The sequence below is a fragment of the Alcanivorax sp. NBRC 102024 genome (genome assembly GCF_001602235.1).
In the GTDB taxonomy this organism is placed as follows: domain Bacteria; phylum Pseudomonadota; class Gammaproteobacteria; order Pseudomonadales; family Alcanivoracaceae; genus Alcanivorax.
In genome coordinates, this window is sequence record NZ_BDAS01000001.1 from 510,011 (window position 1) to 565,207 (window position 55,197).

Genomic DNA, 55,197 nt, shown 5'->3' on the forward strand with positions numbered 1-55,197 from the left:
TAACTGCCGCGTCCTGTGGGTCAGCGTCTGCAGATGGCGGGCATACCGTGCGCGCAGTGTGTCCGGCAGGGCGATCAGGGCGGCGCGGTCATAGATCGCATCCACGGCGGGAAGATCATCGGGCGTCAGCAGAAAAATGTCGCCCTGAAAGACGGTCAGGTCACCCTGCCGGTAACGGTTGCCACCTTGCCAGGGGGAGATCTCCGGTTGGCGGTTCAGGGACGCGAACAGGTCGGTGACGGCTTTCCCGGACAGCTCCGCGCCGATCACGCTGTAGCCCTGCTCCAGCAGATAGCCAATATCCAGTGTCTTGCCACACAAGGGCAGAAAAAGGGTCTGCCCGGCTTTCAGTGACAGCTCGACCAGATACCGTTGCAAGAGTGGATGGACCTGGGGCAGGTGAAAGCCCAGTTCCCCGTTGTGCCATTTCTGATGCCAGAATGCCGGATCCATGGTGTCGCCTTGAATGTCAGAGTCAGTGCTGTTTCGGTCAATCTTGCCACGATGCCCGGTTATTGTGCGGGAACAAACCCTGCTTGTATCGCCACTAATGGAGACTCAGTCCGCATCGTTTAGCAGAAACCGTAACGTCCCATTCAGAGACTTGCCAAGGAGAGCAGGCCATGACGCACGCTGTGCGCTTTCAGCATCCCCGTTATACCATCCGCCGCAAATTCTTCCGGCTGTTTGGTGATGCCTTTCATCTCTACACGGACACGGGCGAGCTGGCGCTATATTCCAACATGAAGCGCTTCCGCATCCGCGAGGATATTCGCCTGTATGCGGATGACACCCAGGAGCAGGAGCTGCTGCGGATTTCCACACGCAGTATTTTTGATTTTGCTGGCGCCTACGACGTGCATGATTCGCAAGGCAATGAGCATGTGGGTACGTTGCGGCGGTCGGGTTTCAAGTCTTCCTTCCTGCGCGATCACTGGACCTTCCTGGATAGCGAGGGTCGGGAAATTGGCACCCTGGAAGAAGACTCCATGCTCAAGGCGCTGGTGCGCCGCTATATCGAATTTCTGGCGTTCTTCTTTCCGCAGCATTACCACGCCAGTGTGGCCGACAAGCCCGTGGCGGAATATCGACAGCGATTTAACCCTTTCATTCTCAAACTGGATGTGGATTTCAGTGCCGACCGGGACGGTCGGTTGGACAAACGCCAGGGGATTGCCGCCGGGGTGCTGTTGTCGGCGATCGAGGGTCGGCAGGAGTAAAGAGGTTCATCGCCGCTTAGAGGAAACGGAAGCGGCCACCGACCGTGTAGGGTGCACTGAGCCTAGGGCGAACTGCACCGATTCGGCGCTTTATGGTGCAGTTCGCCCTAGGCTCAGTGCACCCTACATTTGGAAAGCCGTGGGGGTTTGCGGCCATAAAAAATTCCGGACAGGGGAGACCCTGCCCGGAAAGGGTTGCTGTCATCAGTTGATTCATTGGCGCCGGCGCAGCCCGCCGCCGACCAGCAGGATCAGGAAGGGCAGTAGGGTACCGATGCCGAAGGCGCCGCCACTGCCGCTGCCGCCGCTGTAGGAGGGACGGTTCGTGGTGTACATGGGCTGTGCCTGGTCCACGCGGTTGCTGGTGGGCGCGTTGGCCTGCCGCTGGGCCTTGGCGAGTTTTTCGATTTCCCGGCGTTTGGCATTGCGACGTTCGATGCCGTACTCCTCAAAGACTTCGTCGCGCAGCACCACCATGGAGGTGTAGTTGGTGACCAGGCCGTATTCCAGGCCCAGGTCGACGATGCCCTGCTGCAGATCCTTTTCTTCACCGAAATAATTGATCTCCCGTTGCATGTCCTGGCCGGCCACGTTGGCGCGCAGGGTGACATTCGCCGGACCATCGCCCCAGTAATGGCCGAGCAGGACGATCTGGCGGCCGTGGTAGATGCTGCCGATGCGCTGCGGTTGCAGGTCGGCGGTGCGCACACCATCGATGTCTATCTCCACATCATTCATGGCCTGGTGGGTGAGCTTGGCGGTGGCGTTCAGAATCTGTCCGGCGATGTCGTCGCTGTTGGAGACGCTGAGGGCAAAGCCGTTGCTGGCATCCGTCATGGCGGTGAGCATGGGGCGGTTGGCGCTGTTACCCATGACAAAGGTGAATAGCCGAACGTCATGGTTTTTCAGCAAGTCGATAAAATCTTTTTGTTGGGTCTTGCCCACGTTGGCCACGCCATCGGTGACCAGCACGATGCCGGTGGGACGGTCTGCGTCCAGGGGTTTCAGGGCCAGGCTCAGGCCGCCGAACAGGTTGGTGCCGCCACGGGATTGCAGCTGCATGACTTTCTGCGTGTAGCGACGAATGCTGTCCGGGGTGGCATCCACGAAGCCATTAGTGAGTTCTTCGGCGCGGTCATCAAACAGCACGATACGGAAACGGTCTCCGCCGCGCAGTTTGCCCAGGGCCTGGCTGACGCCGTCGGCCAGGGTGGCAAGTTTGGCATTCATGGAACCGGAGATATCCAGCACGAACACCCAGTCGCTGCCGGTGGTGATTGGCGGCAGGTCGTCACCGGGGGTGATGCTGAGCATGAAGGTGCCGCGGTCTTTCCCCGGGGCCTTGTAGGCAACCAGATCCACGCTGCCGGGCAGGTCTTGCTGGTGGCGCCAGTAGACGACGATGTCCTGATTCAGGGTAAAGGCATTGGCCGGCTGGCCATTGGCAGCGGGAGGGGCGAAGTTGGTGCTTTGGCTGTTGTCGTCTTCCTCGCTGACAACGGTTGCGGTGCGATTATCCAGTTTTACCTGCCAGTGTTGCGGGCCCAGTTGCTGGATCTGTGCCTGGGGATGTTTGGGCAGGCGCAGGGCGTCCACCGGGTAGCCGCTGCGCAGGTTGAGGGTGAAACTGAAATGTTCCTCGACACTGTCGTTGGCGGTCCAGAACGCCAGCTTTTGTTCGTCCACCCCGCCTTCTTCCAGCGGGTACACATAGCGACCGATGCCGGTATCCACAAAGGCCGGCTGCATGTAGACCAGCCGCACCCGGGTGTCCTGGCCGGCGCGTACCGGTTGCACCCGCACATTGAAGGCCTTGTAGCTGTCCTTCTCGGTGAGTCCGGCTTCGCGGCCAGCGGCTTTTTCCTTTTCATAGACTTGGCGGGCCTGCTGTTTTTCCAGCACCTCGCCGATTACAGGCTTGCCGTCGATCCACACAGTGAACTCGGCCACGGTGCCGCGCTCCGGGACCGGGAAGCGGTAGTAGGCTTCCAGGTCCTGGTCATTGGGATTGTGGAAGACCTGCTCCACCTCGGTGATGGCGTAGCCGTCTTCCACGTCCACGGTGACATGCTGTTCGCGAATTTGCAGTGGTGGCAGGCCGCTGTTGGTTGGCGTCATCAGCCCCGCGGCCAGGGCCGGGGTGGTCAACATGCTGCCCAGCAGCAGCGCCAGGCCGGCAAACAATCGGGTCAATCCGTTCCTGAAACCCATGATGGTTCTCCTTGTTATGGATCATGGGATTCGTTGTACCGGTGGCGAGGCTATTTGTTAAACAGTGTTCATTAACAATTCATGTCGCGGAGTGTTCAATAGCGAACCGGCCCGGGGCCGGCGCGCGAGGTGCCAGGCCGCGGTATCGGCTCAGCGTGGCAGTTGCTGGCGGGTCTGAGCGATCAAAGAGGCAAAATCCGGTCGGGCGATGATTGCCAGCACCAGGCTGAAGATGCCATTGAGGATGGCCAGATGGGCATCGGCCTGCATCAGGCAGAAGGCGATGACGAGCATGGCAACAACATCGAGCAGTCCCAGCAGGATGAACATGCTGGTCTGCACTTTCATGGCGGCAGTCTCATCATCGCTGCTGGCAGGAAGGCCTTGCAGGGGGCGCCGTGCCATGGCTTCCGGTGACATCAGCAGATTGCGCAGCGGTCGGGCTACCACCAGCGTCAGCGCCATGGCGCCGATAGCGCCCATGCGCAGAGTGTCGGTGGGGACCAGCTCCATGGGCGCCTGGTACTGGCCGAAGCCGATCATCAGGGCGATGGCGATGCCGATCATCATGGGGGCGGCGAGCACGGTGAACCAGAGCAGGTTGAGGCGTGGCACCGCCGGGTGCGAAGTAGCGGACATGATGTCTCCTTATTATTGTTATTGATCCTGGAACCAGCGAGCCTTTCGCCAGCCTCTGCAGGAGCTAGGCTTGCATGGCGAACGTGCCCAACACCCCATTCGCCATGGCAGCATAGCTCCTGCAAATAGTACTTAGTCTCTAAAATTATTGAACTGCAGCGGCGTTTCAATTTTGGATTCGCGCAGCAGCGCTATCACCGCTTGCAGGTCATCCCGTTTCTTGCCGTTCACCCGCACCTGGTCACCTTGAATGGAGGCCTGCACCTTGAGCTTGCTGTCCTTGATCATCTTGACGATCTGCTTGGCGAGGGGCTGGTCGATGCCCTGGCGGAAGGTCAGGGTCAGCGAGAAGGTCTTGCCGCTGTGCTCGGGCTTCTCCGGACGGTCAGCGCCGGCGACGCTGATGCCCTGTTTCACGGCCGCCTTGGCAAACAACTCTTCCAGCTGCTGCACCTGAAAGTCCGATTGGGTTTTCAGGGTCACATCCAGACCATTCTGTTCAATGCTGGCTTCCACGCCACGGAAGTCGAAACGATTGGCCAGGTCACGGTTGGCGTTTTCCACCGCGTGGCGCAGGGCTACTTCATCAATTTCAGAGACGATATCGAAAGAGGGCATGATCAGTCCGCACACATATTCCGTTGTAAGAAGGTTGCGATTATAGTCTTTTTTGGTCTGCGCGTGCCCATTGGGGTGGCGCCGGGCTTTACCGTTCAGGAAGAACGGCAAAACAGCATCATAACCATCGCGAGGGAACGTAATGAGTCAAGCCAATGCAATTGTCGTACTGTGCCCAAAACGTCCGGATCTGGCCGGCCAGCCATTGCTGGGGCATGTGGGCTGGGGGTTTGAACTGCCGGACGGGCAGTGGATGGTGGGAGCCGTGGAAGGTGACGGCTGGAGCAACGGGAACGGCATGAACGGTTTCTGGTCACGCCGGGTGCCGGGCGAACGGCAGGCCACCCAGGTCTTTGCCAACATGGTGCATCAGGGAGCCGAGTATAATTATTTCAAATATCTGACCATGACTCACCAGGTATGGCCTGATCCGGATGCGGCACTGCGTGTCATGGCCTGGGTCAGTGCTCAGCCTTATCAGCTGTTCGGTCGCAACTGCATGAATTCCACCTACGATGTTCTCCGCGCCTTTTCCCGAGGGGGACATTTCAATGGCAAGATCCTGCCGAATCCGGATTTCAACTGGATTCCCAATGGCTGGTTCAATGCCATCCAGGTGCCACAGAGCGACTACCATCACCTCCCTCCTGCGTCCCAGCCCGTTCAGGCGTTTGCGGCCGCCCAGGAGGATCTGCAGGCAGCGGCGGAATGCCCGGACTGGCGTAATCCGGAATCGGAAAACTATCTGCCCGTCGGGGAGGCGCCCAATGAGGCTGTGGAGGCCGTGGAGGTGCCGCCCCCGGTGAATGCAGCGGGCGTGGGCGGATAAATTGGCACGTACGCTTTATATGCAATAAATGCCATTTTGGTTAGAGTTGGGTGCGCACACCGGAGTGTGCGTATCCAACTCTGCCAGGAGGCAAACATGTCACTCAAGGAACGGTTGTCCGCAGATAATCTGCTGGATTCTCTCCCGGTTTCCCGGGATCTTCTCACTCGTCTGGGCGTACTCGGCGCCCAGGTTTCCCGCAAGATCGCCATCGATCAGGTCAGCGTGCAAGACGGCACGCTCAATAACCTGCGCGTGGACAAGGTCACTCTGGGTAGCGCCAGCATTGGCAACCTGCACGTGGAAAACACCCAGGCCTCGGTCGATAGCGCCAGAGCCGTGCTCAATCAGGTACGTACCCTTGTCGAGCTGGGTTTCCGGCTCGATTGGAAAATTGATCTGGGCTGGCTGGGCAGCTGGGATGGCAGCGAGGATATGGGCAGCCTGGATATCCCGGTGGATCTGGGCACCATCACGGTGCCGGACCTGGGCAATATCGACCTGCAGATTCCGGCCATTGATATCCCCGGTCTGGTGGCGCAGATGAAACGCATCGACCAGCTCAACCTAGGCAACCTGGACCTGTCAGGTATTCGCCTGGATAAACTGGGCCTGCCCAGCGCCGGGTTGTCCGTGTCCGGTATGGGTATCGGTGAGCTGTCGCTCAGTTCCCTGTCGGTACCGGGCGCCAACGGCGAAGCGATGCGGGTGAATCGTGCCGCGCCCACCGAACAACTCACTCTGCCCGGTGCCAGCCTGGAAAACATCAGCATCCCGTCTGTGACCATGCCAGCGGCCACCAGCCAGGCATTCAATGTGGATGCCACGGCCTCGGATAAATCCCTGGGGGTGGATCTGGGCATCCTCAAGGTGAGTATTGCGGTGACCCCTACGGTGCATCTGAACGTGGGCAGCATGACGCTCAGTGATGCCAAACTCGGTGCGACCCTGGGCAAGGTATCGCTCAACGACATCAGCCTGCCGGTGGCCCTGGAGGGCATCAGCGGCGGCGAGCTGGGGCTGAACAGCATCAGCGTCAATAAACTCACATTCTGAACAGGGAGGTTGTCATGACATTGAGCCACAAGGAATTCGAAAAACGCTGGGAGCAGGCCCACCGCAAACAGCAGATCACACAGAAAAAGACGTCCATTGCTCCACTGGTGCATCTGTCGGTACTGACGATCCTGGACAACTACATGCACCAGTTGCACAAGGCGGTAGAGGGCCATGCGCTCAGCAAGGAAGAGTGCGACGCGGTCTGTAAAAAAATCGCCGAGCTGAAACCGCTGGCGAAAAAGGCGGATGCCAAGGCGGCAAAATACCTGAAGGTGTGACCCGCGGTTTATCTGTCACCGTTGTGCCTGCCGTCACCGGGTCTGCGCACTTTGCAGCCCGGTGACAACCCGGTAGGGTCGAAAGAACGCTGTCTTGTTCAGGGGAATTTCGATCATGCCGTTCCAGCCCGATGTACACCTCAACCTGAATGTCCGTGGCCTGGGGGTGTCTGCCACCCTGGCCATCAATGAGCGCAGCAATGCCCTGCGTCAGCAGGGGCGTCAGGTCTACAAGCTGGGCCTGGGGCAGTCGCCGTTTCCGGTTCCTCCCTCGGTGGTGGACGCGTTGCGTCAGTTTGCCGGCGAGAAGGATTATCTGCCGGTGAAAGGCTTGCCGGCGTTGCAGGAAGCCATCGCCAGTCATCTGGACCGGGAGCACGATGTGGCCTTCCGGGGCGAAGACATCATGATCGGGCCGGGCTCCAAGGAGCTTATGTTCATCCTGCAGCTGGTCTACTACGGTGACCTGGTGATCCCCACGCCGAGCTGGGTGTCCTACGCGCCCCAGGCCAGCATCATCGGTCGCCGCGTGCACTGGCTGCCGACCCACCGGCACAATCACTGGAAGCTCAGTGCCGATAGCCTGGATGCCCTGTGTCAGAGTGACCCGGGTCGTCCCCGCCTGGTGATCCTCAATTATCCGGCCAATCCCCACGGCTATACCTTTACCGACGATGAGTTGCAGGAAATTGCCGAGGTGGCCCGCCGTCATCGACTGATTCTTCTCAGCGATGAAATTTACGGGCGCACCCGCTACGACGGTCAGCACCGATCCATTGCCCGTTACTACCCGGAAGGCACCATCATCAGCGACGGCCTGAGCAAGTGGTGTGGTGCGGGAGGATGGCGTCTGGGGGCCTTTGCTTTCCCGCCCAATCTGTCCTGGCTGCGCGATGCCATGGCCACCGTGGCCAGCGAAACCTATACTTCGGTGGCCGCGCCGATCCAGCATGCGGCAGTGAGTGCTTTTCAGGGTGGCGCTGACATTGATGACTACCTGTTTCAATCACGGCGTATTCTGAAAGGATTGGCGGCTTACCAAGTGGCTGCCTATCAGCGGGCCGGGCTGGACCTTGCCATGCCCGATGGCGCCTTTTACCTGTTCCCGGATTTCAGTCCGCTGGCAGAACGCTTACACCAGCGGGGGATTCATGACAGCGCGGCGCTGTGTGAAGCCTTGCTGGAAGATACCGGTGTGGCCACCTTGCCGGGCGACGCCTTTGGTCGCCCGGCGGGAGAACTGACCTTGCGTCAGGCCTTTGTGGATTTTGATGGCCAGGCGGCCCTGGATGGCGCAGCCAAGGTGACGGCGGAAGCTTCGTTGGGCGATGATTTTCTGCGGCAATATTGTGGCAACTGCACCACCGCCATGGACCGTATTGTGGACTGGTTGGCGTAGCCTTTTCTTTCTTTGTCGGAGCCATGCAAGTATGGCTCCGACAAAAAATCATAAGGTATATATGGCAGCGGGACATGTATGTCCCGTTTGTTTAAGTAAAAGAAAAAATAGCGGTTTTCGCCACTTTCTGATTGTTTTGGTCAGGTGCTTTGCTCGCTTTGTGTAGAGCCTGGGCGTCACTCATGGAACACTCGTTTTCCCAACCCTTGCGGTTAAACGAATAATGAGGAGGTGCGCCATGGGTGCGGTATTGGACAGTGAAAACCTGAAGCAGTCACAAAGCTGGGCTGGCGTCGCGGTGGATCGACAGCGACGGTTTTTCGAGACCGGCGCAACCCGAAGCTATGACTTTCGCGTGCGTCAGCTGAACAAACTGAAGGACGCCATTGTCCAGTATCAGGAAGAGATTCAGGAAGCGCTCAAGGTGGATATTGGCCGCCCGCCCTTCGAGGCCTATATCGAGATCACTACAGCGATCGAAGATCTCAAGCACACCCTCAAGCACCTGAAAAGCTGGATGAAGCCAAAAAAAGTCGGCACATCAATGTGGGCCCAGCCCGGTCGTAGCCGCATCGAGTCCACCCCCCAGGGCGTGACCTTTTTGATGGGGCCATACAACTACCCCTTCCTGTTGCTGGTGCAGCCTCTGATCGGTTCCATCGCGGCGGGTAACACGGCCATTCTCAAGCCGTCATCACTGAACCCCTCCGTGGCGAATGTGATTGAGAAAATGATGAAGGAATGCTTCAGCGAGGAATACGTGGCGGTATTCAAGGGCAGCACCGAAGTGACCAATGTGCTGCTGGAAGAGCGCTTCGATCATATTTTCTTTACCGGCAGTCCCCGTGTCGGCCGTATCGTCATGGCGGCAGCAGCGAAGCATCTCACCAAGGTCACCCTGGAGCTGGGTGGCAAGAGCCCGACCATCGTGCACAAGGATGCCAACCTGAAAGTGGCGGCGCGTCGGATTATCGCCGGCAAGATGCTCAACGTGGGTCAGACCTGTATCGCGCCGGACCATGTTCATGTCCATGCGGATATCCGAGATGCCTTTGAAAAGGAAATGGTGAAGACGCTACGGGAGTTCTATGGGGATGCGTCGAGCCAGAACCCGGACTTGGGCCGTATGATCAACGACCGGCATTTCCAGCGGGTGGCCGCACTGATCGATAAGGCCCGAGTGCTGGCGGGTGGCCAGACCGATGCGGGACAGCGCTATATTGCGCCGACGCTGTTGAAAGATATCTCCATGGACGATGCCATCATGCAGGAGGAAATCTTCGGGCCAGTGTTACCCATGTTGACCTACCAAAGCCTGGAAGAGCTGATCGGCAACCTGAAGAAATTGCCGGAATATCCGTTGGCGTTGTATCTGTTTACCAGTAGTGATCAGGTGGAGCGCCAGGTGCTCGATAGCACCCAGTTCGGTGGCGGCTGTATCAACAATACCGTGATGCATGTGGCCAACCCGAACCTGCCGTTTGGTGGTGTGGGGGAAAGCGGTATGGGCGCCTATCACGGCAAGAACTCGTTCGATGCCTTCTCCCACAAGCGCAGCATCCTCAAGGCCACCACCCTGTTCGATATCAAGTTTCGCTACGCCCCTTACAAGGACAAGGTGAACATGCTCAAGAAGATGATCAAGTAACGTCGGCGGCGTTTTGGTGCAGTTCGCCTCAGGAACTGCACCAAGGCGCTCGGCTTAACGGGCGCCAAAACCTCCCCACGAAAACGGAATCTGATAGCGGGTCATCAGCCCGCCCACGGTAATCAGCACCCGCACCATGGCCACGAAGGCATCCGGCATCACCAGCCGCAGGCGGCGAAATTCGTCCAGCAGGGTGCGCAGGTTATCGGCCAGGGTGGTGTCGCTATCCTGACGGGCGGATACCAGGGCGGCGGACAATTTTTCCAGTCGTTCCTCGCTGAGCCCACCAAAGCCGGCCGCTTCGAACAGCGGCAGCAAGGGGCCATCGCCCATGCCCAGCAAGCGCATTAGCAATGCGGTGTAATGCTGGCGATCTGCGGCGGCTACCTGCTCCACGGCACCGAAATCCAGCACCGCCAGGTCGCCCTCCGGCGTCACGATAAAGTTGCCCGGGTGCGGGTCCGCATGAAACAGACCGAACTCCAGCACCTGCTGCATCATGCTGGCCTGCAAGCGTTCCAGCAGGGGAATGGCCCGCGCTTCATCCTCGCGCAACACTGTGGAAAGGCTCTGCCCCTCGATCCACTCCGTCACCAGCATCTGTGCACTACAAAGGGTGGGATAAACCCTTGGCACCTTGATGCTGGGCAGGTGGGGCAGTTCGCTGAAATCCTGCATGTGGGCCATTTCCTGGCGGAAATCCAGCTCCCGCTCGGTGGTGGTGATGAGCTGGTTGATGATCTGCTCCACATCCACTTTCCGCAGCAGTGGCTTCAGGGCCTTCGCCAGCAAACGCAAGGCCGCGGCATCTTCGGCAAACTCCTGGCTGACCCGGGGCTGCTGCAGTTTGACCGCCACCTGGGCGCCGGATTTCAGGGTGGCGTTATGCACCTGGGCGATGGAGGCGGCGGCCATGGGAATGATATTGAAGGCACTGAAGGAGTCCGCCCAGTCATGCCCCAGCTGGGCTTTCAGCCAGGGCTGGATGTCATCGAAGTGAGCCTTGGGAGCGTTTTCGCGCAGATGGGCAAAGGCATCGATATAGGGGGCAGGCAGCAGGTCCGGGCGGCAACTGAGAAACTGGGCAAACTTGATCCAGGCGCCGCCGTTATCCCGGAACAGGGTTGCCAGGCTGTCCGCCACTTCCTCATGGAGCGGGTACAGCGCCTGCTCGTCGCCACTGCCCAGCACCTTGCGGTGTTTCCAGACCACTTTCTGCAGGCCGGCCGCGGTGGCCAGTACCCGCTTGTAGCGTCCACGGGCGTTCCACAGCATGCGGGTGGTTTCACCGAGTGTCTGGGGCTGGTCGGGCGTGGTCGATTCCATGGGGATCCCTTTGCCAATGCGATATTGGCAGCATAGCAAAGGTGGTCCTGTGATGTGATAAATCCGCAATGACAGGGGAGAGGGGCCCGTCCTTATCCATGGAGGGCCCCCGGGTGTGACTAAAAATGAGCAAGGCGACGTTTAGAACTTGTAGGCAGCGCCGACTTCGAGGGTTTGCCGAACGACTTCAATCGTCGCATCAGCACCGAAACTCGAACCGCTCTGAGCAGGAATAGCGGTGAAGTCGAAGTCACCATAATCGGCGTGTCGGTACTCTGCTCTCAGCACCAGGTTATCCGACAGGAAGTGTTCCGCCCCGAAACCCAGGGTCCAGCCGGTCATGCGCTCGTCATCACTGAAACGCTGGAGACCGTCTGCCGGGTTGCAAACGTTGGTATCGGCGGGGCAGGTGCTTGTCGTTTCGACTTCAAGCTGGGATACGCCCAGGCTGCTGTAAACCATGGTGTTGTTATTCACCATGTAGCCGCCGCGAAAGCTCAGGCCCAGCGCCAGATCATCAGTCTCGACCTCGGAAAAACTGGTCGGGTTGGAGTCGGGGTCTCCCAGCCCGGGAATCCGGTTGCGGATTTCGTCGCTGGCATCGCTCATCAGCGCCGAGAATTCAGCACCCAGCACCCATTTTCCCTGTCCGACTACCCAGTTATAACCGGTAAAAAGACCATAGCTGGTATCTGAGTCATCCAGTGATTCGGTGGGATCAGAAAATGGCGCAATAAGGTTGCCGTTGGGCTCGAAGGTTCGTTCGGTTTTCCAGTCCATATCCGTGCTCTGGTAACCGAGCGATACACCAGCGTAAAAACCGCCAGGGTTGGTCTCAGCCAGAGCTGGTGTTGACAGGACAGCAAGTGACAATGCGCCGGTCATGGCAAGCAAGTGTAGGTTTTTCATTGGTTCCGTTTCCCTTTTATAGTCCAGCAGACATCTTAGTCCATATGCGACTATTTGTGTAACTATCGAGGATATGATGCTCCTGGGGAATTTGGGGCAGGGAGTGTGTTTTTTAACGTGATATTGACGCAGACACTGTCGCGTTTAATAAAAACTATCACCGTATTTGGCAAACTAAACTGGCCAAGGTGACCTCTAAGGGACTACAACAGAGTAATAAATACGCCGAACCCACCCATAAGGAAGGAGAGCGCTATGACAGAGAGTAAATGCCCGATTAAACACGCGGCAGGGGGTGGCACCACAAACCAGGACTGGTGGCCCAACCAGCTGCGTTTGGACCTCCTCAATCAGCATTCCTCCAAGTCCAATCCCATGGATGAGGACTTTGATTACGCCAAAGCATTCAACAGTCTGGATCTTGATGCAGTAAAGAAAGATCTGGATGCGCTCATGACAGATTCCCAAGACTGGTGGCCGGCGGACTTTGGTCACTATGGTGGTCTGTTTATCCGGATGGCCTGGCACAGTGCCGGTACCTACCGTATCGGTGATGGTCGCGGCGGCGGCGGTCGTGGCCAGCAACGGTTTGCCCCCCTGAACAGCTGGCCGGATAACGTGAACCTGGATAAGGCGCGCCGCTTGCTGTGGCCGATCAAGCAGAAATACGGTCGCAAGATTTCCTGGGCGGACTTGATGATTCTCGCCGGTAACGTGGCGCTGGAATCCATGGGCTTCAAGACGTTCGGTTTTGCCGGTGGCCGTGAAGACACCTGGGAGCCGGACCTGGATGTGTACTGGGGGGCGGAAAAAGGCTGGCTGGATGGCGACAAGCGTTATTCCGGCAAACGGGACCTGGAAAACCCCCTGGCCGCGGTACAGATGGGCCTGATCTACGTGAATCCGGAAGGCCCGGATGGCAACCCGGATCCGAAAGCGGCTGCCCATGATATCCGCGAAACCTTTTCCCGCATGGCCATGGACGACGAGGAAACCGTGGCCCTGATTGCCGGCGGGCACACCTTCGGCAAGGCCCATGGTGCCGGCGACCCGGACAAGATTGGTCCCGATCCGGAGGCTGCAGGCCTGGCGGAACAGGGCATGGGCTGGCACAACCCGGTGGGTACCGGCAAGGGCGACGACACCATGGGTGGCGGCCCGGAGGTGACCTGGAGCCAGACGCCGACCCAGTGGAGTAATTACTTTTTCGAAAACCTGTTTGGGTATGAATGGGAGCTGACCACCAGCCCGGCCGGTGCCAAGCAGTGGGTGGCCAAGGATGCGGATGAAGTCATTCCGTACGCCCAGGATAAAACCAAAAAGCACAAGCCGATGATGCTGACCACGGACCTGTCGCTGCGTTTTGATCCGGACTACGAAAAGATTTCCCGTCGCTTCTACGAGAACCCGGAGGCATTCGCCGAGGTATTCGCCCGTGCCTGGTTCAAGCTCACCCACCGTGACATGGGTCCCCGTGCCCGCTACCTGGGCCCGGAAGTGCCCAGCGAGGAGCTGATCTGGCAGGATCCGGTGCCGCCGGTGGATCATGAACTGGTCAACGATCAGGACGTTGCCGCACTCAAGGGCAAGATCCTGGAGAGTGGATTGTCCGTGTCCGAACTGGTGTCCACCGCCTGGGCCTCTGCCTCCACCTTCCGTGGCGGCGACAAGCGTGGCGGCGCCAACGGGGCGCGCATTCGGCTGGCCCCGCAGAAGGACTGGGAAGTGAACCAGCCGCAGCAACTGGCCAAGGTGCTGAAGACTCTGGAAGGCATCCAGAGTGACTTCAACAGCGGCAACAAGGCGATCTCGCTGGCAGACCTGATCGTACTGGCCGGGGGTGTGGGTATCGAGAAGGCGGCGAAAGAGGCCGGCCACGATGTGACCGTACCCTTCCATCCGGGACGGACCGATGCCACTGAGGAGCAGACCGATGTGGCCTCCTTCGAGCCCCTGGAGCCCGCAGCAGATGGTTTCCGCAACTACCAGAAAGGCAAGTTCAGCATCGGTGCGGAACACCTGCTGGTGGACCGGGCCCAGTTGCTCACGCTGACGGCACCGGAGATGACCGCACTGGTGGGTGGCCTGCGTGTACTGGGCGCCAATCACGACGGCAGCCAGCACGGTGTGTTCACCGACAAGCCGGGCACGCTGAGCAACGACTTCTTCGTCAACCTGCTCGACATGGACACGGAGTGGAAAGCCACCTCCAGCGATGAAGAGGCGTTCGAAGGCCGTGATCGCGACAGCGGCAAGGTGAAGTGGACCGGCACCCGGGTGGATTTGGTGTTCGGTTCCAACTCGGTGCTGCGTGCCCTTGCCGAGGTCTATGCCTGCGCCGATGGTCAGGAGAAGCTGGTCAACGACTTCGTGGCGGCCTGGACCAAGGTGATGGAGCTGGATCGCTTTGATCTGAAGCAGTAATCAATCCCTGTCCGTCGAACGCAACGGTGCGCTGGCAACAGTGCACCGTTTTTCGTTGGAGCCTTGTTCACAAGGCGAAGGGGCGAATGAATCCTGGCGCCTGCTGAAACCTTCGCTTTGCGAGCAAGGCGCCAGCGGCAAAAGTCAGGTCGGCGCCACCTCCAGCCCCGAGTAACCGTGCCGACTTTCAGGCCGCTACGTTACTGAAAGAGAGGGGTGGAAAACAGAGAATCTCCAACGGCAGAGGCATCCTACTGATGGTACTCTGCGTGGAGTCATTGCTGTCGTGAGCCGTTATGCCATCCCTGCGCTGGCTGGAAAAATATCGTCCGCACAAATTGCCGTTCCGGCGTCATGTTACCCGCGCCTCGGTGGCGCTCATCTACCGTGGCGCCAACGTTCGCGAAGGCGAGCTGTTCTTCATTCAGCGTGCCCGCCGTGAGGGTGACCCCTGGTCCGGCGATATGGCGTTTCCCGGTGGGCGCCTGGAGCGCAGCGATACGTCCAGTCGCCACACCGCCATGCGCGAAACCCTGGAAGAAACCGGGCTGGATCTGTTTCAGCAAGGCGAGTATCAGTCGCGGCTGTCGGATCTGCTGACACGGCACCACAGCCGCTGGAGCCCCATGGTGGTGACGCCCCATGTGTTTGCCTGGCGGGGAGACAACGTCATGTCACTCAATCACGAAGCACAACGAGGAATCTGGATTCCCCTGGCGTATTTGGGCAACCCGGCACACCGATCCACGCTGCAGATACGCACGCCACTGGGAAGAATGACATTCCCCTGTTGCCGTTATCAGGGCTACTGTATCTGGGGGCTGAGTTACAGCATGCTGCAGGAGTTTCTGCGCAAGCGCGGGGAAGGTAGGCAAGTGGCGTTGGCGGGAGGGTCGTGACGCGAATCAGCCCGTAAGGCAGATAAAAAAAGGGCGCGTCCCGAAGGAGGCGCCCTTTTTTGTTACCGGAACAATCGCTTACAGAGCGACGATGTTCTCAGCCTGAGGACCTTTCTGACCTTGAGTCATGGTGAACTCAACTTGCTGACCTTCGGCCAGGGTCTTGAAGCCGGAGCCCTGGATGGCGCTGAAATGTGCGAACACATCCGGACCACCTTCCTGCTCGATAAAACCAAAACCTTTAGCTTCGTTGAACCACTTAACGGTACCTTTCACTGTAGACATAATACTAATCCTGAAAATAATGATATTTCGCCGGTGAGGGCGTGTGTAGCTGAAAAATGGAAACTTGGACTTGTGGACTGCAGGACGAGTTATACGAATAAAACAGCGAAATGTAGTACTTGATTCAAGCGTAATTTTTTAGCTATTGGCTACGTTACAGGGCGCGCCGTTCCCTGTCCAGCTAAATATCACCGCCGCTGTCACCTCGCCAGAGGTGACAAAGACCGGGGCAAGGTGAGAATCCGCTATACTCCTGCTTTTTCATAGCGGAGCACTGTATGAGCGAGCACATGGAAGGCGGCAAACACCGGACGCCATTGAGCCAGCGGATCGCGCAGACCCTGTTGCGTCTTGCTGGCTGGCGGGCCGGGCCCTTCCCGGATATCCAGCGGGCAGTCATTGCCGGCGGTCCCCATACCTCAAACTGGGATGGGGTCCTGGCCCTGGTGAGCCGCTCGGCCTTGCAGCAAGACGTGAATGTGATGATCAAGCACAGCCTGTTCAAGGGCCCGCTGGGCTGGCTGCTGCACAGGCTTGGCGCCATGCCCATCGAGCGCGGCAAGGCCGGCGGCATGGTGGAGCAGACCGTGGCGCAATTCCGTCAGCGCGACAAACTGCTGATCGCCGTCACCCCGGAAGGCACCCGCAGCAATGCGGAGCAATGGAAGCTGGGCTTCTACCACATCGCCAAACAGGCCAACGTGCCGATCATTCTTGCGCTGGCGGACTACCAGGTGAAGACCTTCTCCTTCCCGGTGGTGATTTACCCCAGCGACGACATGGAAGCCGACCTGCAACAGATCTATGCCCACTTCGCCAACGCAACGCCGCGACATCCGGATAAACTGTCGGGGCCGGTCAAAGCTTATTGCGGGAAATAGCTGAGGCGTAGTCGAATCGTTTCGTAGGGTTCAAGGCATTATTGGGGGCGATTTCCGTGTGTGCTCTTCTTCATCATTGGTTGAGAGAAAATGATCAATACCAAAATATACAAGGCCGTTCATAGCTTGGCTGAAAAGCTGATGGAAGCTGCGAGAAAAGACGATCAAGCGGAGTTCGAGTCGCTTTACGGGCAGCTGAAAATCATTTGCACCGGTAACGACAATACCGACAAGGATCATCCCGAGCAGTGGGAAACGCTGGCTGACTTCACCGAAGATCTGGAGGCTGCGCTGGTGATCTACGAAAAAGCCCAGGCCAAAGCGCTGGCTATCAATGCCAAAGATCACCTCTCATCAATCGGCCTTTCCATGGCTAAACTGCAGGTAGATCTGGGGAAGAAAGAGGCTGCAATCAAGAGTCTTGAGAGTGCGCAAGTGAGTGCGAACAAGATTGAAGATAAGCAGCTTAAAGCGGAAATTGATGCGTTGCTTGAGAGTTTATTGGCTGGTCAGGAGGAGCAATAAGGGGCGCAACGAGATGTGCCTTCCAGTTTCTTGCTCATTGTACGAAGGTTATGGGATTTGGGAGGATTTTCCAGGTTTCCGCTAGTAAATGGTTAAAGGCTGACATTCTGGTCAGTCATTGCCCCTGAAAGTTGTGCGATGCAGTATGGTCGAACTACAAAAAACCAAGGGAAGGTAATGACTATGAAGAAGGTAATGGCTGTAATTGCTCTTGTTATGATGGTTTCTGGTGCCGCGCTGGCCCACTCCGGTGGTACAGATGCTAACGGGTGCCATGCAGGTAAAAAACCATATCACTGCCACTGATTTTTGGTGCGCGATAGCTTCCTGGCTATCGCGCGATACTCCTACTTCCTCCGCCGTGATTGTCTGGTTACTGCGAGCCCTGCCGTTCCCGCGGAGCCTTCCGCGGTCGCCATATCTGTACGCCGCCCGGCACCAGGTACTCTGAGACGGTTCTGAACCAGAGCAGCCCCTTGATATTGCCATTGAGTCGGATCTTTCCCTGGCGCATGCCGACAAAGAAAAGTCGTTGATTATCCAGCAGCTGTATCAGTGTGGTTGCCCCATAGTCGGCATCCTGAAAGCGCACGGCAATATCACAGCGCTCACGTAAACCGGAACCGCTGCGAACGCGATTGGGGCTGAAATGAAACCAGCGAGCGATACGCCCGTCATGGGTGCGCCACACCATCATGATGTTGCGTCGCTGCAAGTCCTTGCGAAATGCCGGGTCGCGCCATGCCAGCCAGCGCAGCCGCAGGGCGACACAGAACAGGATCAGGCGGAAGGCCAGGTGTTGTTTTCTTCTGGCCAGCCAGGCACGGGTGCGCAAGCGGATGCGGTGTGGTGGGGCTGGTGGCATTCTTGTTCTGATGTTTGTTGTGGTGAATGAACCTTAACAGTTGGAGTCGAGGAGGCATACGTGTTGGTCAGGAAAGCTGACCACCTTGCACAGAGACATGGCAGAATTGAGATGCATTGCATTTGCCGGGTGATGGGTCACTAAGGCGCGCACTGTCGTGCTTGGATCAAGGAAAAGGCAACGGAAGCTGGTCGTCCAGCTCGGGAACCCCGGGCCACCGTCTTTGAGCGGCGTAATGACGGTAAGGAATTGGTGTTCACCCCTTCTCTCGATTGAATAACAGCAGGATCGCCTGAGCCATGGAAAAAGACTGGAAACTGGATATCGTTTTTTCCGACAGTGTGGCCATATTTCGTGGGCATGTGGGTCCGAATAATCCGCACAGCCACTGGGCGTCGCAACTCACCATTGCCCTGGAAGGGGAGCTGGAATTTGAAGCCGGGAATTCCGGGCGGCGCCATGCCCGGGCTGTGTTCCTGTCGTCCAAGGTGAAGCACCGGTTATTTTCCGGTTATGTCTGTTCGATTTATTTTGATCCGTTAACCGTCTCTCCGCTCAAGGCTCTGGGCCAGGCGAGCGGCAAGGATTGGCGGGTGTTGACGGAGGGTGAGCTGCCCGCGCCGCTGCGCGAGCTGTCGGCGAGCAGCGATCTGCATGCCCTGCTGGTTTCGGATCTGCTGGTGGGTGCGGAGTCGGACGCGGCGCTGGATCCCCGTTTTCGGGATATCGTGGATGCCATCACCACGCAGCTGCGCGCCGGTGAGGACCCGGACCGTGATGCGCTCGCAAAAAAGGCGAACCTGTCTCCCAGCCGTTTCTCCCACTGGTTCGTGGAGCAGGCAGGCATTCCCCTGCGCAGCTACAAAAAATGGCTCAAGCTGAGAATGGCCATGGATGCGCTGCTGGACGGGATCAATCCCATGGATGCGGCCATGCAGGCGGGTTTCAGTGATTTGCCGCATATGAGTCGAGCCTTCGCCGAGTCCTTCGGCCTGACCTACATGGACGCCCTGCACGCCTGGCAACAGGCTCATCAATCGTAGCTGTTTCGTTCAATACGCCTCCTGCCTTCATCGCTAGTCTTGCCCCATACGGTGACCGCCATCCTTGTGGAGAAACGGGTCTTCGCCATTACGCATGAGAAGGGGCAGGAACGCGCATGAAAGTCACAGAACGATTTGTCGATATCGAGGGGCATCGGCTGGCATGTTTGGCCGTCAATGAACACCTGGCGCAGCCCGGTGAACCCGCGGTGGTGTTCATCCATGGGGTGTTGGCGTCGGTGAACTTCTGGCGGGCTGCCCTGCCGGCGGACTACCGCGACAACCGTCCCTGGTATGCCTTGAGCCTGCCTGCCCATTCGCCCTCCACTGTGCCGGCGGATTTTCATCCGGATCAGGTCGATGACGACTGGTTCTACCGGATTATGAACGGCGCCCTGGAACAGCTACTGCAGGGCCGTAAGGCCATCGTGGTGGGTCACTCCACCGGAGGCTTCGTGGCCCTGAATCTGGCCATTCAGCACTCGCCCTTGCTGGCCGGTTTGGTCAGCATCGCGGGTTTTCACCGTGGCCAGTGGGGCGGAGTGGAAGGCCTGCTGGTGAAACTGGCTGCGCAGGGCCAGTGGGGGCGACCGTTGTTTGCGGCCAATATCGCCATTGCCCGGCATAGCCGCTATGTGCAGAAGACCTTTGCGAGTTTGTTGGCCCGCGATCGCAACGCCTTCCTGCGCCACCCCATGAGCCAGGCCATGCTCGACAATATTCGCGCCGATACCCGGGCGCAGGATGCCCGGGCACTGTATTGCTTGTTCAATGGCATCGGCAGGTTGGAAATCGGCCATCGGCTCGATGCGATACGCGTGCCTTGCCATCTATTCGTGGGCACCCACGACCCGGTGGTGCCTGCGTCTCAGTCGGTACTACTGGCGGATCGTGTGCCCAGGGCTCGCACGGAGGTGTTCTGGAATGTGGGCCACATGCCGTTCATGGAAAGCACGGAGCAATTCGGTTGCGCCCTGGATCGGGCCATTGCCGCCATCACCCAACAATACAAGGCGACGGCCGCCGCTGCCTGAGCCGAGGAGAGAGAGAATGAACTACCCCGAATATCAGGCCGACTTGCAGCGCATTCACGAATCCGAAGTGTACGGACAGGCAGTGTTTGATACCGCCGCCCGACTCACCCGCAACCCGGAGCGCAGGGCAAAATGGCTGGCACTGAAGGCGCTGGAAGCGCACACCCTGCAACGCTATCTGGATTACATGGCGAGCACCGGCCAGACGGTGTTGGAGCCTAAAGGCTGGGCAGTGAAAGGCCGCGCGGAGGGGGCTGCTCTGGCCGTCATGCCCTGGCGTCTGGCCATGACCTTGGTGCGTAACGCCACGAGGCCCTTCCAGGAAAAGTTTCTGCGCCTGAAGACCCACGCGCAGAAGCAAGAGCAGGACTTCTTCGCCTATGTGTACGCCCATGAAAAAGCCATCGAAGCCTTTGCAAAAAAAGAGCTGGCCCGTGAGCCGGACAGCCTCAAGGGGGTGGAGAGCCTGTTGAGGGGCAAGTAGGCAAGGCCGGGGTTTATTGCTTTTCAAATCCCGTCATCGATATTTTGTCTTGCAGGGCGATGCTGATGTCGATGCATGGCGGGTGCCGTGGCAAAGGGATGCAGGGTCAGGGAATCGACCGCAATAAATCAGGCTGACAGGGAAAAGTGGCAATGACTACCCCAGGAAAATCCAGGTTCAGGCAGTCCGGGCGTTGCAGGACAGCCCTGCTGTTGATGGGGGTCATGGCCATCAGCGTCATGCTGGCGGCAGGGCTTTATTTTGCCGCGGTGCCGCAGCAGCCTTCCGCCTTTTATCAGCCGCCACAACCGTTGCCAAAGGCGCTCCCCGGGAGCGTGATCCGGCAGGCACCCTCCTATGCCAGCTTGCCGGAAGGGGCCAGGGCCTGGCGGGTCATGTATCTGTCCACGGATGAACAGGGCAAGCCACTGGCGGTGACCGGTACCGTGGTTGCCCCGGACAAGCCGAGCATCACGCCGCGACCGGTGGTGGCCTGGGCCCATGGCACCACCGGCATTCGCCCGGAGTGCGGTGTCAGCCATACCCGCGATCCGTATCAGCAGACCCCGGATGTGGCCGGCATGCTGGCGCAGGGGTGGGTGGTGGCGATTACCGACTATCCAGGTTTGGGCACGCCGGGCATCCATCCCTATATGGTGGGCAGAACCGCTGCCCACAGTGTGCTCGACATGGTGCGGGCCGCGCAGCAGATCCCGGAGAGTGGGGCGGGTTCGTCATTCGTGGTCTGGGGTGCGTCCCAGGGCGGCAACACCGCCTTCTGGGTGGGGCAGCTGGCCGCAGACTATGCCCCGGAACTCACACTGAAAGGTGTCGCCGCCTCGGCGCCGGCGCTCAACCTTCGCGAGATCGCTGCCTATAACCACGACAAACCCGCCGGCGGCATCTTCATGGGCATGGTGTTTGCCGCCTGGGATCAGGTGTATGCCGAAGCGAGCCTGCAGGCCATTCTCAAACCGGATGCCGCCGACGCCTTCCAGCGGATGATCCGCCCCTGCTTCACCGCCCCGGCCGGTTTCCTGCCGGCGCTGGCAGACCTGCGCACCCCGCAGGAGTACCTGGCCGTGGATATTCTTGCCACACCACCCTGGCCTGGGCTGTTCGACCACAACAGCCCCGACGGGCCGATTGCGGTGCCCATGGTCATTGCCCACGGCACCGCAGACACACTTATCCCCATCGCGCTAAGCGAGCAGGCAGTGAGCCGACGCTCCCGGCGGGGAGAGACTATCCAGATCATTCGACTGCCTGGCGTAGGCCATGATGCCCGGGATGAGAGTGCTGGTTATTTGATGACGTGGGTTCAAGAGCGTTTTGAGGGGCAGGGCCCAACGCGTTGAGCAACGCAGCTTGGCCGCAAAGCCATCATAGGTGCCAGCATCCGAAAACGGGTTCAGCTGCTGCTCTGCGCATTTTATTGGCCGCGCTGGCGAGCCTGGTGGCCCGCCAACCGTTACCCAGCTTCAGGGCTTCTCTTCGACAATGATCGCCATCACTGGCTGGGTTCCCGTATTGGTCACCTGGTGAGACCAGGCCTCGTGCCACATCACATGGCCATCCGGCACGGTGACATCCATGGCGTCGCCGCCGGGCAGGGTAATACGCAGGGAGCCACCTTTCTGAAAATAGACGGTTTCATCGCGGTGGTCATGCGGGCGGTCTGATTCGCCCGGTTCGAGCACTATTTCCAGTACCAGCACCTGGTCATTCTCCAGCAATACCCGGTACTGATCCGGGGAGGTTACGTGGGCGGCGTTGTGCTGTGTATGGCTGGCGGTGGTGCAACCGGTCACGTTCAGGACCATGCCAAGCAGCAAGGCCGGAGTCGCGTATCTTTTCAACATGGTTGCTCCCTCAGGCTGCCGGTAGGTGGGTGTCGAGATGTTGCTGGAAACGCACAAAATCGTTTTCTGCCTGGGCATTCTTCATCACGTCGAAGCAGGCAAAGGTATCCAGCGGTGTCATGCCGAAAAAACGGAAATTCATGTGCATTGGGAACAGCAGGTCGTCGACGCCCTTGCCCTGGAACAGGTATTCCTGTGGATCGTCGAAGGCTTCTTGCGGGGCATTGAAGGTCAGCGAGAGCATGTAGCGCTTGCCGTTCAGGGTGCCGCCGGCCCCGTAGTTGGCCTTGGGGGCGGCTTCGGTGCGCCCATCGCCGTTGCACAGCGCGCCGCCCATGCCGGCGGTGTACACCTCGTCCATGTATTTCTTGAACACCCACGGCACTCCCATCCAGTTCACCGGGCTCTGCAGCAGGATCACATCGGCCCACTGGTGGTGGGCCAGTTCCTGCTCAACGTCCCAGCCCTTGTCGACTTCCACAATGCGGGTCTGGTGGCCATTGGCCTGGAGCTGCTTGCTGGCCCGTTGCACCAGTGACGCGTTGAGTTTGCCCTCGGCAAACGGGTAGGGGTGGTGGGCATTAATAATCAGGATGTTGCTCATTAGGGTCTCCATGAAACAGGTGAAGGTGACAGCGGGTTGCTGGTTACCAATCTATTTCAGGTATACTATTTATACCTGCTGGCGTGGATCAATTAGTATCCTTTTGGAAACCTGGTGCTTAGGGCGGTGAAAAAATGAAAAGTCGCATCGAAACAGATGGTTATGGCAGGAAAAAAGTCATCGATGCCTGCATGGAACCCTGCGCCATCGAGCGGGGCATGCGCATTATCGGCGGCAAGTGGACCGGCTCGCTGATCTATCACCTCAAGGATGGCCCGGTACGCTTCAATGATCTGAATCGCCTGCTCGGCGGCGCCACCAAGAAGATGATCGACCAGCGGCTCAAGGAGCTGGAGGCCCGCGGGATGGTGCTGAGAACGGTGATCAACGACAGGCCTATTGCCGTGACCTATGAGCTCACCGAGCTGGGGCGCAGTGCGCTGGATATTCTGGAAGATCTGCGGTTGTGGTCGGAGAAGTATGATATTCGGTAGGGGGAGCGTACTCCCCCCTTCTATCACTGTCGCTCAAAATGCGGCATGTCACGTGCCGCCCGATAAAGCGGCACGGCAATTTGCGAGAACAGCGCCAGCCCCCAGAGCAGGTTGCCGATTATCGAGGGCACGAAAGGATGCACGGCCAGCACGACCAGGGCCATGACAATACCGAATAGTCGCAGAGCCGGGCTGTGACCGCGGCAGGCATGGCTGTCCTCCGCCACGAGCCGCTGCAGTATCCATAGCGCGGCGAGAAAGACGGCGAGACCCACCGAGCCGAGGGCACCGTAACCCGTCGGGTAGGGCTCCAATAGGCCGACATAGACTTCGCCGGCCAGCGCCACGCCAATCGTCACCGCGCTCCACAGGATGGTAATGTGCGCTAGCCAGTATCCCACCAGGACACCCATGTCGCGGCTTTTCGGTTTGGCGTTGCCGGCGCTGTCGAAATAGACCCAGGCCAGCGCGAAGAGCGACAGGCCGCCCATGGCCACATTGAAGAAGGTGCCGGCGCCGATTTTGTAGACCCCTTTGTCGGCCAGAGTCAGCACCAACTTGAAGAAGCCTTCCCCCAGCAGGATCAACATCAGCAGGCCGAAGCGCTCAGAGATATGCCCGAGGCGCGGGACGAATCGGGCGAACCGCAGTGTCCCGATACGCGGCAGCATGTACTGCAGCTGGATCAGCACAACGCTGGCCCCGAACACCCAGTAGGCCAGCGGTTTGGGCAAAAACGCGGACAGCGCGAACAGCCCGGCCAGCACAAAGAAATTCCGTCCCTGCTCGTGTGCCAGCGTATCGGTGGCGTCGCCAACACAGCGCGCCCGCCAGTACAGATAGGCAGTGATCGCCCGGTTCAGGGCGTAGCCCAGCGCAAAATAAGTCCACCCCTTGCCGGACACATCAGGAATGGCCGCGGCGATGAACATCATGGTGACGATCTGCAGCGCCATGGCGGCGCGATGGGGCATGTCCGTGGAGATATAGAGGGAGTTGTAGACGGAGCTGTCCGCCCAGGCATAGAAAATCGCCAGGAACAGCCCGGTAAATACCCAGAAGCCCTGCCAATCCATATGGTGGGAGAGGTAGTTCCCCAGAATGAAGATCGTCACCACATGGATCAGGTCGAAAAACAGCTCGACCCAATGCACATGATCGTGGGCGTCATCGGCATCCATGTAATGGCGGGGCCGCCGCCAGAGAGGATCGTTCGCTGCCATGGGCGACTCCTTGTGGGCGTTGGGTTCTCTTGGTGGCAGAGTATAGGTTGGTCAGCCTTATTGATCTAACCGGTGACGCTGCGCGGCCAGTGCCGTGCTCCTTAGCCTCCGGGTAAGTATCAGGCAATTTTTTACAGCTTATATATATGTGCGTGTCCCCTTTTTCTCTTATTCTTAGATCGCAGGAGTCGAAAATGGCAAGCCCGTTGAGATTGGAATTTGCGGGGGCGCTTTATCATGTCACGGCAAGAGGGAACCGCCGGGGGATGATCTATGAGGATGATAGTGACAGGCTTGCCTTCCTGGAAAGGCTCTCCGCCGTCTGTACTGAGGAAAACAGTTATGTCACGCTTATTGCTTGCTGGGTAACTACTACCAGCTTTTCCTGGAGACGCCCGAGAGTGGCACTTTTCGTGACCGTTCGCATAATTTCTTCTTCGCCTTACTTTCTTTAAGTTTTCCTGTAAGAGATATCCTCTGCAAGTTTAAGACATTTCCGACTTTATGCCGTAAGGGGAATCCGTCAGATTCACGTCCACCGTTAATGGATGATAAGGGTGAGAGAGGAATGGATCGCAGGGTATTTGGGGTACTGATGGGGGCTTTGGCTATTGCGGCATGTGGAGGTGGATCGGGGTCTGGCGATGCCCACCAGGCTCCGGTCAATGAAGAGGGAAAGGTTGAGTCAGATGAAACCGTGCTTGATGGGGTGTGGGTCAAAGGGTGTGGGCCAGTAGAAGGGGCAGAAGACGACCCCTTGTACGATGTCGTGACATTAACATTTCAAGGATATGAACTTCATTCTGACATCAAGAATTTTATGGACGCCAGCTGCATAACTCCACTGGAGGGTGCTCCCAACCCCACTGCAAGTGGTGATCTATTTATTGGAGATGAGGTTGTGGCGGAGAGTGGCCTGCTCGCGCACCAACTTAATACACATATCACTGAGTACAATGGTGCTGATTTTGATCTTTACGATTACACAATCTTCCGCATTGAAATCAACAAGCTATACCTGGGCAAGGATACAGAAAATAATGACGGAGAGTCTTCCGAGACTCGCAATAAATCGTTGGACTTCGAACGAATTTATTACAAGCAATAACGGCTGAGGGAAGAAAGCATTTTAAGATAATTTTTCCCTTTTCAGTTTCTGCCGAAAGCGAATTGGTTGGGCGCTCAATGCGCCTCATCCCAATTCTCCCCAATCCCCGCATCCACAATCAGCGGCACCTTCAACGCCGCCGCTGACTCCATGCGAACTTTCACTTCCTTGACCAGATCCTCCACCTGATCTTCCGCCACTTCAAACACCAGTTCATCGTGCACCTGCATGATCATCTTGGCGTCAAAGTGGGTGGTGTCGAGCCAGTCGTGGACCTTGATCATGGCCATCTTGATGATGTCCGCGGCGGTGCCCTGCATGGGAGCGTTGATGGCGGTGCGTTCGGCGGCCTGGCGGCGTTGGCCGTTGCTGCTGCGGATTTCCGGCAGGTAGAGGCGGCGGCCGAACAGGGTTTCCACGTAGCCTTGTTCCGATGCCTGGGCGCGGGTTTCTTCCATGTAGCGTTTTACGCCCGGGTAGCGTTCGAAGTACAGGTCGATGTAGTCCTGGGCTTCCTTGCGTGGCAGGCCGAGCTGTTTGGCCAGGCCAAAGGCGCTCATGCCGTAGATCAGGCCGAAGTTGATGGCCTTGGCGTTGCGGCGGTCGTTGTCGCTGACCTCGTCCAGGTTTTTGCCCCACACTTCCGCGGCGGTGGCGCGGTGAATATCCAGGCCTTTTTCGAAGGCATCGGTGAGGCCCTTGTCGCCGCTTAGGTGCGCCATGATGCGCAGTTCGATCTGGGAATAGTCACAGGCGACGATCTTTCTGCCTTTGGGGGCCAGGAAGGCCTGGCGGATCTTGCGGCCTTCTTCAGAGCGCACCGGGATGTTCTGCAGGTTGGGATCACTGGAGGACAGGCGCCCGGTGGCGGCCACGGCCTGGTGGTAGGAGGTGTGCACGCGGCCGGTGCGCTGATTGATCAGCTCCGGCAGCTTGTCGGTGTAGGTGTTTTTCAGTTTGGCCACGCCACGGTAATCCATGATCACCTGGGGCAGGGGGTATTCCAGGGCCAGTTCCTGCAGTACCGGTTCCGCCGTTGAGGGCGCGCCCTTGGGGGTCTTCTTGATGACCGGGATTTCCAGTTTCTCGTAGAGGATCTCGCCCAGCTGTTTGGGGCTGGCCAGGTTGAATTCCTGCCCGGCGATCTCGAAGGCTTTTTCCTGTAGTTCCGACATGCGCTTGGCCAGGAACTGGCTCTGGTGCTTGAGCAGGGTGGCGTCCACGTAGGTGCCGTTGCGTTCGATGCGGCTGAGTACGGTGACCAGGGGCAGTTCGATGTCGCGGAATACTTCGGGCAGGCGGCCTTCGTTTTCCAGCTTGGGCCACAGGGTCTGGTGCAGGCGCAGGGTCACGTCGGCATCTTCGGCGGCATAGCGGCTGGCTTCGTGCAGGCCCACCTGGTTGAAGGTGAGCTGCTTGGCGCCCTTGCCGGCGATCTCTTCGAAGCTGATGGTCTTGCGGCCCAGGTACTTGAGCGCCAGGGAATCCATGTCGTGGCGGGTGGCCACGGAATCGAGCACGTAGGATTCCAGCATGGTGTCGTAGGCCACGCCGCGCAGGGTGATGCCCACATCTTCGGCCAGCACGCTCATGTCGTACTTCAGGTTCTGGCCGATTTTCTTGATCGTGTCGTCTTCCAGCAGCGGTTTGAAGGCATCCATGACGAGCTGCTTGTCGAGCTGGTCCGGGGCGCCGGGGTAGTTGTGGCCGAAGGGGATGTAGGCGGCCTTGTCGTCCACGGCCACGCAGAAGCCCACCAGTTCCGCGTTCATGTAGTTGAGGCTGGTGGTTTCGGTGTCGAAGGAAAACTCGCCGGCGCTTTTCAGTTTGTCGATCCACTTGTCCAGCTGTGCCTGGGTGTAGACGATGTCATAGGCGTCGCGGCCGAAGGTGGGAGCCGGCGGCGCATCGTCATCCGCGTCCATTTCCACGTCTTTGCCCGCGTCTTCGGCCACCGGGTCCTTGCCGCCCAGCAGCTCCTTGAGCCAGCCCTTGAATTCCAGGGTGCGGTAATACTCGGCCAGTTTCTCCGCGTCCGGGGTTTGCAGTTTCAGGTCGTCCAGGTCTTCGCTGAGTTCGCAGTCCAGCTTGATGGTGGCGAGCTTGTAGGAGAGGAAGGCCTGTTCCTTGTGTTCTTCCAGTTTCTTGCCCAGGGTCTTGGCGCCCCGGAAGCTGAGTTCGGCCACTTTGTCGAGATTCTGGTAGATGTTTTCCAGGGAGCCCAGGCCCTGGATCAGGCCCAGGGCGGTCTTCTCGCCCACGCCGGGGACGCCGGGGATGTTGTCCACCTTGTCGCCCATGAGGGCGAGGAAATCGATGATCAGTTCCGGGCCCACACCGAACTTCTTCACCACGCCGTCGATGTCGTAGAGGGCGTCGTTCATGGTGTTGATCAGGGTGACCTGGTCGGTGACCAGCTGGGCCATGTCCTTGTCGCCGGTGGAGATCAGCACCGGTTTGCCCTGTTCGCCGAAGATGCGCGCAAAGGTGCCGATCACGTCGTCCGCTTCCACCCCTTCTTCGATGATCAGCGGCAGACCCATGGCGCGAATCAGGTCGTGCAGGGGCTGCACCTGTTCGCGCAGGTCGTCGGGCATGGGCGGGCGGTTGGATTTGTATTCCTCGAACAGTTCGTCGCGGAAGGTCTTGCCCTTGGCGTCGAAAATCACCGCCATGTATTCCGGGTCGTAGTCCTTCATCAGTTTGCGCAGCATGGCGGCGACCCCGCGCACCGCCCCGGTGGGTTGGCCGCTGGAGGTGGTGAGCGGCGGCAGGGCGTGAAAGGCGCGGTACAGGTAGGAGGAGCCATCGACGAGGATGATGGGTTTTTCGGCTGCGGACATGGTGCTCGGCTTCTGCTTATGAGTGAGTGGGGAGAGTGTAGCGGAAATGGGCGGGTTCGGCAGGCGGGGCGGGGGATTGTAGGAGCGTCGCTGGCGGCGCGAACCGGAACGAAGTGGAGGTAACGCCCGCCAGGGGGCATAAACCCAGCGTATGGGATCGCGCCGCTAGCGACGCTCCTACGGATAGGGGGGGGGGAGGTGCGTCAGGGGGTCTTGTCGTCGTCCGGGTTGTGGAGGATGTGGGTGTCAGGGTCGTAGCGGTCTTTCAGGTCGTCCTTGAGCATCTTGTCCCACAGGGGCACGCCCACGAAGTAGCCGGCGCGGCCGATGGCGTGGGCGGCCACCGGGGCGGTGAGCAGGATGAACAGGATGATGGCCAGGGTGCGAGCGGTGACGCCGGCATCCAGGAAGTGGGTGGCCACGGCCAGCATCACCAGCCCGGCGCCCAGGGTGCCGGCCTTGGTGGTGGCGTGCAGGCGCATCAGCAAGTCGGGCATGCGCAGCACGCCGATGCCGGCCAGAAACATGAAGAAGGTGCCGGCGACCATCATCACCGATACCAGCAGGTCATTGATCACCTCGGTGGCCTCCTTTTTCCAGGTAACGGGCAAAGCCCACGGCGGTGAGGAAGGCGGTGAGCGCCAGCACCATGGCCACATCCAGGAAGGCGGGCCGGTCGTTGTTGAGGGCATAGATGCCAATAAAGGCCACGGTGAGCGAGGCCATCAGCTCCAGGGCCACGACCCGGTCGGGCAGGGTGGGGCCGCGCACCAGCCGCACCAGGGCTCCCAGCAGCGCCAGGCTGAGCAGCAGATAGCTGAGAAATATTGCGCTTTGCAGCATGCCTGTCTCCGTTGTTAATCGCCTGTGTTTCTATCGTAGGAGCTATGCTTGCATGGCGAACGCCCTGCCATCGGCAAGTCAATTCGCCATGCAAGCATGGCTCCTACGGGGGCGGTGTTGCCTGCCGCCCGTCCTATTCCAGTACCGCCAACACCCGGTCTTCCAGTTTGTGGATCTGTTCGCGCAGGTCGTCTTCATTGTCCAGGTACATGACGTGCAGGTAGAGCACGCTGCGGTCGCTGGACACGTCCAGGCTCAGGGTGCCCGGGGTCAGGGAAATCATGTTGGCCAGGATGGTGATGGCACCATCGGTCTTGGCCCGCAGGGGCACCGCCACCACCGCCGGGCGCATGTAGTGGGTGGGGGTGAGCACGTCGTAGGCCACCCGCAGGTTGGAGACCAGCAGGTCGCGCAGAAAGTGGGTCAGCAACATCAGGACCCGGGGCATTTTCTCGCGGTAGCGGGCGAAGTCGGGCACATCGCGCAGGGCGAAGCCGAGAATCAGGTAGCCCAGACCAAACCCTACCAGCAGGTTGGCGCCGCTGAAGTTGCCGGTGATGGCGGCCCAGACCAGGGCCAGAATCAGGTTCCAGCTCAACGGGCTCATGGTGCGCCTCCCAGCACGGCGGTGATGTAGCGGGTCGGGTCCAGTAGCTGTTCGGCGGTGGCCATGGCCAGTACCAGTACGGGCTGTGCCGCCACCCCGATGGCCACGGTGATCAGTGCCAGGCCGGCCACGGTGGCATAGAGCAGGGTGTTGCTGCCGCTGGCAGGGGCGGCGGCCGGTTCCGGGGCCGCCTTCCAGAATACCTCGGCCCAGATCTTGGTCATGGAGTAGAGCGTCAGCAGACCCACCACCAGGGCGGCGGCGACCAGGGCCCAGGCGCCGGCTTCAACGCCTCCGCGAATGACGATGAACTTGCCGAAGAAGCCGGACAGCGGCGGCATCCCTGCCAGGGACAGGGCCGGGATCAGGAACAGCAGCGCCAGCCAGGGTTTGTCCCGGTACAGGCCGCCCAGCTGCTTGAGCTCGTAGCTGCCGCGCAGGCGGTAGACCAGGCCGCTGACAAAGAACAGGTTCGCCTTCACGATGATGTGGTGAATGATGTAGAAGATGCCGCCGGCCAGGGCCAGCACGCTCACCGAGGCCAGCGCCAGGCCCATCATCATGTAGCCGATCTGGCTGACGATATGGAACGACAGGATACGACGGAATTCGAACTGGGCGGCGGCGCCCAGTACCCCGGTGACCATGGTCAGCCCGGCGCCCCACAGCAGCACCTGATGGATCAGCGGGTCATCCATGCCGAAGATCAGGGTGAAGACCCGGAACAGGGCATACACGCCCACCTTGGTCAGCAAGCCGGCGAACAAGGCGGACACCGCCACTTGGGGGGTGTGGTAGGAGGCGGGCAGCCAGAAGAAGAAGGGGAACGCCGCGGCCTTGATGCCGAAGGCCACCATGAACAGCATGGCGATCACCGTGGTCATGCCGGTATCCACTTCGCCCAGCTTCACGGCAATGTCGGCCATGTTGAGCGTGCCCACCAAACCATAGAGCAGCCCTATGGCGGACAGGAACAGGGCGGAGGACACCAGATTGAGGGTCACGTACTTGACGGCCCCTTCCATCTGCGCGCGCTCGCCGCCCAGGATGAGCAGGGAGAAGGACGCCACCAGCATCACCTCGAACCACACGTACAGGTTGAAGATGTCGCCGGTGAGGAAGGCGCCGTTGACCCCGGCCAGCAGCAGGTGCATCAGCGGGAAATAACCGGCCTTGCGATGGGCGATGCTGATGGTGCCCAGGGAGTAAAACGCGGTGGCGGCACCGGTGACGGCACTGAGCAACACCATGATGGCGGCCAGCAGGTCACTGACCAGCACGATGCCGAAGGGGGCGGGCCAGCTGCCCAGCTCGGACACGATATGGCCCTGCTCCCAGGTGGCCAGTAACAGCGCCACGGCACTGATCACCAGGGCGATGCTGCCGGTGACCGCCAGGGCGCCCTGCACGCGCTGGGAGTGGCGCCCCAGCAGGGACAGGGCCCCGGCTGCCAGGGGAATCAGAATGGGCAGGATAACCAGGAGATTCATGTGTCGGTATCCCGCATCTGGTTCATGTCGTCCGCTTCCACCACCTCATAGGCCCGGCGGATCAGCACCACCGCGAAGGCCAGCACCCCGAAGCCGATGACGATGGCGGTGAGAATCAGTGCCTGGGCCAGCGGATCGGCGACCAGGCCGGCGGGTACCTGGGCGTCATCCGGCACCAGCGGCGGGGCATCCCGGTGCAGGCCGGCGGCGGTAAAGATCAGCAGGTTGGCGGCGTTGGACAGCAGCACCAGGCCGATCACCAGTTTGACGATGGAGCGGCGCAGCATCATGTAAATGGCGGCGGCGTAGAGCACGCCCACCACCAGGGCCATCAGGCTGGTCATGTGTCCTGCTCCGCCAGGTTGATGATGATGGTGCTGGCGGTGCCCAGCACCACCAGAAACACCCCCAGATCGAACAGCAAGGGCGAACCCAGCTTCAGTTCACCGAACACCGGCAGGCTGACGGTGAGCCAGTGGGCAGTGAGAAACGGCTGGCCGCTGAACAGGCCGATGACCCCGGCGGCCAGCGCCAGGATCAACCCCCAGGCGATCAGGTCGCGGGGATCGACCCGCAGGACCCGGCGGGCGCCGGCTTCGCTCATGGCAAACAGGTGCACGGCGATGGCCGCAGAGGCCACCAGTCCGGCGATAAAGCCCCCGCCCGGGGCGTTGTGGCCGCGCAGCAACAGGAACAGGGCAAACAGCAGCAGCAGCGGCAGCAGAAAGAACCCGGTGGTGCGCAGGATCAGCGACTGGGTGCGCAGGGCGTTGCGGTCCGGTGGTGGGATGCGGCGTCTAGACTGCATAGGACCCCCAGAAGACAAGCTTCAAGCTGCAAGCTGCAACACGGGGAAGGACCCCATGTTCTGCAAGGCTTTCCCCGCGATTAACGGTAAGGCGCGGGCACAAACGATCAAAACCTGAAAGCACATAGCGCGTTGCAGCTTGTCGCTTGTAGCTTGCCGCTTCTCTGTTAGTCATGGGTCTTCTCCGGTTCCGTGGTGTCACCCTTGCTGCGCAGTTTGAGCATGGCGTAGACCCCGGTGGCGGCCAGCGCCAGCACGAAGATTTCGCCCAGGGTATCCAGGGCGCGGAAGTCCACCAGAATCACATTGACGATATTGCGCCCGTAACCGGCGGGCACGCTCTCGTTGATAAAGTAGTGGGCAATGCTGCCGTGGTAGCGGCTGCCCAGTACGCTGAGCAACAGCGCGGTGACCATGCCGCCCACGGTGAGGCCCACCAGGGCATCGGCCAGCCGGGTGCGGGTACGGGTCAGGCGCAGGAAACCGGGCAACCGGAACAGCACCAGCACCAGCATGATCACCGTGAGGGTTTCCACCAGCACTTGGGTGATGCTCAGATCCGGGGCGCTGAACAGCACATAGAGCAGGGCGATGGAAAAGCCCACCGCGCCCAGGCTGGCCACAGCGCCCAGACGGGATTGCAGGGTGACCGCCGCCAGGGTGGCGCTGACCAGCACGGCGGCGATCACGCCCTCGTGGAGCTGGATGTCGGAGAAATCCAGGTGCAGCTTGAGGGCATCCGGGTTCAGCCACAGGGCGGCGGCCACCATGGCCACCAGCGTCAGCAAGGTGCTGATCAGGTAATAGCGCAGGTAACCGCTTTGCAGCAGCCGGGTCTGGCCACTGGACAGGGCCACCAGGCCATCCATCAGACGGTGATAGGCCTGCTCCGGGCCGAAGCGGGACAGGGTGTCCGCCCAGCGGGTGTAGTGGCGGAAGCCCTGCCAGTAGCGGAACAGCACCAGGCCAACCAGCACCGCGCCGATGCTGATCAGCAGGGCGGTGTTGATGCCGTGCCAGAGGGCCAGCGGTTGCGTCACGGCTTCTCCCAGGGTGGCGCTGGCGGCGGCGCTGAGCAGGCTGCGATCAATCAACCCGGGAATCAGGCCCAGCAGCAGGCCCAGGCTGGCCAGCAGGACCGGGCCCAGCAGCATGGCCGGGGGCGCTTCGCTGGGGGTGTGGGTGAGGGGGGCGGGTTTGCCGAACCAGGGGCGGATGGCAATCACCGCGGCCACGGCCACGCCCAGGGCGGCGGCGATCACGATGGCGGCAATGAACAGCGGGGCCAGGGCATGGCCGTGACGCAAACCGGCTTCCAGCAGCTGTTCCTTGGCGATAAAGCCGAACAGGGGCATGACCCCGGCCAGGGACAGGGCGGCCAGGCCGGCGCTGGCACTGGTCACGGGCAGATAGCGGGCCCAGCCGCCGGTATCGAGGAAATCCTTGCGGCCGGTCTGGTGGTCAATGATGCCGGCCACCATGAACAGGGCGCCCTTGTACAGGGAGTGGGCCAGCAGGTAGCTCATGGCTGCCAGCAGGGCAGTGCGAGTCCCCAGACCGATCAGCAGGGTCAGGGTGCCCAGGGCCATGACGGTGGAATAGGCCAGCATGCGTTTGATGCCGGTGGCGCGCAGGGCCAGGAAGATGCCCAGCACCATGGTGATGGCGCCGGCGCTGCCCAGCAGCAGGAGCCACAACTCGGTACCGCCCATGGCCGGGTGCAGCCGTGCCAGCAGGTAGATGCCCGCCTTCACCATGGTGGCCGAATGCAGGTAGGCGCTCACCGGGGTGGGCGCGGCCATGGCGTTGGGGAGCCAGAAATGGAACGGGAACTGGGCGCTCTTGGTGAAGGCGCCGAGCACGATCAGCACCAGTGTCAGTTCGTAAAGCGGATGGGCAACGATGGTGTCGCCCCGGGTGATCAGCTCCGACAGCTCATAGCTGCCGCCGATGTGGCCCAGCAGGATAAAGCCGGTCATCAACGCCAGCCCGCCGCCCACGGTGACGATCAGCCCCTGCAGGGCCTTGGCCCGGGCGTTGGCGTCTTCGTGGTTGAAGCCGATCAGCAGGTAGGAGGTGATGCTGGTGAGTTCCCAGAACACGAACAACACGATCAGGTTGTCGCTGAGCACCACGCCCAGCATGGCGGCCATGAAACACAGCAGCAGCACATAGAGCCGGGGCAGATCCCGGTGGCCTTCCAGGTAGCGGCCGGCGTAGATAAAGATCAGCGCGCCGATGGCGCAGATCATCAGGGCAAACAGCAGTGACAGGCCATCCAGCATGAAGCTCAATGGCATGGCCAGATCGGGAACCCAGGCAAACCGCGACATCACGGTGTCGCCCTGGGTGACGGTGTGCCAGTGGCTGAAAAAATACAGGGTCAGCCCGGCGGGAAGCAGGGCGAGAAGCCAGCCACTGTAACGGGGAAAAAGCCGATGCAGGGCGGGGGCCAAGGGTGCGAGCAAGAATCCAGACAAGATGCCTGTCAGCATGGCGCTCCGTCGTAATCAGTGGCCCGCTTTCGCGGAATATGGGATCACCGTAAAACGATGATTAGCATGCAATTATCCTACGCAACATGTGAAATTCCGGGCAAGGTAAAGTTCCGTTTGACGGCGAAAAAAAACGTTTATTGCTGCTTATTTAAGAGAGTTGATCGGGGTCAAAAAATGCATATTTGGACCATGTCGTCGATCTGCCTGTAACCAGAAGACAACAAAAGGGCGAGCTTGCCGGTGTCCTGTTGCCCGGTTCGCTCGCTGTCACAGCCGCCGCCGTCGGGGGGATTCTTGCAAGGGCAAGGGGGCATGGCATACTTGCCGAGTTTTGCTGCCGGTTTGGTAGCACAAGGATTGTTATTCAAGAGAGCACATGATGTTGCCTGCAATTGTTCTGCTTCCCCTACTGGCGGCGTTTCTGCCCATGTTTACCCGCCACCTGGGGCGGCGCTGGTGCGCCCTGCTGGTGGCGTTGCCGGTGGTGGCTGCCCTGGGGCTGCTGGCCCAGGCGTCGCTGCCGATCTGGGAAGGGGGGATGCAACAGTGGTCCATGGCCTGGTTGCCCTCGCTGGGACTGAATCTGGCGCTGAGGCTCGATGGTCTGGCGCTGTTGTTCTGTATCCTGATTCTGGGTATCGGGCTGCTGGTGGTGGTGTATGCGCACTATTACCTGCCGGCCAAGGATGACGGCGGCCGTTTCTATACCCTGTTGCTGCTGTTCATGTTCAGCATGCTGGGGGTGGTGACCAGCGACAATCTGCTGTTTCTGGTGTTCTTCTGGGAATTGACCAGCCTTAGTTCCTTCCTGCTGATCAGCTACAAACAATACGACAGCGCTGCCCGTAAGGGGGCTCGCATGGCGCTGACGGTCACCGGTATGGGCGGTCTGGCGTTGCTGGCCGGGGTGTTGTTGATTGGCCATGTGGTGGGCAGTTTCTCGCTGAGCACGGTGCTGGAGAACGGCGCCCTGGTGCAACAGCATGCCCTCTACCCGGTGATTCTCTGTCTGGTATTGCTGGGGGCCTTCACCAAGAGTGCCCAGTTCCCGTTCCATTTCTGGCTGCCCCACGCCATGGCGGCCCCTACCCCGGTGAGTGCGTATCTGCATTCGGCCACCATGGTCAAGGCAGGCATCTTTCTGCTGGCGCGGTTCTACCCGGTACTGGCGGGCACCGACCTGTGGTTCTACCTGGTTACCGCTGCCGGCATGGCCACGTTGTTGTGGGGGGCGGTCTGGGCCCTGTTCCAGCACGATCTGAAAGGGCTGCTGGCGTTTTCCACCATCAGTCACCTGGGTCTGATTACCTTGCTGTTCGGGCTCAATTCGCCGCTGGCGGCGGTGGCCGGGGTGTTTCATATCATCAACCACGCCACCTTCAAGGCGGGCCTGTTCATGGCGGCGGGGATCATTGATCAGCAGACCGGTACCCGCGACATGCGCCGCATCAACGGGCTGTGGAAGTACATGCCCTATACCGCTGTGCTCGCCATGGTGGCGTCGGCGGCCATGGCCGGGGTGCCGTTACTGAACGGGTTCCTGTCCAAGGAAATGTTCTTTACCGAGACCCTGCAGTCCGATCAGTTGGGGGCCCTGAGCTGGTTGTTGCCGCTGGGCGCCACCCTGGGCGGGGTGTTCTCGGTGGCCTATTCGGCGCGCTTTATTCATGACGTGTTCTTCAATGGCGAGCCGGTGAATCTGCCCAAGTTCCCGCCCCGGGAGCCGCCCCGCTACATGAAGATTCCGGTGGAAATCCTGGTGGCCCTGTGTGTGGCGGTGGGGGTGTTCCCGGCAATCACCGTGGCCGGGCTGCTGGCGGTGGCGGCCACGGCCACCCTGGGTGGCACCCTGCCGGAGTATCACCTGGCGGTGTGGCACGGGCTCAATATTCCCTTGTTGATGAGTGTCATCGCCATGGTCGGCGGTATTGCCGTGTACGCCTGCCGGCGGCGGTTGTTTGCCTGGTATGCGGGCCTGCCGGAAATTGATGCCAAGCAGGTCTTTGAAGGGGCCATTCAGCGTCTGGTGAGAGGGGCCGCGGCGGTTACCCGGCACTTCCAGAACGGCTCGTTGCAGGGCTATGTGGCCTGGGTGCTGGCGATGGTGGCGGCGGTGCTGGTGTGGCAGCTGCCTGAGCTCGACCGCGTTACCGGGGAGCGCGCCATGCTGCCCGTGGATGGGGTGTCGGTGCTTTGTGCTCTGATGTTGATCGCCGCTGCCTTGCTGACCACGGTGCTGCATCGTCAGCGGATGATGGCGATTATCAGCCTGAGTGTGGTGGGCCTGATTGTGTCGCTGATCTTTGTGCGCTTCTCGGCGCCGGATCTGGCGCTTACCCAGCTGTCCGTGGAAGTGGTCAGCGTGTTGCTGATGATGCTGGCCATGTATTTCCTGCCGGCGCGGGCCAAGGCGGATTCCAACTCCCTGCGGGTGGGCCGTGATGTGGTGCTGGCGGGGCTGATCGGCACCGGGGTGGCGGTGGCCGCCTTGCTGGTGATGACCACGGACACCGCCACCATCAGCCCCTTCTTCCTGGAAAACAGTGTGCCCGGCGGCGGCGGTACCAATGTGGTCAATGTGATCCTGGTGGATTTCCGCGGCTTCGATACCTTCGGCGAAATTACCGTGCTGGGGATTGCCGCCCTGGGGATCTATGCCCTGCTCAGCGATCTGAAGCTGGCCTCCGCCAAGTATGATCCCTTCGGCCGGCCCTGGGCCCATGATGCCCATCCGCTGGTGCTGGTCACCCTGTCGCGGCCACTGTTGCCGCTGGCGTTGATGATCGCGGTGTATATCTTCCTGCGCGGGCACAATCTGCCCGGCGGCGGTTTTGTGGCGGGGCTGATCACCTCGGTGGCGCTGCTGTTGCAGTATGTGGCGTCCGGGGTGACCTGGGTGCACAAGCGCATCCCGGGGGATTATCACCCGCTGGTCGCCCTGGGCGTGTTGCTGGCGGGGCTCACCGGTGTGGCCAGCTGGGCCTTCGATTCGCCGTTCCTGACCAGCACCTTTACCCATGTGCACTGGCCCCTGGTCGGCGATTTCGAATTGGCCAGCGCCATGTTGTTCGATACCGGCGTGTTCCTCACCGTGGTGGGCGCCACCCTGCTGATACTGGCCAACCTGGGCAAGCTGTCGCTGCTTGATGACAAGAAGGAGACCACCTGATGGAGTTGTTAGTGGCGCTGATTATCGGCGTGCTGGTGGCCACCGGCGTATACCTGTGCCTGCGTGCGCGCACCTTTTCGGTAGTGCTGGGACTGACTCTGCTGGGTTACGGGGTGAATCTGTTCCTGTTTGCCATGGGCGGGCTGAAGATCAACCAGGTGGCGGTGGTCGGCGCCAGTGCCGACCCCACCGACCCGTTGACCCAAGCGTTGGTGCTGACCGCCATTGTGATCGGGTTTGCCATGACCGCCTTCCTGGTGGTGCTGGCCCTGCGCAGCCAGGGCGAGCAACACAGTGACCATGTGGATGGTCAGGACGGGGAGCAACGTTCATGACCCACTGGATTATTGCGCCTATCCTCATTCCGGCATTGGCAGGGCTGCTGCTGTTGCTGGAAGTTCGCGAACGGCAACGGCTGCGGCGGTTTACCGGCCTGTTGTCCTGTGTCGCCCTGGTGCCTGTGGCGCTGGTGCTGTGGCAACAGGCCGCCCAGGGTGACGTGGGGGTGTATCAGCTGGGCAACTGGCAGGCGCCGTTCGGTATCGTGCTGGTGCTGGACAAGCTCAGCGCCCTGATGCTGCTGCTGACGGCGCTGCTGGCCCTGCCGGCGTTGCTGTATGGCTGTGCCGGCGATGACCGCCGGGGGGCCAATTTCCATGCCCTGTTCCAGTTTCAGTTGATGGGCATCAACGGGGCCTTTCTGACCGGTGACCTGTTCAACCTGTTCGTGTTCTTCGAGGTATTGCTGATCGCCTCCTACGGTCTGGCGCTGCATGGCCGCGGCCCGGAGCGGGTCAAGGCCGGGCTGCATTACGTGGTACTGAACCTGGCGGGCTCGGCTCTGTTCCTGATTGCCCTGGGCCTGATCTATGGCACCACGGGGACGCTCAACATGGCCGACTTTGCGGTCAAGGCGCAGGCGCTTCAGGGCAGCGAGCAGATACTGGTCACGGTGGCGGTGCTGTTGCTGTGGGTGGTGTTTGGTCTGAAGGCGGCCCTGTTCCCGCTGTACTTCTGGCTGCCGGCCACCTACGCCAATGCCACCGCGCCGGTGGCGGCGTTGTTTGCGATCATGACCAAGGTGGGCATCTACGCCATCCTGCGGATGCAGGCGCTGGCCTTCAGCGACGGGCCACTGGCCGGGCTGGGTGCGGACCTGCTCTGGTGGCTGGCGTTGGTGACCCTGGCCCTGGCGGCTATCGGGGCTCTGTCGGCGTCACGATTGGGTGGGCTGGTGGCCTATCTGGTGGTCATGTCGGTGGGGACCCTGGTGGCGGCGCTGAGCGTTGGCGAGCCACAGACGGTTGGCCCTGCGCTTTATTATCTGATCCATTCCACCCTGATCTGTGCGGCCCTGTTCCTGCTCTGTGATCTGCTGCGCCGCTCCCGTGGAGACAGTGGGGACCGGCTGGAGTCCGGGCCACCCCTGGTCCATGGTAAGTGGCTGGGGGCGGCCTTCTTTGCCGCAGCTGTGGCGGTGGTGGGGTTGCCGCCCCTGTCCGGTTTTATCGGCAAACTGGCGCTGTTGCAGGCGGTACCCAGTGCGCCTTACTGGACGCTCCTGCTGCTGGCGGGTCTGGCGGGTCTGGTGGGCATGAGCCGGGCCGGTTCCACCCTGTTCTGGCGGGTGCACGGTGAAGTTGTCGACAGGAAGCTGGGCAAGCGACGCGTCATTCCCATGCTGGCCCTGTTGCTGGCCAGCCCGGCCCTGGCGTTGGCGGCTGAGCCGCTGTTGCAGTTGTGTGCCGGCGTGGCGGGCCAGCTGGCAGATCCGACGATTTACATCCGGGCGGTGCTGGGAGGTGCTTCATGAAACGCTTGCTTCCCTATCCCAGTCTGACGCTGGTGTTGTGGCTTACCTGGCTGCTGCTCAATGGCTTCAGTGTGGGCCATGCCCTGTTGGGGCTGATTCTGGCGGTGGTGTTGCCCCTGGGCACCCGACCCTTCTGGCCACAGGTGCCGCTGGTGCGGGATCGTATGGGGCTGCTGCGTTTCGTGCTGCGGGTGGCCAAGGATATTCTGATAGCCAATATGGCGGTAGCGGTGAAAGTGCTGGGGCCGGTGAAGGACCTGCAGCCCGGTTTTGTGGAGGTGCCGCTGGATCTGCGTGACCGTTTTGCCATTACCGTGCTGACCAGCACCGTGTCGCTGACCCCGGGCACCGTGTCCGCCGATGTGAGCGAGGACCGTACCCGGCTGTTGGTGCACGCCCTGCACGTGGAAGACCCGGCGGCGCTGGTGGCGGAGATCAAGCAGCGCTATGAAGGGCCGATCAAGGAGATTTTCGAATGCTAGAGAGTGCTATCTCGTTGACCTTTGGCCTGCTCACGGTGGCGTGGGTGCTGAACCTGTATCGGCTGGTGATCGGTCCTTCCCTGCCGGACCGGGTGCTGGCGCTGGACACCATGTACATCAACAGCATTGCCCTGATTGTGGTCTACGGCATCCAGGTGGACAGCAAGCTGTATTTCGAGGCGGCCATGCTGATTGCCCTGATCGGCTTTGTCAGCACCGTGGCAGTGGCCAAGTACATTACCCGCGGTGACATCATTGAATAATGCCTGGCACCCGGTGTCAGGCAAGTTGGAGCTTTTATGGATGTCTTGATTGAATGGCTGGTGGCCATATTTGTGGTGGTGGGCGGCATCTTTGCGCTGATCGGGTCCATCGGCCTGGCGCGCTTGCCGGACTTCTATACCCGTTTGCACGGCCCCACCAAGGCCACCACCCTGGGAGTGGGCGGCACCATCATTGCGTCCCTGCTGTTCTTTTCCTGGCAGGAACGGGGGCTGCAGCTCCATGAGGTGCTGATCACCCTGTTCCTGTTCATCACCGCGCCGGTGTCTGCCCATATGCTGGCCAAGGCCGCCATGCACCGGGATCTGAAGCGGATGAAGGGCACCCAGGGAGAGCCCTGGAAGCAGTAGGGGGAGCTGCGAGCTTCCCGTTGCCAGGCGCATACCGTAGGAGCGTCGGTTATTAGCTACGTTCACCTTTCGGGCCGTCCTGCGGGCGTTCCTTCGCTGCGCTCGGTGGCGGCGCGATTCCTGAAAGAAGCGAGTCACGAGAAGCGAGTTTCGAAAATCAAAACCCTTCACTGGAAGGCCGGGTTTTCGCTTCTCGTGACTCGTACCTCGAAACTGGGATTATCGCGCCGCCAGCGACGCTCCTACAGAGAGCTGTTGGGCTGGTTCTGTAAAAAATGTAAAAGGTGAAACCGGCAGGAACTTTCGAAAAAACGGTGTGGTCCTAAAGAATAGCTACGGATTGGCACCCCCCGATCCCCCAGTACCCTCGTCGATCCGTAGCGTATTTGGACTCCCCAATCTCCCCCCAGAGGTTGGGGCGGCAAGCCTCCCTGGCAGCGCAGTCGTTCCCTTCCCCCAAGATTGCTGCCAGGGATTTTTTTTGCCTGTCGTTTGTGCTGACAGGCAATGGCAAACTGCAACCTCTTCGGGTTTTCGCGCAGTTCGCGAACTTCTTTCCAAGAACTAAGCAATCCCTGTGCCAGAGATCTCCGCGTGACTAATACTTCTTGCTGATCAGTGGGATAGGGGAGAGTTGGGTCCTTTTTTCCATTGCGGCAGAAGCGGGACGGGGGCAGGCGTGTGCCATACAGTGCCAGTTTTGTGACGCAGATCGACAGTCGGGCAAAAAAACAGGGCAAGGGGCTGGAACTTTTCAGCGAACACGGCAGTCTCTATTAATGCGACGGGCCGGAACCCCCGATCCCCCAGTACCCTCACCGGCCCGTCGTGTTTTGTCCCGGCCTTTCCCCCCAAAGAGGCCGGGGCGGCAAGCCTCCCCGGCAGCAAGTCGTTCCCTTCCCCCAAGAATTGCTGCCGGGGATTTTTTTGTCTGGAACTTTTTCCCGGAAGAAAGTGGCGAGGTACGAGTACCGAGTTGCGAAAACCTTTCAGAATCCCCAATGCCTGGTGATCACCGCTTGCCGGCAAACCATTGGGTATTGTCCAGAGGCCCCGAACGTCAGTAAGTTCGGCTGCCACAGAGGCAGGTTTCGAAACTCTTCACTCGCTCTGGTCAGGCGCTGCGATCTCCAACCATTCCCCCAGTTTGTCCCAGGCCGCTTCGCAGCCGGTACCGTTGGTGGCAGAAAATAATTGCAGGGACAGCGGTGCAGGATGGTTCTTGAGCTGGCTCTGCACCTTCAGCAGGGAGGATTTGGCGGCGCCGAACTTGAGTTTGTCGGCCTTGGTCATGAGGATATGAATCGGCATGTTGGCCTGGGCGGACCATTCCAGCATCAGCAGATCGAAATCCTTGAGGGGATGGCGAATATCCATCATCAATACCAGCCCCACCAGCACCTGGCGCTCGGCCAGGTAGTGATCCAGGTGTTCCTGCCACTCGTTGCGCTTGCTCTTGGCCACCTTGGCGTAGCCGTAGCCGGGCAGGTCCACCAGGCGCCGTTCCTCGTCCAGGGCAAAAAAGTTGATCAGCTGGGTGCGGCCGGGGGTCTTGGAGGTCCGGGCCAGGGTTCTCTGCCCGGTCAGGCGGTTGATGGCGCTGGATTTGCCGGCGTTGGAGCGGCCGGCGAAGGCCACTTCCCGGCCCTCGTCAGGCGGGCACTGGTCCAGGCGCTGGGCGCTTTGCAGGAAACTGGCCTGGTGGAGCAGGATCTCTGCTGGATGCTTTTGACTGTTACCCATAACCCTACCCTTCACATGGAATATGACGGCGCGTGCCAGACTGGTATATAATCCCGGCCGCCTGACTCTCCTGGCGATAGCCAGGGCGGTCGACGTTCTACAAGGGTTTGACGGGAAAGGCAAATCCACACTTCGCCAGCGGTTGACGCCAGCATAGCAGAGGTAGGATATGAAGGGTTTGGTAGCAGGTATTGCATTGATCATGATGGCAGGAGCGGCCAGCGCCGCCACCGTGGAAGAGCGCTACAGCAGTAGCTGCACCTTCTGCCATTCCTCCGGGGCTGCGGGTGCACCCAAGTCTCACGATGAGGCCGCCTGGAAGCCGCTGTTGGCGAAAGGCATGGATACCCTGGTGAAGCATGTGAAGGAAGGGTATAACGCCATGCCGCCAAAAGGCATGTGTAACGACTGTAGCGACGACGAATACCGTGCTCTGATTGAGTACATGTCCAAAAGCAAATAAGACGCTGTAGGAAAGGATAGGCCATGAAGTTTTTCAAACTGTTCGTGCTGATGGCGGCTGCCGCAGTAGCCAACCCGACCCTGGCAGCAGGCGATGCTGAAGCTGGCGAAGCAAAAGCCGCTCCCTGCGCCGCTTGTCATGGCCCTGGTGGTGCCAAGCCGATTGCGGGTAATTACCCGAAGCTGGCAGGCCAGGGGGAAGCATACCTGGTCAAGCAGCTCCAGGATTACAAGTCCGGTAAACGGGAAAACGCCATCATGGCCGGTCAGGTAGCGAACCTGAGCGAGCAGGATATGGCGGATCTGGGTGCATACTATGCCTCCCAGGAGCCCTCTATCGGCCAGGCCGACCCGGATTGGGTTGAGCAGGGTGCCAAGCTGTATCGGGGGGGTGACATGACCAATGGTCTGCCTGCCTGTTCCGGCTGCCACGGCCCTGCCGGGCAAGGTGTTGAGGGTGCCAAGTATCCGCTTCTGGCCGGTCAGAACGCCCAGTACGTGGAAGAGCAGTTGAAAGCTTTCCGTGCCGCTGGCCGTAATGACCTTGGCGATAATGTGGTCAAGCGTACCAATGATACGGATGGCGACGCTCCCGGCATGATGCAGACCGTTGCTGCCAAGATGAGCGACACCCAGATCAAGGCGGTGGCCAGTTATATTTCTGGTTTGTCCAAATAAGTCTGATTGGTTACGGTTTGTAGAAAAGGCAGCCTGCGGGCTGCCTTTTTCGTTGTTATCATGAAAAGATAATTGCTCCCCGATGAGGCGGATGTGTTTTTCCCGGCAGCGGGAGAAAATAATGATTCCGGCGGTCCTACCGTGCGGAGACCAACAATAAGGAGATGAACTGATGCTTCGCTTTGTGACAGCTTTGCTGATGAGTCTGGGCCTGGCGACCACTGCGTTTGCCGCCGAAGAACATGCCCGTTTTGCGGTGGACACCCATTACAAGATTCTGGATGTGCCCGGCAATGTGAGTGACCCGAGCAAGGTGGAAGTGCGGGAGTTCTTCTCTTATGCCTGCCCTCACTGTTACTCCCTGGAGCCTGCAGTGGACAAGTGGCTCGAATCCAAACCGGAATTTATCGACTATGTGCGCACGCCGGTGCTGTTCCTGCGTAACGCCGAGCCGCTGGCCCGTGCCTATTATGTGGAAGAAACCCTGAATCTGGTGGATGAAATCCACGCGCCATTGTTTGACGCCATCCACAAGCATCGTGAACCGCTCTTCAATGAGCCGGCATTGGCCAATTTCTTCCGCAAGTACGGTGTTGAGCCGGACAAGTTCAACCGTCTTTACAGCTCCTTCGGTGTGTCCACCAAGGTGCGTCAGGCGGAGGCGCTGACCAAGGAATACAAGATTCCTGGCGTGCCCAACTTTGTGGTTAATGGCAAGTACCTGGTGTTGCGCGAGAACCTGAAGACCACCGACGAGTTGTTTGAGGTCATCGAGTATCTGGCCAACAAGGAAAAGGCCGGTAGTTAATTAGGCACTCTCTATGCTCCTGGATCGTGCCCGTACGGCTTATCGTGACTGGAAAACCCGCCCTGCGGGTTTTTCTTTCGCTCGGGAAGGGGTGCGGCGCACCCGTCAGACCCGGGAGATTCTTCTCCCGGATACCAGCATCAAGCTGCTCAGCTTCAATATTCAGGCCGGCATTGGCAGCCAGAAGTTCGGCGATTACATCACCGGTAGCTGGAAGCATCTGGTGGCGCATCCGCGTAGCGTGGAAACCATCGAGCAGATTGCCGAAGTGCTCAGCCATTTTGATGTGGTGGGCCTGCAGGAGGTGGATGGCGGCAGCCTGCGCTCACGGAACATGAATCAGCTGGTGCATCTGGCGTCGCTGGGTGATTTTGCCTTCTGGCACCAGCAACTCAACCGTAATCTGGGCCGTCTCGGCCAGTTCAGCAACGGCTTCCTCAGCCGCCACCAACCCTTTGAAGTGAAGGATCATCGGCTCCCCGGTCTGCCGGGGCGTGGTGCCATCATCATCAAGTATGGTCATCCCATTCAGCCTCTTGTGGTCGTCGTGGCCCACCTCGCCCTTGGCGAAAAGGTGCGCAATACCCAGTTGGCTTACCTGGCCCGGCTGCTTGAAGGTTACAAGTATGTGGTCATGATGGGGGACTTCAATTGCCGTCTGGAGCACCTGGAGGCGTCGCCACTGGCAAGCCTGGGGCTGCGGACAGTGGAAGCCGACAATCTCAACACCTACCCGAGCTGGGCCCCGGACCGGCATATCGATCATATTCTGCTGTCTCCGGCCCTGCAGAGTCGTCACACCCGGGTACTGGAAGATTGCCTGCTGTCGGACCACCTGCCCCTGGCCACGGAAATTCTGGTACCGGACGAGGTGATTGCGGCCACGCGGGAACATCGGCTGCCGCTGATTCGTTGATAACGGTGCGTCGGGTCGACCATTGAAAGGGGCCCGATTTTATTCATCGACAACCATTGATGGCTCTCCCGATGCTGGTCTTCGTGTATGGCACACTCAAGCGAGGTGGCAGAAATCAGGGGTTTCTGCGCCGGGCCCGTTTCGTGGCGAGCTGGCAAACGGCGCCTGCCTACCAGTTATTTGATCTGGGCACTTACCCGGGAGCGTGGCGTCCCGGGACCACGGCACTGCAGGGTGAATTGTATGAGGTGGATGCGCTTACTCTGGCAGCGCTGGACCGGCTTGAAGAGGTGCCACGGGTGTACCGCCGTGAATCGATTCAGACCGACTTCGGCCCCGCCATTCTCTACCTGTTGCAACGGATGCCCCGATCCGCGCGACGCTGTGCTAGCGGTCGCTGGCCATAACCGGTCGGACATGTCATGAGAATACCCGCCATCGCCATGCTGCTGACCCTGGTGTCGCCGATCCTGGCTGACTGTCCGCGGGTGCCTGGCGAGGAAGATGACAGGCGGGCAAATGCGGGCTGCCTGATTCTGCAGGACGGCCAGGCATTGCTGGTGAGCCACCGCTGGGGTGGCAAGCTGGGGGTTCCGGGCGGCACCCGGGAGGAGAATGAGCTGGCCCAATGTACGGCATACCGTGAAACCCTGGAGGAGACCGGGCTGTCGGTCACGGTGGGGCGGCGGCTGGAGGTGATGAAAAACGGTTTCCATCTCTACCGCTGTTACCCGCAGCAACCGTTGTCGGCGTCGCCACTGGCAGTGCCCGCCCGGGCGCTTGCGGAAGTGAAGGGGTTGGGCTGGCACGCACCGGGTTCCCTGGACAGGGAGAACTGGCGTTTTTCCTATCAGTTCGACCTGTTCCTGGATGTGCTGAACCGCGCTCTACAGCAACAGAATGCAGAACCGGAATAACGGATCACCCGGCAGGCCGGGGTTTCGCGTCAGGCCCGTTGCGTGATGGTCTGAGGTATCGAGCCAGCCAGTGCTTCCACAAACTCCTGCCAGCATTCTATGACCGGGTAGCGGCCCTGGTTTTCCAGCACGTGAAACTGTGCGCCAGGAATGGCCTCGGCCATGGCGCGGGCGGATTCCACCTGGACGCTGCGATCCAGCGCGCCATGCCAGACCTGGGTGGGGATGGTGATGTCCGTCAGCTCAAACTTCCAGGGGCGTAACACCCGCAAATAATCATCAATGATTACCCTGGCGCCCTGGAACCAGCGTTGGCGTAACTGTGGCAGGGTGATTGCCTGTACGGCCGGGTCGTTAATCAGGCTGGCGTCTTTGGGGTCGAGGAAGCGGGAGAAGAAGGAAAAGAACTTTTCCGGAGAGCGGTTGACCCCGCGCAGCGCCATTTTCCCCAGAGAGATGAAGATTCTGGGATCGCGATCCACCATTTTCAGTAGCCGGTCATGCATGGGGTCCAGTTGACCTGAATGCATGTATTGCCAGGGTACGAGGCTGCCAATCACGCCAACCTGCTGGAACAGGGACGGGTATCTGGCGGCGGCAGCCAGAGCGTAGGGGCCGCCGAAACAATACCCGGCGAGGATTGGCTGCTGCAGGTTCAGGCGCTCGCAGAAATAGCGCAGATCATCGGCAAAATCCACAAAGCTGCCGTTCGGGCAGGGACTGGAAATACCGAACCCGGGTCGCACCACAACCAGCACTCTCAGGCCCTGTGACACATACCAGTCGTGATGGGGCTCATGGCAGGGCATATTGCCGGCCTGGTTTTCCATGACCAGCAACGGCTTGCCTTCCGGGCAGCCATATTCAAACCAGCTCAACACCCGGTGATCCGGTAGCACCATAAAGCGCTCTTCATGACCATCGTGGGTGGCGAGGGTGGGGGTTGCCAGCAGGGCATGGCTCATGGCGCGGCTGACCAGGGCGACCTGACTGCTGATGCCGGTTTTGCCCATGATCGATTTGAGTTGGGTGCGGGCCGTATGCACGCTGACAGAGAGCAGTTCGGCACTCTGACTGAGGTTGCCCACCTTGCAAAGCAGGTGCAACAGACGCGCCTCCGCCGGGGAAATGCCGAACAGATCCGCCAGAGATTTAACCGAGGGTGCGGCAACGCTTCGGTCGGCAAACACCCAGACCACGGTGGTAACCCGCGATACCTCATCCGGCGCATCGGAGCGAAACACGGGCATACACAGCAGGACCATTTTTTCCTGTTCGGAATGCAGTAACTGGCTGTCGCGGCCATGTTGCAGGCGCACTACCTGCTGAAGCTGCTGTTTGAGTTTGGCATCGCTGAGCATCAGTGCGCCGCCATCGGCCATGCGTAACGGGCCCGATGCCAGGATGCGGTCAGCGGCGGAATTGTGCTTCACCACATGCAGCTGGTCGTCCACCATCAACATGGGCCAGGGCAGACGGTTGGTCATGTCGTTGAGCAGGTGGTTCTGGTCTTCCTGGGAATGCATGTGATTGCTGCTGCGCACAGCGCGATCCAGATGGGCAAGCAATGCCTCCATGGTGGCCAGGTCCTGCTTCTCCTGCTGGCACCAGTCCACCATGGGTTCCAGCAATTCGCCCCAGTCACCGGGTGACAAAGCGGTTTCGTAGATGCGCCCAATAAGCGCATCCCATTGTTTTTGTTGGATATCCATCTGGATTCCCCATTGATCCCTGCTTTTTACCTTAGCAAATTTTCCCCTGTGGGCTGTAGCGATGGCGTTAATGTGGGCAGGCAGAGGGTAAAAAGCGAATAGAAAAGCGTAACGGAAGGGGGCAGTGAGGGAATGCGGGGTGCCCCGGCAAGGGCTCTTGCCGGGGCGCTACCAAGGGGGATTACTGCGCGGAAGCCAGGGACTGCATCAAGCCGGGATAGATGGCATCCGCAGCCTTGATGGCGTCCTGGAAGTTGCTGTTGGTCCCGTGGACCGCCTTCAGATAACGGGCCATGTCCTCCAGGCTGCGGAAGGACTGGTCCGAGGTCTGGCGAATGTAGTCCATACCGCCGGACGCACTGATGGCCGCAGAGTGGCCCATTTTCTTGCCCACCTTGGAACCCAGAAAGCCGCCGACGAAAGGCACGTTATCCAGCGCTTTCGAGGCTGCATAGGCGCCAGCGGCGGAGCCCACCGCGCTGCCCATTTTGGCATTGATCGCCTTGTCGACCCATTCGGCCAGGACCCCGTCGCTGGTCCAGGGGTTCATGTACTCGCCGCTGTTGTCGGGAATCAACAGGGCCGCCAGAGTCTCCTCCCGGGATGGAGTCGGCGTGACAGCCACAGCGGGCGCCGGGGTTGCCTGGGGTGGTGTCTGGCTGGTGCTGCGGATCATGGCCGCGATCAGGTCGCTGGACAGTCCCATTTTTCGCAAGCGTCGCACCTCTTCCTCAGCGAATACCTTGTAGGGGCCCTGGGTCTCCACGGACGCAGCGAGGATTGTCTGGTTTTTGCCGCGTTTGACAGCGTCCACCAGATCAATCACGCGCCGATCTTCCGGTCCCACGAACCACAAGGCGTCTTCTTCGGGAAGCAGCGATATATAACCGGGAAACAGGGCGACATTTTCCCGGTGCCAGCCCAGGGTGTTGCGCCGGGGAGTATGGGCGGCCAGGTTGGCGAGAATGTCACCGGCAAAGAGGCTGTCGGGATTGTCGATCAGCCATTGGCGTTGCTCCAGCATGCTCTTGCCTGCCACTTGCTGGTCATACTGCTGCTTCTCTGCCGTCATCCACTGGTCCAGCGCTTGCCGGTGTCTGGCCATCATGGCCTGAGTCATGTCCTGAGACGCAACGGCAGGGTCGCTTTTGCCGATAAACAGCGGTGTGGGGAAATAGACCGACAGGTAACGTCTCATTTCACCCTTTTCCCGGGACGTGAACAGGGTCTTCTCTCCGGACTTCACCGTCATGTGACTCTCGAACTGAAGGTCATCAGTGGCTGGCACCAGAGTCAGGGTGACGATGTAGAGGAAAAAGGAGCCCCAGTGCATTTGCGAGCCGTCATTGTCCACGCTCACCGCAAGGGTGGGTGAGGGCGCCGACACGGGTTGCGAGGAAAGATCCTTGAGATTGTCCGCCACCGCTTTTTCCAGCGCAGGCTTCATTTTCTGCCATTCCGGCGTGTTGGGCTGATGGGCCTCGCGACTGGCTACGGGTGAGTCGATGCGAAGCGCAACGGGGGCCGTGTTGACGGTCTCTTGAGGGTTTGCCTCCGTCGCCGCCGGAACATAACGATAGGTCGTACAGCCACTGATCAGAAGCAGGCAGGTTATGACCTGAGCGAAGCGGTAAAGGGGTCGAATTGACATGGAAGGCTCCCGATCAACGTGCCGAATTGGCGACGGCGGTTTGCAGGCCCGGGTAGATCTTGTCGGCGGCCTTGATCACATCCACAAAGTTGCTCTTGTCCCGGTGGGTGGTGGCCAGCCAGCGGGCCATGTCATTCATGGAGTTGAAGGAAATATCCGAGCTGCTGCGAATGAAGTCCCAGCCACCGGAGGCTTCCAGCGCCGTGTTGCCGCCCACAGCCTTGCCGGCCTTGGAGCCCAGAAAGCCGCCCAGCATGCCGCCGAAGGGGACGTTTTCCAGTACCTTGTTGGCCGCGTAGGCACCGGCAACGCCACCTACGGCTGAGCCGGTTGCCTTGCCCATGGACACGTTGATGGTCTTGTTGACCCACTCGGCTGTCACGCCATCGCTGGTGTAGGGCGACAGGAACTGGCCACTGTTGTCCTTGATAGCAAGGGCGTCGATCTGCTGCTGTTGGATGGCGGCCTGTTGCTCGGCAGTCTGCTCACGACGCTCAAGGACCACGTCGCGGGTTCCGGCAGTGCCCGGAGACATGATGCTCAGGCGGGCAAAGGTGCCGGGCTCGCCACGCATTTGGGCAACCAGCTGTTGTAAGGTCTGGCCGCTGGTCGGGGTCATTTCCCCGTCCTTGCCTTCGCCAATGGCAACGATCAGATCACCGCTTTGTAGTTGACCGCTTTCTTCCGCTGCACTCAACGGCACCAGGCTTTCCACTTTCAGGAAATGTTTATCTTCGGTCTGGTTGATGCGGATACCGAGCAATCCCTTACCAAGGGGTTCTCCGGTGGGCGACTGGCCGTCAGACGCCAGAGAGGAGGAATCCAGCAGAGCCCAAACCTGTTCAGCGTTGTTGCTGTAATCGACACAACGCCAAGCGCCTTCGGAGTGCTGCGCTTGCACCTGGAAACTGCCCGGCGCAACAAGGGTGGAATGGTAGACCATCTTGCCGGATACCACTTCGGCCTGTACGCAGGCGGTTTGGCCGGTCTGGCTGGCCTGCAGTACCTGTGCGTGATAGGCGCCGGTGTCAGTTGAGGTGGTTACACTGCCGTTAACGGTGGTCACGGCGGGGCTGCTTGTACTGCCTTGTTGATAACTGGAGGCGCAGGCGCCCAGTAGTGCAGAACCGAGCACGACCGCCCCCAAGCGGATGCTGGCAGAAATGCGTTCCATGATGATGATCTCCTGTAATCGCCTGTCCAGGCGGGCGGTCGTTCCCGTGGCGCCCGCGGACAGAAAACGGGTTAGCGGTAAAGAACGTTGTCCTGGGTGGCCTTGCTCATTTCAAAGCCGTCGCCCCACACCAGGGTGCCCAGCTCCATGTCCACCATTTCGAAGGAAATGTAGTGGTAGCGCTGACGCATCTGGCTCTGACGATCAATGGCGTCCTGGGAGGTGATGGTGGCGAACATCTGGTAGTCGACCCCGGCGGTGGCCTGGGTCTTGCGGATGGTGCCGCCATCCACCAGGCCTTCGCGTTTGATCTCACGCTCTTTCTGGATCGCCGCCAGGTTCTGGCGATTGACGAACACCATGCGGCCGTTGGCGGCCCGGGTGAGTTCGATCTGCAGGCGCTTGGCCAGCATGTTCAGGTTGATCACCGAGGTGCTCTCGTTCTTGAAGCCGTCCATGTCGATCAATACCCGTGGCGGGGTGGTGCGGTTGGAAACCATGGGGTTGGCCAGCAGGCTGCGCATCATCTGGTCGGTCATGGCCACCACGTCCTGGGACTCGATGCCGACCCCCTGAACGCGCCCGGCGCTGCCCACGTCCTGATAGACGGAGGGTTGTCCGGCGGCGTTGTCGACCCGGGTTGGCGCGCAGGCGCTGAGCAGTACGGCAGCACCGAGGATGGCGATAGGTTTGAAAGCGTTCATGGTGTTCCCCTCATGGAATACGTGAATAGGTTGGGTGCTCACTGGCTCATCTGGGCCATGGTGTGCAGGGCGATTTCCTTGCCGGTGGTGCTCATGGGTTGTGGGCGGTCGCGTTTTTCGAAGCCGCCATCGGTGACCACCCAGGCATGCTGATCTTCACTGCCCGGTGGCTTGCCATCGGTGTTGAACACGGCCACCACGCTGGCGTCTTTCACGGACAGCACGCGCACCTGGTACAGACCGTCACGATCAAATTCGCTGCCCACCACCAGCTCCAGCACGTAATCCGCATGCTGGGACAGGGCCCGCATTTGCAGGCGCAGTTGGTCCGGGGAGGCGCGTTCGAAAGTGCCGTCTTCCAGGGCGTTATCGGTAATGCGCTGGGCCATGGCCTGATCGATGACGGTGGCGCCGCCTTGCTTGAAGGCGCTGATGAGCCCCCCTTGCAATCCCAGCGCAATGGCGTTGCGGTCTGAGGGACGGAGACCGCCGCGGCTTTCCTGTTCCATGGTCAGGGTGGCGCGCCCTTTTTCTTCGCGGGCATCCTTGCCGGTGACGCTGAACTCGCCTTTGGCATTGAGACTGCCGCGGTGGTGGCTGTACCAGTCGCTGACGCGGGTGGGAAATTCACGATTCCAGAAGACGGCAATGCGCGGCTTTCCCTGGTCGGGAAAGGTCTGACGAAAACGGCGGATGACGTCCTGTTCCGGCGGGCGCTGGGACGGATCGCGCAGGCTTTCCGCGTAGGCTTCCTCGCTCATGGGGACCTGGGCGGGTGCCATCATTTCGGTGGCGGGGTGATCCTGCTGGGCAAGGGCATGGCTACTGGCCAGCCAGGCAAGGGGCAGGGCGAGAGCGACGAAAGTCTTCATTTTGCCTGCCTCACTTCCACCCGGTATTTCAGCGGCTCGGTGGTGGTGGATTTTTCCAGATAGACACTGGTGGAGTTGGCCGGTACCACCACTCGCTGCCAGCGCGGTTCCACGTCGGTGGGAATCTCGGACTGGTCAAAGAACTGGGTGCTGGCTTCCAGGATGCCGTTGTAGTCGGTGTGGTTACGCAGGACGACAAAGACTTCCGAGGTGTTTGCCGGGGTACGGCGAATACCATGCTTTTCGGCGGTAAAGCGGAACACCTTGTGAGGACCGGGAATGCCGCCACTGAAATTCCGGTTCAGGTCGTAATCGGTAAATGTCACGCTGTTGTAGGTGGTCGGCGCGGTGCGCTGTTCGTGTTCCAGTTTGCTGCTGCTCTGGCAACCGACCAGCAATGAGCCGGCCAGCAGACCGGCGACAAGGGCGAATTTCGCGTGCATGGAGTTCTCCTTAACGGGGTTAACGGGCACTGGCGAAAATCACGCCGTTGCCATTCTTGTCGAAGAAAATACGGGCGGGTTTGCTGCCCGGTGGTTGGGTAATACCGGCCTTGTTGGTGAAGGTGACATTGGCGTTTTGGGTATCCCCGGAAAGGCGGGCGCTGCCCAGGTGCAGGGTGTCGGGCAGACTGGTCCAGTAGCGGGTATCGGCGCGGGTCTTGGTGCGGGCGGACATGCCCTGGGCGGCGACACCAATGGCGGTGATGGTATTGAAGCCGGCGGCAAGGCCTCCCCCGGCCCCGGCCGCGATACCGGTGATCAGGCTGTTGTCGCTGAGGCTGGTCATGGTGTCGCCCACGTTGCCGGTGGTCTGCTTGAACTGCACCTTGCCTTCGATGATGCGATCCACCGCCCGCCCGCCTCGCGTCGAGGCCTGGAAGAACACGTCTTCCGCCGGGTAGAGGGTCTGATTGAGGCCATCACCGGAAATCCTGGCGCGGTTTTCGGTAAAGCCCTTGCCGCGACGGTAGACCAGTTCGAAGTGACCGACGCCGTCGGCCAGTTTGCGCGGGGAGGTGCCGGTTTCTGCCACGATCAGGGTATTGTCGCTGTCAGTCGGGATCGGGCCGTCGGGACGAAACTGGCGGTATTCCTCGAAATGCTCATTGGCGAGGCGTTCGTTGCCATCCAGACGTGCCGCCCAACCGGCCAGATAGACCAGGGAGGCAAAGTCGGTGGTGTGCTGTTCTTCCTCGGCGAAGGCATCCTGCAGCAGGCCGTTGAGGAAGGTGGCGCGGGCGTTACCGTAATCGCCATCGATCAGATAGATCAGGCCGCGATAGTAATAGACCATGGAGCGTTCATAGGGCTCGCCCTTGAATTCCTTTTCGCCTTCCTCGTACCAGAGGCTGCGTGCCTTTCGCGCGGCATCGTTGTCCGCATAGACGCTTTCGATGTTGGCGATGGCCTCATCCAGGGTGCGGCGGGCGGTATCCAGATCCCCGGTCTTGAACGCGGTGGCGCCGATTTCCATCAGGTTCAGCACTTCGTTGCGGCGCCCTTCCTGGAACAGTTTGCGCCAGGCGGGCTGCAGGGCCGCTGGTTGACTGGCCACATATTCCTGTTTGGCAGGATCCAGCGGTGCCACCGCGTATTGCTTGGGGCCGGTGGCGCAGGCGCTCAGCAGGCTGGCACCGAGCAGTGGGATCAGGAGCGTCTTGCAGGCATTAAGGGGCCGTGCCCCGGAAACAGCAGGCGTAAACATGGTAGCCATCAACTTCCCCGTTGGATGGATTCTTGTGGCTTTCGTGTGGGGTGTCCCCGGACCCTCACCCGCACGAAGCTCCTTAACTATCAGTATTGAGCAGGCCCGGATAGGCGCGCATCCCCCATATGGGGGATCTTAGGGAAGAGGCTGCCAAGGTTGATCAAATTACAGCCAGATCACGAGTATTCAACCCATGATTCAGTAAGCTTGTTGTAGAAATACTGGAAGATTTGTGTGTCTTGTCACGAAAAAATTGAGATGCATGTCGCTTTTTGCTAGTTTCCCGACTTGGAATACTAAGACGAACTCAGGGAAGGGAAATATATGAAGGGAATTTTTGCCTTCACCCCCCTCGTTGCTGCGTTAGTGCTTGCCGGTTGTGGCGGCGGAGGCAGTAGTGGTGGGGGAGGCTCAGCAAACAATGGTGGCGGTTCATCAGGCACGGCTCTCAAAGGAGCTGCGGTGAAAGGGCCGTTGGCCAATGCGGCAGTCTCACTATATGCCGCTGATCCAAATCAGCCGGATGGTCTTGGCGAACTGCTGGATAGAGGTGATACCAATGGTAGTGCCGCGTTCTCAGGGGTTTCGGTGCCCGATGGCACTACAGGCACTGTGATCGTTGAAGTTGTAGCAGATGCTGACACCATTGATTTGACAACAGGCCAGGCGCCGGTCATTAGCCGTTTGCTGTCCGTCTCTACTGCGGAAGGCATTGCAAACGGTCAAACGAATTATCCTACCCCCCTTAGTACGCTGGCTTTGCAGTTAGCCCTGAAAAATGCAGACAGCCCAGACGGA

57 protein-coding genes (2 of these 57 only partly in view) are annotated in these 55,197 nt (G+C 60.0%); 30 read left to right on the forward strand and 27 right to left on the reverse strand.

The genetic code is table 11. The features are described 5' to 3' along the window. Positions 1-453, reverse strand: the 5' portion of a protein-coding gene (gene tmpT, locus A0251_RS02420) for a thiopurine S-methyltransferase (protein ID WP_062815225.1). It extends 195 nt beyond the left edge of the window; 453 of the gene's 648 nt are visible here — the first part of the coding sequence; it begins with the start codon at positions 451-453; the stop codon falls past the left edge of the window. 170 nt (positions 454-623) lie between these two features. Between tmpT and A0251_RS02425 the strand changes: the two genes are divergently transcribed. Further along, positions 624-1,220 carry a hypothetical protein gene (locus A0251_RS02425; RefSeq protein WP_062815226.1) on the forward strand — a complete coding sequence of 199 codons (597 nt, stop codon included), beginning with the start codon at positions 624-626 and terminating at the stop codon, positions 1,218-1,220. Between the two features lie 213 nt (positions 1,221-1,433). Here the strand turns inward: A0251_RS02425 and A0251_RS02430 are convergent, their stop codons facing one another. From A0251_RS02430 to A0251_RS02440, 3 genes are all read right to left on the reverse strand, one after another. Beyond that, the gene (locus A0251_RS02430) at positions 1,434-3,431 is read right to left on the reverse strand and encodes a VIT and VWA domain-containing protein (RefSeq protein WP_062815227.1); all 1,998 of its coding nucleotides are present in this window, start codon (positions 3,429-3,431) and stop codon (positions 1,434-1,436) included. Between the two features lie 150 nt (positions 3,432-3,581). Further along, a complete protein-coding gene (locus tag A0251_RS02435; RefSeq protein WP_062815228.1) occupies positions 3,582-4,070 on the reverse strand; it encodes a hypothetical protein in 489 nt (162 codons plus the stop codon). 132 nt (positions 4,071-4,202) lie between these two features. Next, positions 4,203-4,688: a YajQ family cyclic di-GMP-binding protein gene (locus tag A0251_RS02440; RefSeq protein WP_062815490.1), complete on the reverse strand. Its 486-nt coding sequence runs from the start codon at positions 4,686-4,688 to the stop codon at positions 4,203-4,205. Positions 4,689-4,830: 142 nt separating this feature from the next. Between A0251_RS02440 and A0251_RS02445 the strand changes: the two genes are divergently transcribed. From A0251_RS02445 to A0251_RS02465, 5 genes are all read left to right on the forward strand, one after another. Beyond that, positions 4,831-5,517 (forward strand): hypothetical protein, encoded by a 687-nt coding sequence (locus tag A0251_RS02445; RefSeq protein ID WP_062815229.1) that lies wholly within the window; start codon positions 4,831-4,833, stop codon positions 5,515-5,517. A 96-nt stretch (positions 5,518-5,613) separates the two neighbouring features. Beyond that, positions 5,614-6,573, forward strand: coding sequence for a hypothetical protein (locus tag A0251_RS02450; RefSeq protein WP_062815230.1), 960 nt, complete (start codon positions 5,614-5,616; stop codon positions 6,571-6,573). Between the two features lie 14 nt (positions 6,574-6,587). Beyond that, positions 6,588-6,854, forward strand: coding sequence for a hypothetical protein (locus A0251_RS02455; protein WP_062815231.1), 267 nt, complete (start codon positions 6,588-6,590; stop codon positions 6,852-6,854). 115 nt (positions 6,855-6,969) lie between these two features. Next, on the forward strand, positions 6,970-8,253 hold the full coding sequence (locus A0251_RS02460) for a pyridoxal phosphate-dependent aminotransferase (RefSeq protein ID WP_062815232.1): 1,284 nt from the start codon (positions 6,970-6,972) through the stop codon (positions 8,251-8,253). A gap of 238 nt (positions 8,254-8,491) precedes the next feature. Beyond that, positions 8,492-9,901 carry an aldehyde dehydrogenase gene (locus A0251_RS02465; RefSeq protein WP_062815233.1) on the forward strand — a complete coding sequence of 470 codons (1,410 nt, stop codon included), beginning with the start codon at positions 8,492-8,494 and terminating at the stop codon, positions 9,899-9,901. Between the two features lie 54 nt (positions 9,902-9,955). Here the strand turns inward: A0251_RS02465 and A0251_RS02470 are convergent, their stop codons facing one another. Continuing rightward, positions 9,956-11,227 carry an AarF/ABC1/UbiB kinase family protein gene (locus A0251_RS02470; protein ID WP_062815234.1) on the reverse strand — a complete coding sequence of 424 codons (1,272 nt, stop codon included), beginning with the start codon at positions 11,225-11,227 and terminating at the stop codon, positions 9,956-9,958. A 141-nt stretch (positions 11,228-11,368) separates the two neighbouring features. Continuing rightward, positions 11,369-12,136, reverse strand: coding sequence for an outer membrane protein (locus A0251_RS02475; protein ID WP_062815235.1), 768 nt, complete (start codon positions 12,134-12,136; stop codon positions 11,369-11,371). Between the two features lie 255 nt (positions 12,137-12,391). On the opposite strand from A0251_RS02475, the gene katG reads away from it, so the two are divergent. Next, positions 12,392-14,560 (forward strand): catalase/peroxidase HPI, encoded by a 2,169-nt coding sequence (gene katG, locus A0251_RS02480; protein ID WP_062815236.1) that lies wholly within the window; start codon positions 12,392-12,394, stop codon positions 14,558-14,560. 296 nt (positions 14,561-14,856) lie between these two features. Next, positions 14,857-15,459, forward strand: coding sequence for a CoA pyrophosphatase (locus A0251_RS02485; protein WP_062815237.1), 603 nt, complete (start codon positions 14,857-14,859; stop codon positions 15,457-15,459). 78 nt (positions 15,460-15,537) lie between these two features. Here A0251_RS02485 and A0251_RS02490 read toward each other — a convergent pair whose 3' ends face one another. Continuing rightward, positions 15,538-15,744, reverse strand: a complete 207-nt coding sequence (locus A0251_RS02490; protein WP_062815238.1) for a cold-shock protein — start codon at positions 15,742-15,744, stop codon at positions 15,538-15,540. Between the two features lie 278 nt (positions 15,745-16,022). Between A0251_RS02490 and A0251_RS02495 the strand changes: the two genes are divergently transcribed. The 3 genes from A0251_RS02495 to A0251_RS17335 all read left to right on the forward strand — a co-directional run bounded on the left by A0251_RS02495 (position 16,023) and on the right by A0251_RS17335 (position 17,456). Continuing rightward, positions 16,023-16,625, forward strand: a complete 603-nt coding sequence (locus tag A0251_RS02495; protein ID WP_062815239.1) for a lysophospholipid acyltransferase family protein — start codon at positions 16,023-16,025, stop codon at positions 16,623-16,625. A 90-nt stretch (positions 16,626-16,715) separates the two neighbouring features. Then, on the forward strand, positions 16,716-17,150 hold the full coding sequence (locus A0251_RS02500) for a hypothetical protein (protein WP_062815240.1): 435 nt from the start codon (positions 16,716-16,718) through the stop codon (positions 17,148-17,150). 219 nt (positions 17,151-17,369) lie between these two features. Beyond that, entirely contained in the window at positions 17,370-17,456 is an 87-nt protein-coding gene (locus A0251_RS17335; RefSeq protein ID WP_231483447.1) for a YHYH domain-containing protein, read from the forward strand. Positions 17,457-17,523: 67 nt separating this feature from the next. Here A0251_RS17335 and A0251_RS02505 read toward each other — a convergent pair whose 3' ends face one another. Next, a complete protein-coding gene (locus A0251_RS02505; RefSeq protein ID WP_156478218.1) occupies positions 17,524-18,015 on the reverse strand; it encodes a hypothetical protein in 492 nt (163 codons plus the stop codon). Between the two features lie 299 nt (positions 18,016-18,314). Between A0251_RS02505 and A0251_RS02510 the strand changes: the two genes are divergently transcribed. The 4 genes from A0251_RS02510 (at position 18,315) to A0251_RS02525 (ending at position 21,934) form a co-directional block, all read left to right on the forward strand. Continuing rightward, positions 18,315-19,058: an AraC family transcriptional regulator gene (locus tag A0251_RS02510; RefSeq protein ID WP_062815242.1), complete on the forward strand. Its 744-nt coding sequence runs from the start codon at positions 18,315-18,317 to the stop codon at positions 19,056-19,058. A 116-nt stretch (positions 19,059-19,174) separates the two neighbouring features. Beyond that, on the forward strand, positions 19,175-20,092 hold the full coding sequence (locus tag A0251_RS02515) for an alpha/beta fold hydrolase (RefSeq protein WP_062815243.1): 918 nt from the start codon (positions 19,175-19,177) through the stop codon (positions 20,090-20,092). Positions 20,093-20,108: 16 nt separating this feature from the next. Next, positions 20,109-20,576, forward strand: coding sequence for a hypothetical protein (locus A0251_RS02520; RefSeq protein ID WP_062815244.1), 468 nt, complete (start codon positions 20,109-20,111; stop codon positions 20,574-20,576). 152 nt (positions 20,577-20,728) lie between these two features. Next, positions 20,729-21,934 carry a lipase family protein gene (locus A0251_RS02525; protein WP_082810731.1) on the forward strand — a complete coding sequence of 402 codons (1,206 nt, stop codon included), beginning with the start codon at positions 20,729-20,731 and terminating at the stop codon, positions 21,932-21,934. Positions 21,935-22,057: 123 nt separating this feature from the next. Here the strand turns inward: A0251_RS02525 and A0251_RS02530 are convergent, their stop codons facing one another. Together A0251_RS02530 and A0251_RS02535 are read right to left on the reverse strand one after the other, a co-directional pair. Next, a complete protein-coding gene (locus A0251_RS02530) occupies positions 22,058-22,438 on the reverse strand; it encodes a hypothetical protein (RefSeq protein WP_062815246.1) in 381 nt (126 codons plus the stop codon). A 10-nt stretch (positions 22,439-22,448) separates the two neighbouring features. Continuing rightward, positions 22,449-23,042 carry an NAD(P)H-dependent oxidoreductase gene (locus tag A0251_RS02535; protein ID WP_082810732.1) on the reverse strand — a complete coding sequence of 198 codons (594 nt, stop codon included), beginning with the start codon at positions 23,040-23,042 and terminating at the stop codon, positions 22,449-22,451. Between the two features lie 134 nt (positions 23,043-23,176). On the opposite strand from A0251_RS02535, the gene A0251_RS02540 reads away from it, so the two are divergent. Next, entirely contained in the window at positions 23,177-23,536 is a 360-nt protein-coding gene (locus tag A0251_RS02540; RefSeq protein WP_062815248.1) for a helix-turn-helix domain-containing protein, read from the forward strand. A 23-nt stretch (positions 23,537-23,559) separates the two neighbouring features. On the opposite strand, the gene A0251_RS02545 is transcribed toward A0251_RS02540, so the two are convergent. Further along, entirely contained in the window at positions 23,560-24,759 is a 1,200-nt protein-coding gene (locus A0251_RS02545; RefSeq protein ID WP_062815249.1) for a low temperature requirement protein A, read from the reverse strand. Between the two features lie 568 nt (positions 24,760-25,327). Here A0251_RS02545 and A0251_RS02555 point away from each other — a divergent pair. Next, on the forward strand, positions 25,328-25,867 hold the full coding sequence (locus A0251_RS02555; RefSeq protein WP_063527101.1) for a hypothetical protein: 540 nt from the start codon (positions 25,328-25,330) through the stop codon (positions 25,865-25,867). A gap of 74 nt (positions 25,868-25,941) precedes the next feature. Here A0251_RS02555 and polA read toward each other — a convergent pair whose 3' ends face one another. From polA to A0251_RS02595, 8 genes are all read right to left on the reverse strand, one after another. Next, entirely contained in the window at positions 25,942-28,710 is a 2,769-nt protein-coding gene (polA, locus tag A0251_RS02560) for a DNA polymerase I (RefSeq protein ID WP_062815252.1), read from the reverse strand. A 203-nt stretch (positions 28,711-28,913) separates the two neighbouring features. Continuing rightward, entirely contained in the window at positions 28,914-29,288 is a 375-nt protein-coding gene (gene mnhG, locus A0251_RS02565) for a monovalent cation/H(+) antiporter subunit G (protein WP_307188429.1), read from the reverse strand. After that, positions 29,278-29,553, reverse strand: a complete 276-nt coding sequence (locus tag A0251_RS02570; RefSeq protein WP_062815253.1) for a cation:proton antiporter — start codon at positions 29,551-29,553, stop codon at positions 29,278-29,280. Before A0251_RS02570 ends, mnhG begins: the two co-directional genes overlap by 11 nt. A 133-nt stretch (positions 29,554-29,686) precedes the next feature. After that, complete coding sequence (locus A0251_RS02575; RefSeq protein ID WP_062815254.1) at positions 29,687-30,160, reverse strand: Na+/H+ antiporter subunit E; 474 nt, start codon at positions 30,158-30,160, stop codon at positions 29,687-29,689. Next, positions 30,157-31,650, reverse strand: a complete 1,494-nt coding sequence (locus A0251_RS02580) for a Na+/H+ antiporter subunit D (RefSeq protein ID WP_062815255.1) — start codon at positions 31,648-31,650, stop codon at positions 30,157-30,159. The genes A0251_RS02575 and A0251_RS02580 overlap by 4 nt, the downstream gene beginning before the upstream one ends. Beyond that, a complete protein-coding gene (locus A0251_RS02585; RefSeq protein ID WP_062815256.1) occupies positions 31,647-31,994 on the reverse strand; it encodes a Na+/H+ antiporter subunit C in 348 nt (115 codons plus the stop codon). Before A0251_RS02585 ends, A0251_RS02580 begins: the two co-directional genes overlap by 4 nt. Continuing rightward, a complete protein-coding gene (locus A0251_RS02590; RefSeq protein ID WP_062815257.1) occupies positions 31,991-32,458 on the reverse strand; it encodes a Na+/H+ antiporter subunit B in 468 nt (155 codons plus the stop codon). Before A0251_RS02590 ends, A0251_RS02585 begins: the two co-directional genes overlap by 4 nt. Positions 32,459-32,625: 167 nt before the next feature. After that, complete coding sequence (locus A0251_RS02595; protein WP_062815258.1) at positions 32,626-34,953, reverse strand: putative monovalent cation/H+ antiporter subunit A; 2,328 nt, start codon at positions 34,951-34,953, stop codon at positions 32,626-32,628. A 379-nt stretch (positions 34,954-35,332) separates the two neighbouring features. On the opposite strand from A0251_RS02595, the gene A0251_RS02600 reads away from it, so the two are divergent. From A0251_RS02600 to A0251_RS02625, 6 genes are read left to right on the forward strand one after another with little or no spacing between them, the layout of a single operon-like run. After that, positions 35,333-38,125, forward strand: a complete 2,793-nt coding sequence (locus A0251_RS02600; protein WP_062815259.1) for a monovalent cation/H+ antiporter subunit A — start codon at positions 35,333-35,335, stop codon at positions 38,123-38,125. Continuing rightward, on the forward strand, positions 38,125-38,460 hold the full coding sequence (locus A0251_RS02605; RefSeq protein ID WP_062815260.1) for a Na+/H+ antiporter subunit C: 336 nt from the start codon (positions 38,125-38,127) through the stop codon (positions 38,458-38,460). Before A0251_RS02600 ends, A0251_RS02605 begins: the two co-directional genes overlap by 1 nt. Beyond that, a complete protein-coding gene (locus A0251_RS02610) occupies positions 38,457-39,938 on the forward strand; it encodes a monovalent cation/H+ antiporter subunit D (RefSeq protein WP_062815261.1) in 1,482 nt (493 codons plus the stop codon). The genes A0251_RS02605 and A0251_RS02610 overlap by 4 nt, the downstream gene beginning before the upstream one ends. Beyond that, positions 39,935-40,420, forward strand: coding sequence for a Na+/H+ antiporter subunit E (locus A0251_RS02615; RefSeq protein WP_062815262.1), 486 nt, complete (start codon positions 39,935-39,937; stop codon positions 40,418-40,420). Before A0251_RS02610 ends, A0251_RS02615 begins: the two co-directional genes overlap by 4 nt. Continuing rightward, positions 40,414-40,683 carry a K+/H+ antiporter subunit F gene (locus A0251_RS02620; RefSeq protein WP_035245990.1) on the forward strand — a complete coding sequence of 90 codons (270 nt, stop codon included), beginning with the start codon at positions 40,414-40,416 and terminating at the stop codon, positions 40,681-40,683. The genes A0251_RS02615 and A0251_RS02620 overlap by 7 nt, the downstream gene beginning before the upstream one ends. Before the next feature lie 36 nt (positions 40,684-40,719). After that, positions 40,720-41,052, forward strand: a complete 333-nt coding sequence (locus tag A0251_RS02625; RefSeq protein WP_062815263.1) for a Na+/H+ antiporter subunit G — start codon at positions 40,720-40,722, stop codon at positions 41,050-41,052. Positions 41,053-42,153: 1,101 nt separating this feature from the next. On the opposite strand, the gene yihA is transcribed toward A0251_RS02625, so the two are convergent. Beyond that, positions 42,154-42,795 carry a ribosome biogenesis GTP-binding protein YihA/YsxC gene (yihA, locus tag A0251_RS02630; RefSeq protein WP_062815264.1) on the reverse strand — a complete coding sequence of 214 codons (642 nt, stop codon included), beginning with the start codon at positions 42,793-42,795 and terminating at the stop codon, positions 42,154-42,156. A gap of 169 nt (positions 42,796-42,964) precedes the next feature. Between yihA and A0251_RS02635 the strand changes: the two genes are divergently transcribed. The 6 genes from A0251_RS02635 to A0251_RS02660 all read left to right on the forward strand — a co-directional run bounded on the left by A0251_RS02635 (position 42,965) and on the right by A0251_RS02660 (position 46,576). Next, on the forward strand, positions 42,965-43,258 hold the full coding sequence (locus A0251_RS02635; RefSeq protein ID WP_062815265.1) for a cytochrome c5 family protein: 294 nt from the start codon (positions 42,965-42,967) through the stop codon (positions 43,256-43,258). Positions 43,259-43,281: 23 nt separating this feature from the next. Continuing rightward, a complete protein-coding gene (locus A0251_RS02640; RefSeq protein WP_062815266.1) occupies positions 43,282-43,935 on the forward strand; it encodes a cytochrome c in 654 nt (217 codons plus the stop codon). 172 nt (positions 43,936-44,107) lie between these two features. Further along, a complete protein-coding gene (locus A0251_RS02645; RefSeq protein ID WP_062815267.1) occupies positions 44,108-44,743 on the forward strand; it encodes a thiol:disulfide interchange protein DsbA/DsbL in 636 nt (211 codons plus the stop codon). 13 nt (positions 44,744-44,756) lie between these two features. After that, the gene (locus tag A0251_RS02650; RefSeq protein WP_062815268.1) at positions 44,757-45,659 is read left to right on the forward strand and encodes an endonuclease/exonuclease/phosphatase family protein; all 903 of its coding nucleotides are present in this window, start codon (positions 44,757-44,759) and stop codon (positions 45,657-45,659) included. A gap of 59 nt (positions 45,660-45,718) precedes the next feature. Then, the gene (locus tag A0251_RS02655; RefSeq protein WP_063510021.1) at positions 45,719-46,066 is read left to right on the forward strand and encodes a gamma-glutamylcyclotransferase; all 348 of its coding nucleotides are present in this window, start codon (positions 45,719-45,721) and stop codon (positions 46,064-46,066) included. A 15-nt stretch (positions 46,067-46,081) separates the two neighbouring features. Beyond that, positions 46,082-46,576, forward strand: coding sequence for an NUDIX hydrolase (locus tag A0251_RS02660; RefSeq protein ID WP_082810733.1), 495 nt, complete (start codon positions 46,082-46,084; stop codon positions 46,574-46,576). A 29-nt stretch (positions 46,577-46,605) separates the two neighbouring features. On the opposite strand, the gene A0251_RS02665 is transcribed toward A0251_RS02660, so the two are convergent. From A0251_RS02665 to A0251_RS02695, 7 genes are all read right to left on the reverse strand, one after another. Continuing rightward, entirely contained in the window at positions 46,606-48,288 is a 1,683-nt protein-coding gene (locus tag A0251_RS02665) for an alpha/beta hydrolase (RefSeq protein WP_062815271.1), read from the reverse strand. A 181-nt stretch (positions 48,289-48,469) separates the two neighbouring features. Continuing rightward, a complete protein-coding gene (locus A0251_RS02670; RefSeq protein ID WP_156478220.1) occupies positions 48,470-49,939 on the reverse strand; it encodes a hypothetical protein in 1,470 nt (489 codons plus the stop codon). Between the two features lie 13 nt (positions 49,940-49,952). Next, the gene (locus A0251_RS02675; protein WP_062815273.1) at positions 49,953-51,113 is read right to left on the reverse strand and encodes a PDZ domain-containing protein; all 1,161 of its coding nucleotides are present in this window, start codon (positions 51,111-51,113) and stop codon (positions 49,953-49,955) included. 71 nt (positions 51,114-51,184) lie between these two features. Beyond that, positions 51,185-51,817 carry a CsgG/HfaB family protein gene (locus A0251_RS02680; protein WP_062815274.1) on the reverse strand — a complete coding sequence of 211 codons (633 nt, stop codon included), beginning with the start codon at positions 51,815-51,817 and terminating at the stop codon, positions 51,185-51,187. Positions 51,818-51,855: 38 nt separating this feature from the next. After that, complete coding sequence (locus tag A0251_RS02685; RefSeq protein ID WP_062815275.1) at positions 51,856-52,689, reverse strand: hypothetical protein; 834 nt, start codon at positions 52,687-52,689, stop codon at positions 51,856-51,858. Next, on the reverse strand, positions 52,686-53,132 hold the full coding sequence (locus A0251_RS02690) for a hypothetical protein (RefSeq protein ID WP_062815276.1): 447 nt from the start codon (positions 53,130-53,132) through the stop codon (positions 52,686-52,688). Before A0251_RS02690 ends, A0251_RS02685 begins: the two co-directional genes overlap by 4 nt. A 19-nt stretch (positions 53,133-53,151) precedes the next feature. Continuing rightward, a complete protein-coding gene (locus A0251_RS02695) occupies positions 53,152-54,405 on the reverse strand; it encodes a hypothetical protein (RefSeq protein WP_197461834.1) in 1,254 nt (417 codons plus the stop codon). A 318-nt stretch (positions 54,406-54,723) separates the two neighbouring features. Between A0251_RS02695 and A0251_RS02700 the strand changes: the two genes are divergently transcribed. Next, positions 54,724-55,197, forward strand: the start of a protein-coding gene (locus A0251_RS02700; protein WP_062815277.1) for a hypothetical protein. The gene runs 1,386 nt beyond the window's last position; only the first 474 of its 1,860 coding nucleotides appear in the window; it begins with the start codon at positions 54,724-54,726; its stop codon lies off the right edge, out of view.

What these genes read in the sequence shown, in the direction of transcription:
- A0251_RS02525 (WP_082810731.1), top strand. Translation starts at nt 20,729, where the DNA reads ATGACTACCCCAGGAAAATCCAGGTTCAGGCAGTCCGGGCGTTGCAGG.
- A0251_RS02475 (WP_062815235.1), bottom strand. Translation starts at nt 12,136, where the DNA reads ATGAAAAACCTACACTTGCTTGCCATGACCGGCGCATTGTCACTTGCT.
- A0251_RS02460 (WP_062815232.1), top strand. Translation starts at nt 6,970, where the DNA reads ATGCCGTTCCAGCCCGATGTACACCTCAACCTGAATGTCCGTGGCCTG.
- A0251_RS17335 (WP_231483447.1), top strand. Translation starts at nt 17,370, where the DNA reads ATGGTTTCTGGTGCCGCGCTGGCCCACTCCGGTGGTACAGATGCTAAC.
- A0251_RS02545 (WP_062815249.1), bottom strand. Translation starts at nt 24,759, where the DNA reads ATGGCAGCGAACGATCCTCTCTGGCGGCGGCCCCGCCATTACATGGAT.
- A0251_RS02510 (WP_062815242.1), top strand. Translation starts at nt 18,315, where the DNA reads ATGGAAAAAGACTGGAAACTGGATATCGTTTTTTCCGACAGTGTGGCC.
- A0251_RS02660 (WP_082810733.1), top strand. Translation starts at nt 46,082, where the DNA reads ATGAGAATACCCGCCATCGCCATGCTGCTGACCCTGGTGTCGCCGATC.
- A0251_RS02455 (WP_062815231.1), top strand. Translation starts at nt 6,588, where the DNA reads ATGACATTGAGCCACAAGGAATTCGAAAAACGCTGGGAGCAGGCCCAC.
- A0251_RS02600 (WP_062815259.1), top strand. Translation starts at nt 35,333, where the DNA reads ATGATGTTGCCTGCAATTGTTCTGCTTCCCCTACTGGCGGCGTTTCTG.
- A0251_RS02575 (WP_062815254.1), bottom strand. Translation starts at nt 30,160, where the DNA reads ATGAGCCCGTTGAGCTGGAACCTGATTCTGGCCCTGGTCTGGGCCGCC.
- A0251_RS02620 (WP_035245990.1), top strand. Translation starts at nt 40,414, where the DNA reads ATGCTAGAGAGTGCTATCTCGTTGACCTTTGGCCTGCTCACGGTGGCG.
- A0251_RS02435 (WP_062815228.1), bottom strand. Translation starts at nt 4,070, where the DNA reads ATGTCCGCTACTTCGCACCCGGCGGTGCCACGCCTCAACCTGCTCTGG.
- A0251_RS02695 (WP_197461834.1), bottom strand. Translation starts at nt 54,405, where the DNA reads ATGGCTACCATGTTTACGCCTGCTGTTTCCGGGGCACGGCCCCTTAAT.
- A0251_RS02690 (WP_062815276.1), bottom strand. Translation starts at nt 53,132, where the DNA reads ATGCACGCGAAATTCGCCCTTGTCGCCGGTCTGCTGGCCGGCTCATTG.
- A0251_RS02685 (WP_062815275.1), bottom strand. Translation starts at nt 52,689, where the DNA reads ATGAAGACTTTCGTCGCTCTCGCCCTGCCCCTTGCCTGGCTGGCCAGT.
- A0251_RS02650 (WP_062815268.1), top strand. Translation starts at nt 44,757, where the DNA reads ATGCTCCTGGATCGTGCCCGTACGGCTTATCGTGACTGGAAAACCCGC.
- A0251_RS02665 (WP_062815271.1), bottom strand. Translation starts at nt 48,288, where the DNA reads ATGGATATCCAACAAAAACAATGGGATGCGCTTATTGGGCGCATCTAC.
- A0251_RS02670 (WP_156478220.1), bottom strand. Translation starts at nt 49,939, where the DNA reads ATGTCAATTCGACCCCTTTACCGCTTCGCTCAGGTCATAACCTGCCTG.
- A0251_RS02465 (WP_062815233.1), top strand. Translation starts at nt 8,492, where the DNA reads ATGGGTGCGGTATTGGACAGTGAAAACCTGAAGCAGTCACAAAGCTGG.
- A0251_RS02555 (WP_063527101.1), top strand. Translation starts at nt 25,328, where the DNA reads ATGGATCGCAGGGTATTTGGGGTACTGATGGGGGCTTTGGCTATTGCG.
- A0251_RS02625 (WP_062815263.1), top strand. Translation starts at nt 40,720, where the DNA reads ATGGATGTCTTGATTGAATGGCTGGTGGCCATATTTGTGGTGGTGGGC.
- A0251_RS02610 (WP_062815261.1), top strand. Translation starts at nt 38,457, where the DNA reads ATGACCCACTGGATTATTGCGCCTATCCTCATTCCGGCATTGGCAGGG.
- A0251_RS02520 (WP_062815244.1), top strand. Translation starts at nt 20,109, where the DNA reads ATGAACTACCCCGAATATCAGGCCGACTTGCAGCGCATTCACGAATCC.
- A0251_RS02470 (WP_062815234.1), bottom strand. Translation starts at nt 11,227, where the DNA reads ATGGAATCGACCACGCCCGACCAGCCCCAGACACTCGGTGAAACCACC.
- A0251_RS02495 (WP_062815239.1), top strand. Translation starts at nt 16,023, where the DNA reads ATGAGCGAGCACATGGAAGGCGGCAAACACCGGACGCCATTGAGCCAG.
- katG (WP_062815236.1), top strand. Translation starts at nt 12,392, where the DNA reads ATGACAGAGAGTAAATGCCCGATTAAACACGCGGCAGGGGGTGGCACC.
- A0251_RS02680 (WP_062815274.1), bottom strand. Translation starts at nt 51,817, where the DNA reads ATGAACGCTTTCAAACCTATCGCCATCCTCGGTGCTGCCGTACTGCTC.
- A0251_RS02430 (WP_062815227.1), bottom strand. Translation starts at nt 3,431, where the DNA reads ATGGGTTTCAGGAACGGATTGACCCGATTGTTTGCCGGCCTGGCGCTG.
- A0251_RS02540 (WP_062815248.1), top strand. Translation starts at nt 23,177, where the DNA reads ATGAAAAGTCGCATCGAAACAGATGGTTATGGCAGGAAAAAAGTCATC.
- yihA (WP_062815264.1), bottom strand. Translation starts at nt 42,795, where the DNA reads ATGGGTAACAGTCAAAAGCATCCAGCAGAGATCCTGCTCCACCAGGCC.
- A0251_RS02585 (WP_062815256.1), bottom strand. Translation starts at nt 31,994, where the DNA reads ATGACCAGCCTGATGGCCCTGGTGGTGGGCGTGCTCTACGCCGCCGCC.
- A0251_RS02595 (WP_062815258.1), bottom strand. Translation starts at nt 34,953, where the DNA reads ATGCTGACAGGCATCTTGTCTGGATTCTTGCTCGCACCCTTGGCCCCC.
- A0251_RS02570 (WP_062815253.1), bottom strand. Translation starts at nt 29,553, where the DNA reads ATGCTGCAAAGCGCAATATTTCTCAGCTATCTGCTGCTCAGCCTGGCG.
- polA (WP_062815252.1), bottom strand. Translation starts at nt 28,710, where the DNA reads ATGTCCGCAGCCGAAAAACCCATCATCCTCGTCGATGGCTCCTCCTAC.
- A0251_RS02530 (WP_062815246.1), bottom strand. Translation starts at nt 22,438, where the DNA reads ATGTTGAAAAGATACGCGACTCCGGCCTTGCTGCTTGGCATGGTCCTG.
- A0251_RS02425 (WP_062815226.1), top strand. Translation starts at nt 624, where the DNA reads ATGACGCACGCTGTGCGCTTTCAGCATCCCCGTTATACCATCCGCCGC.
- A0251_RS02645 (WP_062815267.1), top strand. Translation starts at nt 44,108, where the DNA reads ATGCTTCGCTTTGTGACAGCTTTGCTGATGAGTCTGGGCCTGGCGACC.
- A0251_RS02490 (WP_062815238.1), bottom strand. Translation starts at nt 15,744, where the DNA reads ATGTCTACAGTGAAAGGTACCGTTAAGTGGTTCAACGAAGCTAAAGGT.
- A0251_RS02505 (WP_156478218.1), bottom strand. Translation starts at nt 18,015, where the DNA reads ATGCCACCAGCCCCACCACACCGCATCCGCTTGCGCACCCGTGCCTGG.
- A0251_RS02535 (WP_082810732.1), bottom strand. Translation starts at nt 23,042, where the DNA reads ATGAGCAACATCCTGATTATTAATGCCCACCACCCCTACCCGTTTGCC.
- A0251_RS02580 (WP_062815255.1), bottom strand. Translation starts at nt 31,650, where the DNA reads ATGAATCTCCTGGTTATCCTGCCCATTCTGATTCCCCTGGCAGCCGGG.
- A0251_RS02635 (WP_062815265.1), top strand. Translation starts at nt 42,965, where the DNA reads ATGAAGGGTTTGGTAGCAGGTATTGCATTGATCATGATGGCAGGAGCG.
- A0251_RS02500 (WP_062815240.1), top strand. Translation starts at nt 16,716, where the DNA reads ATGATCAATACCAAAATATACAAGGCCGTTCATAGCTTGGCTGAAAAG.
- A0251_RS02675 (WP_062815273.1), bottom strand. Translation starts at nt 51,113, where the DNA reads ATGGAACGCATTTCTGCCAGCATCCGCTTGGGGGCGGTCGTGCTCGGT.
- A0251_RS02605 (WP_062815260.1), top strand. Translation starts at nt 38,125, where the DNA reads ATGGAGTTGTTAGTGGCGCTGATTATCGGCGTGCTGGTGGCCACCGGC.
- A0251_RS02440 (WP_062815490.1), bottom strand. Translation starts at nt 4,688, where the DNA reads ATGCCCTCTTTCGATATCGTCTCTGAAATTGATGAAGTAGCCCTGCGC.
- A0251_RS02590 (WP_062815257.1), bottom strand. Translation starts at nt 32,458, where the DNA reads ATGCAGTCTAGACGCCGCATCCCACCACCGGACCGCAACGCCCTGCGC.
- A0251_RS02655 (WP_063510021.1), top strand. Translation starts at nt 45,719, where the DNA reads ATGGCTCTCCCGATGCTGGTCTTCGTGTATGGCACACTCAAGCGAGGT.
- A0251_RS02515 (WP_062815243.1), top strand. Translation starts at nt 19,175, where the DNA reads ATGAAAGTCACAGAACGATTTGTCGATATCGAGGGGCATCGGCTGGCA.
- A0251_RS02485 (WP_062815237.1), top strand. Translation starts at nt 14,857, where the DNA reads ATGCCATCCCTGCGCTGGCTGGAAAAATATCGTCCGCACAAATTGCCG.
- A0251_RS02450 (WP_062815230.1), top strand. Translation starts at nt 5,614, where the DNA reads ATGTCACTCAAGGAACGGTTGTCCGCAGATAATCTGCTGGATTCTCTC.
- A0251_RS02445 (WP_062815229.1), top strand. Translation starts at nt 4,831, where the DNA reads ATGAGTCAAGCCAATGCAATTGTCGTACTGTGCCCAAAACGTCCGGAT.
- A0251_RS02640 (WP_062815266.1), top strand. Translation starts at nt 43,282, where the DNA reads ATGAAGTTTTTCAAACTGTTCGTGCTGATGGCGGCTGCCGCAGTAGCC.
- A0251_RS02615 (WP_062815262.1), top strand. Translation starts at nt 39,935, where the DNA reads ATGAAACGCTTGCTTCCCTATCCCAGTCTGACGCTGGTGTTGTGGCTT.